Source organism: Actinomadura physcomitrii (assembly GCF_008923205.2).
In the GTDB taxonomy this organism is placed as follows: Bacteria; Actinomycetota; Actinomycetes; order Streptosporangiales; family Streptosporangiaceae; genus Spirillospora; species Spirillospora physcomitrii.
The window spans coordinates 114,808-172,478 of record NZ_WBMS02000011.1 but is presented as its reverse complement, the minus strand read 5'-3'; the positions used below and the strand labels follow the sequence as shown (position 1 = coordinate 172,478).

Sequence of the window (57,671 nt, the reverse complement as noted above, 5' to 3'; positions counted from 1 at the left end):
TCGGCGACCTGCGGGCCGCGATCGGCGCCGTAGCCGACGACGTCGGTGACAATTGGGACGACCTGCCCCCCGGACTCCCCACCGCACCGACCGCTGCGGAGAACGCCCTCGCCGAACTGCCGGTCGAAGGACTCGACCTGTCCGCCCTCACCGAGGAGCGGCTTCGCGGACTGGCCGCTCACTTCCACGAGATGGCGCTGCTGCTTCGCGAGGTCCAGGCATCCTTGGCGGACATCGCCGCCGTTTACGGTATGCCCACCCCTGAGACCACGGAGCAAGCACTCGGGCTGTACAGGCTGACCGAATTCGCGCGGCGGCAGGCCCGTCCAGACGCGGCATGGCTGACCCACGATGGCAGAGCCGCCGCAGCCCGCGCCGCCGCCGAACTCGAACACCACGTCACCGCGCTCGTCCAGGCCAGGGCCGCAGCCGGCCAGGTGTTCACCGAGGACATCCTTAACATCCCGGACTTCCCCGCCCTCGTCCGCCGATTTGGTGAAGCCCATGGGATCGCCAGACTCTCCGGCTCCCACCGCGGCGACAGACGGCTCCTGGCCGCAGCGACCGTCACCGGCGAGTGGAGCAAGGAAGCCTCCGCACGGCTTCCGCAGGCACTGGCATGGTACGAGGCCGCGATGGCCCTGCGTCACGCATCCGCCTCGAGCGGCAGGTTGCTCGGACGTTACTGGCAAGGCGAACGCACCGACTTCACCCTCATTCGCGCACTTCTGGACGACGCCGCGGAGATCTGCCGCCTCACCGGCGCGGTGCGCGCTCCGGCAGCCCTCGCCGGCCAGGTCAGTGCCGACGGCAGTCCCGAAGCCGGAGTCTGGGCCGCCGCCGACCGGATCCACGAGCGGCTCGACCGGTGGCGGCGAACGCTCGTCCCGGGTCCCGAGCCAGGTGGACGCCCGCGGCTGGTGCACGGCCCCCTGCCGGACGCCGCCGCCTGGTACGAGGCTCATCTTCAGCCGCTGGCCGACGCCGCGCATCTGATCGCCGTCGTGCAGCCGGTACTCGCAGCGACGACGCCGCTGACTCTCGCGGAGACCCGCCGCATCACCGCACAAGTCGAGGAGGTCCGTGCCGGGCGGAAAGCCTTCCTCGACCAGAGAGTTCAGGACGAGCAACTGCTCGGCCCCCTCTATCGCGGGCTGGACACGGACGCGGACGCCCTCACCATCGCGCTCAACTGGGTCACCGGCATCCGGGCTCCTGACGAGCCCCTGCCCGAGCAGGCTGCCCGTGCCCTCCTCGCGGCCCGCCCGGACGAGGACCTGCGCGCGACGTGGGCGGCGTTCCGCGCTGCCGTCACCGACTTCGTCCAGTTGTTCGACGACAGCCGCCGCGCCGACCTGCACTCCCGGCTCACCGGCGCCACCCCCGCCTTCGACGAACTCACCGGCCGGCTCGCCGCGGACCGATCCGGCCCCGACGAGTGGCGATCCTTCCGCGACGCCCAGAAGGCACTGCGCCGATATGGGCTTGACGGGCTGATCGGCCGCGCCGCTGAGAAGGGGCTGGACGGCGCGCAGTTCCCGCGGGCCGCCGAACGGGCCGTCCTCGAAGCCTGGACCGAGCAGATCATGGCCGGCGACGCGCGGCTCGCTCCCGTTCGAGCAATCGAGCGGGACAAGCTCGTCGAGCTGTTCCGTGACCTCGACCGCGCGCTGGTCGCCAACGCGCACGCCCAGGTGATCGACGCATGCAACGCGCGCCGTCCCCGGCCCAACATCGGGCAGGCCGCGGTCATCCAACGGGAGGCCGAGAAGAGGAGCCGGCACATGCCCGTGCGGACACTGCTCGACCGGGCCTCTGCCATCGTCCCGCTGGTGAAGCCCTGCTTCATGATGAGCCCGCTGACGGTCAGCCAGTTCCTGCCGGCCGGATACCGCTTCGACGTCGTCATCTTCGATGAAGCGTCGCAGGTGCTCCCGCAGGACGCCGTCAACTGCGTCTACCGCGGCGACTCGCTCATCGTGGCAGGCGACCAGAAGCAGCTGCCGCCGACCGACTTCTTCGCCCAGACCGACGACTCCGGCGACGACGAGTACGACGAGGACGCCCCCGACTCCTTCGACTCGCTTCTCGACATGTGCAAGGGCAGCGGCCTCATCCGCAGCCTGCCGCTGTCCTGGCACTACCGCAGCCGCCACGAAGGACTCATCGCCTTCAGCAACCGCCGGTTCTATGGCAACAGCCTGGTGACCTTTCCCAGCGCCTCCGAGTCCGGCGACGATGTCGGCGTCACGTTCACCAAGGTGCCCGGCGTTTACGAGCGCGGACGCAGCCGCAGCAACCCGATCGAGGCGGACGCCGTTGCCGCACGCGTCCTGCACCACTACCGGACGCGCCCCCACCTGAGCCTAGGCGTGGTGGCGATGTCCGAGGCGCAGGCGCGCGCCATCGAGGACGCCGTGGAACGGGCCCGCACCGGCCACCCCGAACTCGAACGGTTCTTCGCCGAAGACCGCCTCAACGGGTTCTTCGTCAAGAATTTGGAGACCGTCCAAGGCGACGAGCGGGATGTCATCATCATTTCCGTCGGGTACGGGCCCGGTCCCGACGGACGGCTCACCATGGCGTTCGGCCCGCTTAACCGCGAGAACGGCTGGCGGCGGCTCAACGTCGCCGTGACCCGCGCCCGCCACCGCGTCGAGGTCATCTCCTCCATCTCCGGCTCCGACATCCGGGAGGGCGCCAATGCGAGTCGCGACCATTTCAAGAAGTACCTCGACTACGCCGAACACGGCCCTGCCGTCCTGGAGCACGCGCCCATCGTCGGCGACGCGGTGCCCGAGAGCCCGTTCGAGGAGTCGGTGCTCGACGTCCTGGCGGACTGGGGATACGACGTCCAGCCGCAGGTCGGCGTAGGCGGCTACAGGATCGACATGGCAGTGCGCCATCCCGCCCGGCCAGGCCGGTTCGCCCTCGGCATCGAGTGCGACGGCGCCATGTACCACTCGTCCAAGGCCGCGAGGGACCGCGACCGCCTGCGCGAAGAGGTGCTCCGCGGCCTCGGCTGGGAACTTCACCGCATCTGGGGCACCGACTGGTACCGCAACCGTCCCGAAGCGGAGATTCGCCTGCGCGAAGCCGTCGAGACGGCCATCGCCGTGACGTCGGAGCAGCCAGAACCCGGCGATGCGCACGATCCGATCGCGGTGGTTCCCGAATCACCGCAGGCGGAGGAGCCGCCCCGGGTCACCATGGAGTCCATCGACGACGGGCAGAGCCGCGGTTGGGCAGCGCGCTACCGGCGGGCGCATCTCGACGAACATCTCTATTTCTACGAAATGCACGAGCCCGGATCACGCGCCCTGCTCCAGCGGCTCTTCCTCGAGACTCTCGCGGTCGAGGCACCGATTCAGCGCGACGTCCTCTACCGGAGGGTGGCAACGGTCTGGGGCATCGAGCGGCTCGGCTCCCGGATCCGCTCCAACCTCGACGCGGCGCTCGCCGATCTGCTGAGAGACGATTCCGAAGTCGAGCAAGACGGTGACACCCTTACCTTGCGAGGGCATCAGATCGTGCCCCGCGAGCCCGGCGATGGAGTTCTTCGCAAGGTCGCCGAGGTTCCGCCCGCGGAACGGCGACTCGCCCTGCTCAGCGTCATCCGTGAATCCCCGGGCATGAGCGAGACCGAATTGACCGTTCACACCGCCCGCTTCTTCGGCTGGAACCGGCGTGGTTCCGACATCGCGCGCGCATTCCACCAGGATCTGCTGACGCTCCAGGGAGAAGGTCTGATCGGCGGTCTACCTGACCGCATCGTCCTGCGCTGATCGGCCTGCGAGGAGGCTGGCGCGGCATCTGGCGGTCGGAAGCTGATCTGACGGTGGCCGCGGCCGCCCCGATGGCCAAGGCGCGCAAAGGATCCTCGGGAGCCGGTGGCCGCCTTGTCTTCAGCTGCGCAGCGATGATTCGCCGATGGGGGTGTTCTGTGCCGCTGCGAGCCACCACCGTCCGGCGCGTTCTACCAGGACGTACAGTGCCATCTCGGAGAATCCGCCGGCGTCGGATGCCCGTCGGCGGATGTGCGTCACCACCACGCCGGGTGCGGGGGTGAGCGCGGTGACCACCTCGAACCGTGACGATGGTGCGGCGTTCGCCGCCATGAGGCGCCGGTGGATGGCCAGTTCGGTGTAGCCGGCCACGGTGGCTCCGTAGGGGCTGCCCCACAGCACGTCTGCCGCGAAGGCGGAGTCGTAGAGGTCGGCGTCGCCGGCCTCTCCGGCCCGCTGCAATATCGCGGCGAAGTCGGCCGCCACCGCCTGCGCGCTCACAGGCTGCTAGTGGTCGCTCAGGGCGGGTCGCGTCGTCATGGTTCGTCCATCCGTTGCTCGGCCCGGCGGGTCATCCGGGCGGGGTCTGGGGGGTGAGGATCACCAGGGGCAGTTCGCGTGCTGATTCCTCTTGGTACTTGGCGTATTGGGGGAACAGCTCGGTCACGATCCGCCACAGCCGGGGCTTCTCCTCGGCGGTGGCGGTGCGGGCGGTCGCGCTGACGTGGTCCGGTCCGACCTGCAGCGACACCGCCGGGGTGGCGGTGAGGTTGAGGTACCAGGCCGGGTGGCGGTCCGCGCCGCCGTTGGAGGCCACCAGCAGGTAGCGGTCCCGGTCGCGGCCACAGATCAGCGCGGTGCGGCGGAGTTTGCCGGTCCTGCGGCCGCGGGTGGTGAGCAGCAGCGTTGGCCAGCCCTGGTAGAGGTGGCCCTCGACGCCGCCGGTGTCGAGGTAGGCGCGGATGTGATCGGCGACCCACGGGGTCGGGCTGTCGAAGACCTCGTTCTCGGGCGCCGTCGTCTTTCGGTCCGGGTCGGCGCGCCCACCCGTGCTCGCTGGTGTCATCGCGGCATCTCCTTCAGCTTCTTGATAGTTCAGTTCCTTAAGTTCTTGTTCCCGGAGCATAGCAGTTACTTCAGGAGCTCAACAGTTCAGGTGCTCAAACGGTGGCTATGCTGGTCGCATGCACCCCGAGCCCGACCCCTGTGCCGGTACCGACGCGAATGCGGTCGCGGCCGAGCTGAGCGGCCTGGTGTTCGAGGTCACCGGGCGGCTGCGCGCGCAGTTCAACGCCGCCGCGGCGGCGCTCGGCCTTCCCCCGGCCCAGGCGCTCGTCCTGACCAACCTGTCCGGCCCCGCCCCGATGCGCCGGCTGGCCGACTGGCTGTCGTGCGAGCCGTCGAACGTCACCGGCATCGTCGACGGCCTGGAGCGCCGCGGCCTGGTGACCCGCCGGCCGGCTCCGGGCGACCGCCGCGTCAAGCACGTGGTGCTCACCGAAGCCGGCGAACGCAAACGCCGGCAGTTGCGCTCCAGCGCCCACGCGCTGGCCTCGACCTTCTTCGAACTCCCCGGCCCCGACCAGCGGCACCTCCGTGACCTGCTGGCACGCGTCCTGGCCGGCCCGTCGGCGAGCACGGACGCCGCATCCGGCTGAGACGCCGAAGCGGCGCTCCCGCCCGCCTCGGCCGGGCGAGACCCGCTGGTCCGGGCAGCTCGCGGCGACCGGGCGCGGGGTGGTCAGTTGGTCCAGGTGGTGGGGCCGCCGCCGGGGGCGGTGCCTACGGCGACCATGCCGCCGCCGCTGCCGGGGACGGACGTGTAGTCGAAGCCGCCCCGGTGGCGGGAGCCTGTGCCGGTGCTCGCGGGCATCGGGTCCTGCTGCCAGGTGGTGCCGTCGAAGCGGTAGAAGGCGCCGCCGGGCTTGTCGGGGGCGCCGGCGGCCCAGAGGGAGCCGTCATCACCGATGCGGTAGCCGTGGACGGCGGACGGTGCGGCCGGCATCGCCGTCCAGCCGCCGGAGGTCCGGCGCATCAGTTCCGACCCTCCCGGGGAGGCCAGCCACACGCCCGCCGGACCGGCCGCGGCGACCTCGTTGTAGTTCTCCGGGACGTCGGCCTCGGTCCACTCGGTGCCGTCCCAGTGCAGGACGGTGTAGCGGAAGGGAAGCACGGAGGCCGACGCCCAGATGTCGGTGGGGCTCACGGCGTAGACCTGGGACACGTAGGCGCGGGTGCCCAGCGCGGACGGCTCGTAAGTGGTCCACGTGCCGTTCTGCCACCGGGCCAGGCAGCCGTTGCTCACCCAGACGCCGTCGGCGACGGCCTCGACCTGGAGGGACGTCGAGTTCTTGCAGGCGTCGGGCGGCGTCACCTGCGTCCACCGGGAGCCGTCCCAGCGGGCGAGGTAGCCCGCCTCGCCGTTGCGGCCGGAGAGCCAGACGTTGCCCGGCGCGGAGGCGTCGAGGTCGACGGGTTCGAGGTTCCAGGCGCCGGGAGGGTTGTGGTTCTCCCACGAGGAGCCGTTCCATTTGCGGACGACCGCGTTGGAGCTGCAGACCGAGCCGGCTCCCATCATGGGCCACGACCAGTCCACGCAGGCGTAGCCCTCGAACCCGGCCGCCCAGATGTCGCCGGGGCCGGCCGCGGCCACCCGGTTCAGTCCGCTCTCGGGCCACAGGCCCTGCGGCGCGTCCGCCGTCCGCCAGGGGCGCTCGGCGGCGCCCGCGGGCGCCGCCAGCCCCGCGACCAGCGCGGCGACCGCCCCGACCAGCCATGCACGTCTCATGCCGGAATTGTGGCGGGCGGCATGGTCGCGGCGCTTGTGCCTACCGTGACAGTAAATGCTGGCAAGTTTGAGCGGCGCGCGCAAAGCCGGGATCAGGAGGTGCGGGCCCGAGGGCGGGGCGACAGGGCGGAGCGCAGGACGCCGCCGAGGCCCTTGGCGGACGCGGCGAGGAACGTCGTCCAGTCGAAGTAGTCGCGCCACAGGGTGATGCGGTCGTCGTGGACCTCGAAGGTGCCGCACACCCAGAACTCGGCCCGCCACGAGCCCGCCTCGAGGACGTCCGTGCGCTCGGTGAGGACGACCGGGCCGTTCGCGGCGATGTTGTGCACGCGGGCCTCGAAGCCGGTGCCGTAGCGGGTCATGGCGCGCAGCGTCTTCTCGACGGCGGGCAGTCCGCGGGCGGGCGGCAGCGGGACGTTCTGGTAGACCATGCCCGGGGCGGCGTGGGTGAGGGCCCGGTCGACGTCGAGGGCCTCGAGGGCGGAGAGGAACTCGCGGACGATCTGGATCTCGGTCATGGACGATTACGGTACTTGAGGGAGTACGCCACAATCAGGGCCATGCTGTTCGCGGTTCTGGGGCCCGTCGAGGCCCGTGGCGGCGCGGGGCCGGTGGCGGTGGGCGGCCCGCGCGTGCGGGCGCTGCTGGCGATGCTGGCCCTGGACGCGGGACGCGTCGTGACCAGCGAGCGGCTGATCGACGGCCTCTACGGGGAGGAGCCGCCGGCCGGGGCGGCGAACGCGCTGCAGTCGCAGGTGTCGCGGCTGCGCCGGGGGCTGGGCGACGCGGGACTGGTCGAGGGGCATCCCGCCGGGTACCGGCTGCTCGCCGAGCGGGACGCGGTCGACGCGCACCGGTTCGAGGAGCTGGCCCGGGACGGAAGGCGCGCCCTCGCGGCGGGCGACCACGCGCGGGCGGCGGCGCTGCTGCGGGACGCGCTGGAGCTGTGGCGGGGGCCGGCGCTGGCGGACGTGCGGTCGGCGCCGTTCGCCGAGCCGCGGGCGGCGCGGCTGGAGGAGGCGCGGGCGGCGGTCGCCGAAGACCACGCGGAGGCGCGGCTCGCGCTCGGCGAGTGCGACGCGGTGATCCCGGAGCTGCGCGACCTGCTGGACGCCCGGCCGCTGCGGGAGCGCGCGCGGGCGCTGCTGATGCGGGCGCTGCACGGGGCCGGGCGGCAGGCGGAGGCGCTGGAGGCGTTCGAGGACGGCCGGCGCGTCCTCGCCGACGAGCTGGGCGCCGACCCGTCGCCGGAGCTGGCGGACGTCCACATGGCGATCCTGCGCGGCGACCTGGAGGCGCCGAAGGCGCAGGAGCGGGCGGAGGGCGTCCGGCTGAACCTGCCGGCGCAGCTCACCAGCTTCGTCGGCCGCGACGAGGAGGTCCGCCGGGTCGGGACGATGCTGGCCGAGGGCCGGCTCGTGACGCTGCTCGGGCCGGGCGGCGCGGGCAAGACGCGGCTGGCGGTCGAGGCGGCGGCACGCGAGGACGGCGAGGTCTGCTTCGTCGACCTCGCGCCCGTCGAGCGGGCCGAGGTGACCAAGGCGGTGCTCGGGGCGCTCGGGCTGCGCGGGAGCGCGATGATGGCGGGCCCCGGCGAGCAGCCGGCGGACCCGGCGGAACGGCTGGTCACGGCGCTGGCCGGGCGGCGGATGCTGCTCGTCCTGGACAACTGCGAGCACGTCGTCGCGACCGTCGCGCCGCTGGCGCACCGGCTGCTGAGCGCCTGCCCGCACCTGCGGGTGCTGGCCACCAGCCGCGAGGCGCTCGCCATCACCGGGGAGGCGCTGTGGCCGCTGCCGCCGCTGGCGCTGCCTCCCGAGGGCGCGCCCGCCGCCGACCTCACCGCGTATCCGGCGGTGCGGCTGTTCGCCGACCGGGCCGCGGCGGTCCGTCCGGACTTCGCGGTCGACGAGGGCAACGCCAGCGCGGTATTGCGGATCTGCGGCGCGCTCGACGGGCTGCCGCTGGCGATCGAGCTGGCGGCGGCGCGGCTGCGGTCGCTGCCGGTGGAGCAGGTCGCGAACCGGCTGGACGACCGGTTCCGGCTGCTGTCGCGCGGCAACCGGACGGCCGCGCCCCGGCACCAGACGCTGCGGGCCGTCGTCGAGTGGAGCTGGGAGCTGCTCGACGAGGCGGAGCAGACGCTCGCGCGGCGGCTGACGGTGTTCTCCGGCGGGCTGACGCTGGAGGCGGCCGAGCGGGTCTGCGACCTCGACGACGCCGACGAGCTGCTCGTCGAGCTGGCCGACAAGTCGCTGCTGCAGAGCGACGGGACCCGGTACCGGATGCTCGACACCGTCCGGGCGTTCTGCGCCGAGCGGCTCGCGGAGGCCGGCGAGGACGAGCGGTTCCAGCGGGCGCACGCCGCGTACTTCCTCGACCTGGCGCGGCGCGCCGAGCCGCACCTGCGGGGCGCGGAGCAGCTCGAATGGCTCGCGCTGCTGGCCGCCGAGCACGGCAACCTGCACGCGGCGCTGCGCCGCGCCGTCCGGCTCGACACGGTGCTCGCGCTGCGGATGGTCGCGGCGCTGTCGTGGTACTGGTGGCTGCGCGGGCGGATCGAGGGCGCGTCGATCGCGGCCGAGCTGCTGGACGTCGTGGGCCTCGACCCGCCGGAGGGGTGCGAGGAGGAGTACGTCCTGTGCGTGATGAACGCGGTGTCGGGGGGCGTGACGGGCGACCGCGCGCAGGTCTGGCTGGACCGCGCGGAGACGCTGCTGCACGGCATCCGGCGGGAGCTGACGTACCCGTCCACGATCGTGCAGTACGCGCTCGCGGCGGGGCCGAGCCGCACGCAGTTCGCGGTGTTCTCGGTGCACGTCGGCAAGGACACGTGGGCGCAGGCGCTGCTCCACATGAGCGACGGGTTTCTGCGCCAGTTCAGCGGTGACGCCGACCGGGCCGAGAAGTCGTGCACCGCGGCGGTCGCGAAGTTCCGGGAGTGCGGCGACCGGTGGGGCACCGCGAACTCCCTCGACCCGCTCGCCCAGATCGCGGACTGGCGCGGCGACCGGGAGCGGGCGCTGGCGCTGCTGGACGAGGCGCTCGAGCTGACCGGGCAGCTCGGCGCCCTGGAGGACACCGCCGACCTGCTGTACCGGCGCGCGGAGGTGCTCGTCCACGCCGGCGAGCCGGACCGCGCCGCCGCCGAGCTGGAGCGGGGCATCGAGCTGGCGCGCCGGGCGGGCGCCCCCGACAAGGTCGCGGGCGGCCACAGCGGCCTCGCGGGGATCGCGCGGCTGCGCGGCGACCTCGCCGAGGCGCGGCGGCTGTACGAGGCGGCGCTGACGGGGTTCGCGTCGGAGCGGTTCATCGCGCGGGCGGTGCGCGGGACCGCGCTTGTCGGGCTCGGCTGGGTCGCGACCGCCGAGGGCGACGCCGCGCGGGCGCGGGAGCTGTTCGGCGAGGCGCTGAGCATCTCGTCCGACCATCCGGTCTTCACCTACCAGGCGGAGGCGGCGGCCGGGCTCGGCGGCGCCGCGCTCGCCGAGGGCGACGCCGAGCGCGCCGCGCGGCTGGCGGGCGTCGCGGCGCTGCTGCGCGGACCGCAGATCCCCGCCGACGCCGACGCCGCCCAGATCGAGGCGGGCGCCCGGGCGGCGCTCGGCGACGCGCGCTACGAGGCCGCCTTCGCCGAGGGCGCCGCCCTCGGCCGCGACGAGGCCCTCGCCATGCTCGACGTGGGCGCGGACCGCATCCCGCCCGACTCCTGGCGGGAGCTGACCGGCGACTGACAGCCCTGCGCACGGCGCCGCGCGGGACGGTCAGCGGACGGTGCGCGCCCCGTCAGCGCGCCCCGCGAACCTTGCGGACATGTACTCCTCAGCCCGCAAATGGGGCACGTTCGCGATCTGCTGCCTGCTCGCCGTCGTGCCGAACATCGACCTGACCGCGCTCAACCAGGCCATCCCGCACCTGAGCGCCGACCTGCACCCCTCCGCCACCCAGATCCTGTGGATCGCCGACGCCTACGGCTTCGCGCTCGCCGGCCTGCTGATCACCATGGGCGGGATCGGCGACCGGATCGGGCACAAGAAGCTGCTGCTCGCGGGCACCGCGCTGTTCGCCGCCGCGTCCAGCGTCACCGCGTACGCGCCGAGCGCCGAACTGCTGATCGCCGCGCGGGCGCTGCTCGGCGTCGCCGGCGCGACCCTGATGCCGTCCGGGCTGTCGCTGATCCGCCGGGTGTTCAGCGACCCCAAGGAGCGCACGATGGCGATCGGGATCTTCAGCGGCATCGGCGGCCTCGCGGTCGGCCTCGGGCCGGTCATCGGCGGCGCGCTGCTCGACCACTTCTGGTGGGGCTCGGTCTTCCTGATCAACGTGCCGATCATGGCGGTGGCGTTCGTCGCCGGCGCGTTCGTGCTGCCCGAGACGCGCACCGCGGTGACCGGGCGGCTGGACCTGGTCGGCGTGCCGCTGTCGATCGCCGGCGTCCTCGGCCTGGTCTACGCGGTGAAGGAGGCGGCGGCGCACGGCGCCGGCGAGCCCCGGGTGGCCGTCGCCGCGGTCATCGGCGCCGTCGCGCTGGCCGCGTTCTGGATCCGGCAGACCCGGACCGCCGAGCCGCTGATCGACGTCCGGCTGTTCCGCCGCGCCGCGTTCTCCGGCTCCGTCGTCACCAACATGTTCGCGATGTTCGCCCTGGTCGCCCAGTCGCTGATCTTCTCGCTGTTCTTCCAGCTCGCGCTCGGCTGGTCGCCGCTGAAGGCGGGCCTCGCCGGGCTGCCCGGCGCCGCGGGCGCCATGGTCGGCGGCGCCGCCCTCGCCCCGCCGCTGATCGGCGCTCTCGGCCGCGCCCGGGTCGTCGCGATCGGCATGCTGGTCGCCGCCGGCGGGTTCTCCCTGTTCATCACGGTCGGCCTGGACACCTCCTACTGGGTGATGGTCGCCGGGATGCTGATGTCCGGCTGCGGGATGGGGATGGCCCTGACCACCACGGCCGACACCGTCCTCGCGTCGGTCCCGAAGGACCGCTCCGGCGCCGCGTCCGCGATCTCCGAGACGGCCACCGAGCTCGGCGGCGCGCTCGGCATGGCGATCCTCGGCAGCGTCCTGAACGCCGTCTACCGCGACGCGCTGCACCTGCCGGCGAACGTCCCCGCCCCCGCCGCGTCCGCCGCCCGCGACTCCCTCGCCGGCGCCGTCGAGGCCGCGTCCGCCCTGCCCGCCAAGGTCGCCGGCCCGCTGCTCGGCGCCGCCCGCGACGCCTTCGTGGACGGCATGCACGGCGCCCTGCTGTGCAGCGCGGGCCTCGCCGCCCTGGTCGCCGTCCTCGCCCTCGTCACGCTCCGCTCCGTCCCCAAGGTGATCCCGGAGACCACCGACGACACCCCCGACGGCGCCCCGGTGCCCGCCGGCAAGTAGCCCGTCCCGGCCAGGCCCGGTCCCGCTCCAGGGGCCGGGCGTCGCCGTTGGAAAAAGTGATATCACTTTGCTATGTTGGTGCTAACCGAGGAAGAGGTGGACGGCATGGTGGAGCCGGCGCAGGTGGAGATGCCGCGGCCGCGGGTCGAGGAGCGGCCCGCGCGCGACCGGAGCGGGTGGCCGATGCTCGGGATGGCCGCGGTCGTGCTGATCGCGGGGATCGCGGTGCTCGTCGCCGGGCTCGCCGGGAGCGGCGCGGCGTCGGCGGCCGGGGTCGTCATCGGCATCCTGCTGATCATCGCCGGGCTGGTGACCGCGATCGGGCTGACGGCGGTCGCGCCGGGCGAGGCGCGGGTGCTGCAGCTGCTCGGGCGGTACAAGGGGACGGTCCGCGAGGACGGGCTGCGGTGGGTGAACCCGCTGACCGACCGGCGCAAGGTGTCGACCCGGATCCGCAACCACGAGACCGGCCTCGCGAAGGTCAACGACCTGGACGGCAACCCGATCGAGATCTCGGCGGTCGTCGTCTGGCAGGTACGCGACACCGCACGGGCGGTGTTCGAGGTGGACGACTTCGTCGAGTTCGTCGCGTTCCAGACCGAGGCGGCCGTCCGGCACATCGCGGGCAGCTTCCCTTACGACGCCGCCGGGCGGACCTCGCTGCGCGACAACGCCGACGAGATCACCGGGCAGCTGTCGGAGGAGCTGCGGCAGCGCGTCGCCTCGGCGGGCGTGGACATCGTCGAGTCGCGGATCACCCGGCTGGCGTACGCGCCGGAGATCGCGCAGGCGATGCTGCGCCGCCAGCAGGCGGGCGCGGTCGTCGCGGCGCGCGAGCGGATCGTGGACGGGGCGGTCGGCATGGTGCAGCGGGCGCTGGACCGGCTGGACGAGGAGGACGTCGTGGAGCTGGACGAGGAGCGCAAGGCGGCGATGGTCAGCAACCTGCTGGTCGTGCTGTGCGCCGACCGGGACGCGCAGCCGGTGGTGAACACCGGCACGCTCTACCAGTGACCGCGAGCAGTGGCCACGGAGCGCAAGAAGATCCTGCTGCGGCTCGACCCGGCCGTGCACGACGCGCTGGCGCGGTGGGCCGGGGACGAGCTGCGCAGCACCAACGCCCAGATCGAGTTCCTGCTGCGGCAGGCGCTGGCCGACGCCGGGCGGATGCCCGGGTCGGCGGGGCGGATGCGGCGGCCCGGCCGGCCCCGCAACGCCCCCGACGAGCAGGGGGCACCGGGCGGGAAGGGGCCGCCGGGCGAGCGCGGCTCGCGGCGGGGCGCAAGCGAGGAGTAGGGATGGTCGAGGTTCCGGAGACGCTGCCGGCGAGGATGTACCTGCTGGCCTATGACCTGCGGAAGAAGCGGATGACGACGCGGGGCGCGCGGCTCGGGTACGTGCTGCGGGCGGCGGCGCTGACCGAGCTGTTCCTGGACGGGCGGCTCGAGGAGCGGCGGGGCCGGCCGGTGCCGGGCACGCCGGGCGCCGACCCGTACGGGGTGCGGGCGCAGATCGCGGATTCGCGGCCGCGCCCCTGGCACCACTGGGTGCGCAGGGACGCCCGGTCGGCGGTCCGGACGGTGCGCGACGAGCTGGAGCGGGGCGGCTGGATCCGGGTGCGGGGGCGCCGGGTCCTGGGTCTGTTCCCCGCCGAGGAGATCACCGTCCGGGACCCGCGGGTGGTGAAGGACCTGTGGGGCGGCGCGTCGTCGGCACTGCGGGGCCGTCCGGTGGCGCACGTGAACAGCTACGACGCGGCGGCGGTGGCGCTGGCGGCGGCGGGCGAGCTGAGGTCGGTGCTGCCGGGCTCGGAGCGGCGGCGGCACCGGCGGCGGATCGCGGAGCTGACGGCGCGGTCCGGCCCGGCGGCGCCGGCGATGCGCAGGGTCATCCGGGCGCAGCGCGCGGCGATGGCGTCCGCGGGCTCCTGACCCGGACGGCGCGCCGCCCCCGCGCGGGGCGGCACGCCGCGGCGGTCACTCGATGACCAGCTCAACGGGGATGTTGCCGCGGGTGGCGTTGGAGTAGGGGCAGACCTGGTGGGCCTGCTCGACGAGCTCGCGGCCGTTGTCCAGGCCGTCGGGCAGCTCGACGCGCAGGACGACGCTCAGGCCGAAGCCCTTCTCGACATCGCCGCCGATGCCGACCTCGGCGGTGACGGACACGTCGCTGACGTCCGCGCGGGTGGCGCGGGCGACGGCGCCGAGGGCGCTGGCGAAGCAGGCGGCGTACCCGGCGGCGAACAGCTGCTCGGGGTTGGTGCCGTCGCCGCTGCCGCCCATCTCGCGGGGCAGGGCGAGGGCGAGGTCGAGGCGCCCGTCGGAGCTGACGGCGCGCCCGTCGCGCCCGTTGGCGGTGGCCACGGCGGTGTAGTGGGTGTCCATGCCGGTCCCTTCGATCGATTGCACTCAATTCAATTGCACACTTCTAAAGTGGGTCCAGTGCGGAGACCTACAAACTTCCAAGGGTCGAACTTGTAACGGGTCACCACCGCCGGGGCGGGGGCGGGCGCCATAGCGTTCTCGGACATGGACCCCGAACGCGTTGTCTATCCCCTGATGAAATACGTCGTTCTCGGACCCGCGATGCGGGTGGCCTTCCTCCCCAGGGTGAGCGGCCTGCGGAACGTCCCGCGCACGGGGCCGGTGATCCTGGCGGCCAACCACCTGGCGTTCATCGACTCGTTCGTGCTGCCGCTGATCGTGCCCCGCCGGGTCCACTTCCTGGGCAAGCACGAGTACTTCACCGGGACGGGCGTGAAGGGCCAGGCGACCGCGACGTTCTTCCGCGGCGTCGGCGCGATCGCGGTGGACCGCTCGGGCGGGCGGGCCGCGCTCGACGCGCTCGACACCTGCGCGGCCGTGCTGGAGCGCGGCGGCGTCTTCGCGATCCACCCCGAGGGGACCCGGTCGCCGGACGGGCGGCTCTACCGGGGCCGGACGGGCGTGGCGCGCCTCGCGATGCGCACCGGCGCACCGGTCGTCCCGGTGGCGATCAAGGGCACCGACCGGGTGCAGCCGCGCGGGCAGGTCGTCCCGAAGCCGGGCCGGATCGAGGTGCGGATCGGCGCGCCGATGCGGTTCGCGGGCCGCGACGAGGGGATGCCGCGCGGCAAGGTCGCCCGGGTCGTCACCGACGAGATCATGGACGCGATCCAGGCCCTGTCGGGCCAGGAGTACGTGGACGACTACGCGCCCCGCCCCGCCGACACCCCCTGAGGCGCCTGGGCGGGCACGGCACCCGCGGAGGTTTGGGAACCGGGCCCAGGGCACGTGTCAAGGGGACGGACGCCGGAGACGACGGAGACGCGACATGGACATCAGCCTGGACCTCCTGCTCCCCCGGGAGACGGCGAGCGTCCCCGCGACGCGCAAGATCCTCGACGCGTCTTTGCAGGCCCTGGGCGTGGCCGAGAACATCCGCGACGACATCGAGGTGATGCTGACCGAGGCGTGCACGAACGTGATCAAGCACGCCCGGCGCGGCGACGTCTACACGGTGCGGGCCGCGATCCACGACGAGCGCTGCGTGATCAAGGTGATCGACTCGGGCGAGGGGTTCGACGCCGAGCGGATCCTCGAGCCCGACCCGGTCTCCGAGGTCGGCCGCGGCCTGATGATCATGCGGTCGCTGGCGGACGACGTGCGGTTCGACTCCTACCCGCAGGACGGGGCGCTCGTCGCCCTGGAGAAGCACCTCGACTACGCCGCCGGCAGCATCGGCGGCCGGCTCGCCGACACCCGCTCCCCGCAGAGCTGACCGCGGGCGGGACGCCGGCGCCGGCGTCCCGCCCGCCGCCTCACCGCTCGACCCGCAGCACGGCCACCGCGACCAGCAGCGCGGCGGCGGCGAAGCCCGCGCCGGTCGCGAACGCGGCGTCCATGTCGTGCATCAGCGCGGCCGTGCCGGCGTGGCCCGAGCCGAACACCGTCACCATGACCGCCGAGCCCAGCGACCCGCCCGCCCACAGCATCGTCTGCGCGACGCCGGACGCGGCGCCGGAGTCGGCGGGGCCGACGCTGCCGAGGATCGTCGCGTTCAGCGGCATGATCGACAGCCCGCCGCCCGCGCCCATCAGCATGAACGGCCCGAGCACCCCGGCCGCGTACCCGTCGCCCGCCGACAGCCGCGTCAGCCACAGCAGCCCGGCCAGCGCGCACGCCATCCCGGCGACGACCAGGACGCGGGCGCCGAACCGCTGCAGCAGGCGCGGCGCGGCCCGGACCGTCGCGAACTGGAGCCCGACGAACGGCAGGAACGCCGCGCCGGCCGCCAGCGGCCCGTAGCCGAGGACCTGCTGCAGGTAGAGGGTGCAGAAGAAGAACGCGCCGAAGTTCGCCCCCACCAGCAGCAGCTGGCACAGGTAGGACGCGGCGCGGTCGCGCCCGGTGAGCAGCCACAGCGGCATGAGCGGCCGCGCGGTGCGGTGCTCGATGGCGACGAACCCGGCGAGCAGGACGGCGGCGGCGCCGAACGCGGCGAGCGCGCGGCCGTCGCCCCAGCCGTCCGAGCCCACCCGGATCAGGGCGTAGACCAGCGCGGTCATGCCCGCGGTGGCCGCGGCGGCGCCGGCCGCGTCGAAGCGCCCGGGGCGGCGGGGCGTCTCGGCGAGCACGCGCGGGGCGAGCAGCGCCAGCACGATGCCGACCGGCACGTTGACGAAGAAGACCAGCCGCCAGGACGCCGCCTCGGTGAGCACGCCGCCGACGAGCATGCCGACGGCGGCGCCCGCGCCCGTGACGGCGGAGAAGACGCTCAGCGCGCGGGCCCGGGCCTGCCCCTCGAAGTTGGTGGCGATCAGCGACATCGCGCTCGGCGCGGCGACGGCGGCGGCGACGCCCTGCGCGGCGCGCGCGGTGAGCAGCCACCAGCCCGCGTCCGCGAACCCGGCGAGCAGGGACGCGGCGGTGAACAGCACGACGCCGGCGGTGAACGCGCGGCGGCGGCCGAACACGTCCCCGGCGCGCCCGCCGAGCAGCAGCAGGCCGCCGAATGCGAGCATGTAGGAGTTCTGGACCCAGGCGAGCCCCCCGGTCGACAGCCCGAGGCCCGCCCGGACGTCGGGGAGCGCGACGGTGACGACGGAGGTGTCGAGGCCGATCATGAGCTGGCAGCCCACGATGACGGCGAGGACGACACCTGGGCGATGATGGACGCGGGGACCGGCCGGCGGAGCGGTGGGCTCCTGCGGCGCGGCCGTCCGCCCGTGCGGTGCGGAAGGCACGGCGAACCTCCGGAACGAGAAATTAGGGAACGGCGAAGTACACTATGTGGGGAACGTACCACCGATCGACACGAAAGAGAACGTTCACGTTCACTACTTCCGGGAGCATCCGGTGACCCCGGCCACCCGCCGGCGCGGCGACGCGCTCGAAGCGGCGATCTTCGACGCGGTGTTCGAGCAGCTCGAAGCGGTCGGCTACCGGAAACTGACCATGGAGGGCGTCGCGTCGGCCGCGCGCACCGGCAAGGCCGCCCTCTACCGGCGCTGGCCGTCCAAGGACGAGCTCATCACCGACGCCCTCAAGCACGTCCTGCCCGAACCGCCCGCCCAGGAGCCGACCGGCGACGTCCGCGCCGACGTGCTGCGGCTGCTCCGGACGTTCCGCGAGACGATCAAGGCCTGCCACGGCGCGGCGATCCGCGTCCTCAAGGAGGAGACCGCCGGCAAGGACGGCAAGGGGCTCATGCACGACGTCGTGCAGTCGCGCATGACCGGCCCCATCAAGGAGGCGCTCTACCGCGTCCTGGAGGACGGCGCCGAGCGCGGCGCGGTGCGCCCCGGCGCGGTGACCCGGCAGGTCGCCAACGTCGGCCCGGCCGTGATCGTGTACCACAACCTCACCGAGGCGCCCGACATCACCGACCAGTTCATCGTCTCCCTGGTCGACGACGTCATCATGCCGATGATCCGCCCCTGACCCGCGGCAGGGCGGCGGCGCCGTCGGCACCCTTGGAGACGCCGTCGGGCAGGATGAGCTTGCGCCTGGGGTAGGGGATCTCGATCCCCTCCTCACCGAACCGGCGGTGCAGCCGCTTGACGAACTCGTGCTTGATCCTGAACTGGTCGCCGAACTCGCCCGTGCGCAGGATCACGGTGAAGCCGATGCCGGACTCGGCGAAGGTGTGGTACCGCACCAGCGGCTCGGCGTCCTTGACGCCGCCCTCGACCTCGTTCATCACCTGCTCCCCCACCTCCACGACCACCTTCTCGACCTGCTCCAGGTCGCTCTCGTAGGCCACGCTCGCCTGGATCAGCAGCGACATGTCCTGAGCGGGCCGGTGATAGTTGGTGAGGATGGAGTCGGAGAACCGCGCGTTCGGGATGACCTCGATGTTGTCCGACAGCGTCCGGATGGAGGTGTTGCGCCAGTTGATGTCGACGACGTACCCCTCCTGGCCGCTGCTCAGCTTGATGTAGTCGCCCGGCTCGATCGTCTTGGCCGCCAGCACGTGCACGCCCGCGAACAGGTTCGCCAGGGTGTCCTGCAACGCCAGCGCCACCGCCAGGCCGCCGACGCCCAACGCGCCGAGCAGCGGGGAGATCGAGATCCCGAGGCTCTGCAGCATGATGAGCACGCCGATGCCGATCACCAGCACCCGGGTGATGTTCGCGAAGATCGACACGTTGGCGGCGACGCCCTGCCGGGCGGACGCGACCGAGCCGACCACCCCCGCGATCAGCCGCGCCAGCGCCAGCGACACCACCAGGATCGTCGCGGCCGTCAGCACCCTCGCCGACACGTCCAGCGTGCCGCGCCGCAGCTCCAGCACGTTCGCGGCGATCCACGCGCCGCCGATGACCGCGACCGGCATCGCCAGGTCCCGCACCAGCCGCGCGGCGAGGTCGTCCCAGGCCCACGCGGTGCTCCCGGCCCGGCGGAGCAGGCGCCCGGTGAGCAGCCGGAGCACCACCGCGATCGCCATGGCCACCACCATCACCACGGCGGCGGCGACGACCCGCTCCCAGCTCACACCGTCGAACGCGTGCATCGATCCCTCCTCCGGGCGGCCCGCGCCGCCCGTCCCTCGGCAGTGCGCAATCCTTGCCGCAAACCGCCCTCGATCGTAGTGAAACCCGGCAATTCTGCGAGGTTCCTCACAGCGGGGTTCCCGTCACCCGGCGGATACGATCGATCAAGTGGTAGGCGTGGAGAGGATGCGCCGGCTCGGGGTCACGGCGCTCGGACTGCGGAACGGCCCCCACAAGGTGACGGTCGACCGCGACCTGAAGGTCCCGGCCGTCGACGGCGTGACACTGCTGGCCGACCGGTACGCCCCCGCCGACGTCGAGCGCGCCCCCGTCGTGCTCGTCCGCTCGCCCTACGGGCGGCGCGGGCCGTTCGGCCTCATGTGCGGGCAGGCGTTCGCCTCGCACGGCTTCCAGGCCGTGGTGCAGAGCGTCCGCGGCGGCTTCGGCTCCGGCGGCGTGTTCGAGGCGCTCGACGAGCGCGAGGACGGCCTCGCCACCATCGCGTGGCTGAAGGGGCAGCCGTGGTTCGGCGGCACCTTCGCGATGCACGGCCCGAGCTACCTCGGCTACGTGCAGTGGGCCGTCGCCGCCGAGGCCGGGCCCGAGCTGAAAGCCCTGTCGATGCAGGTCACCGCGTCCACCTTCCGCGACGCGGTCAACGTCGGCGGCACCTTCGCGCTGGAGTCCGCGCTCATCTGGGTCGACCTCACCGCCCGGATGAAGAACTCGCTGTCCGGCATCACCACCGGCATCATGTCGCCGCGCCGCGCCCGCCGCGCCGCGCTGTCGGGCCGTCCGCTCGCCGAGCTCGACCGGCTCGCGACCGGCGAGCAGCAGCGGTTCTTCCAGGAGCTGCTCGTCAACGGCCCCGACACCCCGTTCTGGGACAAGCGCGACTTCAGCCCCACCGTCTCCCGGGTCGACGCGCCGGTGAACATGACCGGCGGCTGGTACGACATCTTCCTGCCCTGGCAGCTCAAGGACTACGCCGCGCTCCGCGCCGCCGGACACCGCCCCTACCTCACCATCGGCCCCTGGTTCCACGCCGACCAGCGGATGATGCGCGGCTCGGTGCACGAGTCCCTCAAATGGTTCCGCGCGCACCTGCTGGACGACCCGTCCGGCCTGCGCGAGCAGCCCGTCCGGCTGCTGGTCACCGGGGTGGACGAGTGGCGCGAGTTCCCCGACTGGCCCGTCCCCGGGATGCGCGAGGAGCGCTGGCACCTGCGGCCCGCCGGCGCCCTGTCCCCCGACGAGCCGCCCGAGTCGCCGCCCGACCGATACCGGTACGACCCGGAGCACCCGACGCCGTTCCTCGGCGGCCCCACCCTGCTCGGCGAGACCCACCCCGTCACCGACCAGCGCCGCCTCGAACGCCGCCGCGACGTGCTCGTCTACACCTCGCCGGTGCTGGACGACGACCTGGAGATCATCGGCCCGGTCACCGCCGACCTGCACGTCCGGTCGAACCGCGAGCACACCGACTTCGTCGTCCGGCTCTGCGACGTCACCCCGGACGGCCAGTCCCTCAACCTGTGCGAGGGCATGCGGCGGCTCGTCCCCGGCGCTCCCGAGCCCGACGCGGACGGCGTCCGCCGCGTCACCGTCGAGCTGTGGCCCGCCGGGCACCGCTTCCGCCGCGGCCACCGCGTCCGCGTGCAGGTCGCCAGCGGCGCCTACCCCCGCGTCGCCCGCAACCCCGGCACCGGCGCCCCCATCGGCACCGCCACCGAGATGCTCACCGCCGACCAGGAGATCCTGCACACCCCGGACCACCCGAGCGCCATCATCCTCCCGGTCGTCCCCGCTTAAGCCCCCCGAGCCCGCGTTGAGTTGGGGGGGGGGGGGGGGGGGGGGGGGGGGGGGCGGCGCGCGCCCCCCCCCACCCCCCCCCCCCCCCCCAACTCAACGGGAACGGAGGGCTTCCAGGGCCTTGTCGGCGTGGGTGTTCATGCGGATCTCGCTCTTGACGACCGCTAGGACGCGGCGGTCGGTGTCGATCACGAAGGTCTGGCGCTTGGTGGGGAGCATGGCGAGGCCGCGCTTGACGCCGAAGCGGGCGCGGACGGTGCCCTCGGGGTCCGACAGGAGGGGGTAGGCGAAGGAGTTCTTCTCCGCGAACTCCTTCTGCTTGGCGACCGGGTCGGCGCTGACCCCGACGGGGTGGGCGCCGACCTCGGCGAGCTCGGCGACCAGGTCGCGGAAGTGGCAGGCCTCGGCGGTGCAGCCCGGGGTCATCGCGGCCGGGTAGAAGAACAGGACGACCGGCCCCTGCTCCAGCAGGCCGGTCAGGGTGCGCGGTTCGCCCGTCTGGTCGGGCAGTTCGAAGTCGTCAACGACGTCACCGACGTTCATGCGACGAACGTAGCCCTCCCTCGCGCCGGCCGGGAGGGCGGGGCGGCCCGAGCAGCGAGGCGATGCGGTGCCGCGTCCAGACGCCCGCGGCGCCCGGGCAGGCGGCGAGGTAGGCCGCGGCGCGGGCCGCGGTCCAGTCGTGCGCCTCGCGCAGGCCGTCGCCGAGCATGGTGAGGTACGGCGCGGACGGCGCGTTCAGCTCGGCCGCGGACGACGGATGCGGCGAGGTGAACGTCAGCATCGGATGCCCGCCGCGCTCCCCGACCTTGACGATCGTCTCGTAGCGGCCGGGGCCGAGGCGCTGCCGGCCGTGCGCCACCGCCTCCGACAGGTCGTGGTCGACGCCGACGCCGCGCCGCGTCTCCTGGGACACCACGTCGCAGAACTGCGCGCGGGTCAGCAGGTACGCGCGGGCGGCGGCGCGGCCGGGCAGCGCCGGGTCGTAGAACGCCATGCCGCCGCCCCACACCCGGGACGTGAGGGCGAAGTAGATGCCGCCCGGCAGCGTCACCGACAGCTCGGCGCGGGCCGGGCGCGGGTCGCGGCAGCCGGGGTAGTGCCGGGCACCGCCCGGCGGACGCCCGCCGGACAGGTAGCAGCGGAACCTCTCGCGGAACAGGTTGGAGCCGTACGCGACGTACCAGAGTGAACTTTCGTCCATCCCTTCCAGTATCCACGCTGGTGAGGGGCCCTGGAGGGGGCGCGATGGGGAGAGCGTTCCGATTCGCGAGGTTTGGCGGGGAGTCTGGCCGGAAATAGTCTCCTGCGAGTCAGGTGTCTACGACGCAGATACCTCCAGGCTTCCCCTGTGTAGTCCCGGAGGATACGTCATGCACCGCAAGCTCAACATCGCTCTCGTGTCCGCCTCCGACCTCGACGGCGAACACCTGCAGCCAGTCCACGTCCGAGATCTCGCCCGTTCGCTCGCCCGCACGGACGCGGGCCACCAGGTCACCGTCTACGCCCGGCGCCAGGCCGAGGACGCCCGCGGCCGGGTCCGGCTCGGACCGGGCGCGACCCTCGTCCACCTGGACGCCGGCCCGGCGCGCCCGCTGAGCGACGACGAGCTGCTCGGCCACGTCCGCGACCTCGCCGACGAGCTGCGCCACCGCTGGTCCGGCGCCGGACGCCCCGACCTCGTGCACGCGCACGGCTGGATCGGCGGCCTCGCCGCCTGCGCCGTCGCCCGCGAGCTCGGCATCCCCTTCGCGCAGAGCTACCACGGCGTGGCCGCCGCCGACCGCCGCGCCGGCCGCCCCGTCCACCCCCACCGCGACAGGCTGGAGAAGGCGATCGGCCGCGGCGCCGACACCGTCATCGCCGGGCACGCCGAAGAGGCCGGCTCCGTGGTCCGGATGGGCGTGCCGCGCCCCTCGGTCGCGGTCGTCCCCTACGCCGTCGACGCCGAGCAGTTCGCCCAGGTCGGCCCCGCGATGCCGCGCGGCGACCGGGACCGGCTCGTGATGGTCTGCGACGACCTGGAGTCCGGCGGCGTGGCGACCGCGCTGCGCGCGCTGGTGCACGTCCCCGGCGCCGAGCTCGCCGTCGCCGGCGGCCCCGCCCGCGAGGACCTCGAGAACGACCCGGTCGTGCACCGGCTGATGATGCTCGCCAAGGAGCTGCACGTCGCCGACCGCGTCATCTTCCTCGGCCGGCTGCCCCGCAAGTCGCTGCCGAAGCTGCTGCGCACCGCCAGCCTGGCCCTCTGCCTGACCCCCGCCCACCCCTGCCCGACCACCCCGCTGGAGGCCATGGCCTGCGGCGTGCCGGTGGTGGCGACCCCGGTCGGCGGCAACACCGACGAGGTCCTCGACAAGATCACCGGCCTGCACGTCCCGGCCGGGCGGCCCGCGGTCATCGGCCGCACCGTCCGCCGGCTGCTCGGCGAGGAGACCACGCTGCACGGCTACTCCATCGCCGCCGCCGACCGCGCCCGGTCCCGGTACTCGTGGGACCGGATCGCCGCCGAGACGCTCCGCGCCTACGAGCGGATCCTGCCGGTCCCCGAGCCCCAGCCCGTCCCCGAGGACGAGACGGAAGCCGACGCCGAGAAGGTCCCCGCCCTCGCCGGCTGACGTCCTCCCGACCGCAGGCCCCGGATCCCCGCGAGGATCCGGGGCCTTGTTCATGCGATCCCGGCCCAGAGCGCTCGCCTGGCGGCTCGCCCTCTGACCGTGCTCGGGCGAGCGCGAACTCGCTTCGCGAGCTTCCCGGCGGGGGCTCGCCTTCGGCTTCGCCCCCGCCGGTCAGATAGCGCGCTCGCGCGACGGTCGAGGTCGTCCCCGGGCGGGCCTGATCGTCGAGGCGGGCATGTTTTCGCAGGTCAGAGGGTATGACTACGCACTGTGAAGACATCTAGACGCATTGAGATCGGGTGGCCCGTGCTGGGCGTCACCGTGACGGCCGACCTCGACGAGCGCAACGCCGTGCTGGCCGACGCGGTCTGGGACGCGCTGCCGTACCGGAGCCTGCAGGGGCACGCCCTGGTCGCCGGCCACCACCTGTACCACGTCGCGCCCGTGCACGACGTGCTCCATCTGCCCGCCGTGCACCGGGTGGACCGCCGGACGGTGCCGGACGGCACGCTGTTCTGCTCGCGGCTCCAGCATCTCGGCATCAAGTACGGGGAGCTGACCGAGCCGATGGCGGCGACGCCGATCGGGCGGATCGCGGAAGGCGACCTGGACGCGCTCGCCGACGCGGGGCGGGGCGTGTGGGAGTCGGTGTACTCGTCCAAGAAACCGGTCGTCGCCGAGGTGCGCCGGGCCGGGGAGCCGGGCGGGCACCGGGTGCCGCGGCTGGCCGCGGCCGACCCGGAGGTGGACGCGCTGATCGGCGACGTGCACGCGGAGACGGAGCGGATCTGGCTCGACCCGCCGCAGGAGCTGGTCGACCTGCACGACGGGCGCATCACGTCGCGGGCCGGGACGCACGGGACCGTCCTGACGACGCTGCTGTTCGTCAACGGCGAGACGAGGCCGCTCGGGTACAGCGCCTACAGCGGGCTCGTCCGGGCGGCGCACGAGGGGCTGCCGATGGAGCCGCTGCGGCGGATGGCGCACGGGCTGATCGCGGTGCCGACGGAGTTCCTCGCCTACTGCGGGCTGGAGAAGCTCGGCGGGTTCACCGAGCGGCTGCTGGACGGCCTGGACCGGCTCGACAGGCGGCAGGACTTCGCCGCGGTGATGGCGCACATGGCGCTGTACGTGAACTGCCTGGGCGGCTGGAACCTGCACCTGTTCCCGTGGAGCCTCGGCGACCACCTGCGGCAGGCCGAGGCCGCGTCGTGAGCGGGCCGGACCCGGCGGTGGTGATCGGCGGCGGGGTCGTCGGGCTGTCGGCGGCGTACCAGCTGGCGGAGGCGGGCGTCCGGACGGTGCTGCTGGAGCGGGACGAACTGGGGTCGGGGGCGTCGCGGGCGACGGCGGACGTCGTCCGCACCTACTTCCCCGGCAGCCCGGTCAGCTCGGCGATGGCCGTGCGGAGCCTCGCCGCGTACCGGTCGTTCGCCGAGCGGGCCGGGGCCCCGGTGCCGCTGCGGCGGGTCGGGTACCTCGTACTGTTCGGCGAAGAGGAGCAGGTGGCGGCGTGCGAGGCGGACCTGCCCGCGCAGCGCGCCGCCGGCGTCGAGGTCGAGCTGATCGGCGCGGACGAGGCGCGGCGGCGCAACCCGCTGCTCGGCGACGTCCCGCTGGTCGCGGCGGCGTGGGCGCCGGACGCGTACGTCTCGGACACCGCGGCGATCGTCGGCGGGCTCGCCGAGGCGGCCCGGCGGGCGGGCGCGGAGCTGCGGACGGGCTGCCCGGTGAAGGCGGTCGACATCGGCGCGGGCCGGGTCGACACCGGCGACGGGCCGCTCACCGCGCACGCCGTCGTGTGCGCGGCCGGGGCCTGGTCGGCACCGCTGGCCCGCTCGGCGGGGGTGGAGCTGCCGCTCGGCGAGCCCGTCGAGCAGGAGCTGCTGGCGTGCGGGCCGCCGCCGTCCGGGGCGCCGATGCCGGACATTCCGATGACGCTGCACGCGCCGAGCGGGCTGCTCGTGCGCAGGCGCGGGGACGGGCTGCTGGTCGGCATGGGGTATCCGGGGGCGGACCGGGACGGGTGGCGGGCGCGGGTGCGCGAGCGGCTGGCGGAGGTGTACCCGGCGGTGGCCGGGGCGGAGGTGCGGACGGCCTTCACCGGCGTCCGCGACGCCAGCCCCGACCGGACGGAGTTCATCGGGCGGCTGCCGGGCGCGATCCCGTTCCTGTACGCGGCCGGGTTCTCCGGGCACGGGCTGTGCACGGCGCCGGCCGCCGGGGAGCTGGTCCGCGACCTGTACTTCGGCCGCGCCACGGGCATCGACGCCGCACGGCTCGCCGCGTCCCCGGAGCGGGTGTGACGGCCCCGGAGCGCGCCCGGTTCGTCCTCGACCCGGCGGTCCGGGACGTCCACGGGGAGAACGCGCGGCTGCGGGACGCGGGCGACCTGGTGCCGGTGGAGATCGAGGGAGTGCGGGCCTGGGCGGCGGCGCGGCACGCGGCGCTGGAGGCGGTCCTCGCCCATCCGGACCTGTCGCGAGACGTGCGGCACTGGTCGGCGGAGGGGCGGCGGGCGCTGCGCGCGGACGGGTCGCTCGCCCCGATCGTGCTGGCCCGGACGATGCTGAACGCCGAGGGCGCGGAGCACCGGCGGCTGCGCGGCCCGCTGTCGCGGGTGTTCTCGGCGCGCCGGATCGCGGCGATGCGTCCCCGGGTCGAGGCCGTGACGGCGGAGTTCGTCGACCGGCTGGCGGGGCTGCCGCCCGGCCCCGTCGACCTGCGCCGCGAGTTCGCCTACCCGCTGCCGTGCGAGGTCATCTCCGACGTGATGGGCATTCCGCGCGAGCGGCGCGCGGAGCTGACCGGCAACGACCACGTCCTCACCACGACGCGCGGGACGCCGGAGCGCCTGGCGAGCGCGCGCGCCGGGCGGGACGCGGTGATCAGGGAGACCGTCGAGGAGCGGCGCCGCTCCCCCGCCGACGACCTGATCAGCGACCTGGTCGCGCTGGAAGGCGGCGAGCTGACCGGGGACGAGGTGTTCGACACCGTCCAGGAGCTGTACGTGGCGGGCCACGTCACCACCGTCAACCTGATCACGAGCGCGGTGCGGCTGCTGCTGGCGGACCCGGGTCAGCTCGACCTGCTGCGCGGCGGCGCGCGGCCGTGGAGCGCGGCGGTTGAGGAGGCGCTGCGGCTGGAGGCGCCGCTGCGGCACTTCCCGATGCGCTACGCCGTGCGGGACGTGGAGATCTGCGGCGTGACGGTCCGCGAAGGCGAGGCCGTCCTCGCGTGCTTCGCCGCCGCGGGCCGCGACCCCGACCGGTACGGGGAGCGGGCGGCGCGGTTCGACGTGGCGTCCGACCCGCCGCCGCACCTGTCGTTCGGGCACGGCGCGCATTTCTGCCTCGGCGCCCCGCTGGGCCGCCTCGTGGGAGAGGTGGCGCTGTCCGCGCTGTTCGCGGCGTTCCCGGGGCTCGCGCTCGCCAAGCCGCCGGACGAGCTGGACCCGGTGCGGTCGGTGCTCGCGCTGAGCACCACGACCCTGCCGGTGCTGCTCGGCGGGAGGGCCCGGTGAACCGCGGGCTCGGGCCCGCGCTGCTGGACGGCCTGCGAGCGGCGGGCCCGCGCGAGGTTCTGGTGCGCGGCGGGCTGCGGCTGTCCGGCGACGACGTGCTCGGCATGGTGTCGGCGGCGGCCGGACGGCTGGCGGCGGGCGGCGTCCGGCCGGGCGGGACGATCGCGTGCCTGTACGGGACGGGCACCGAGTCGCCCGTCGCGCGGATCGTCGCGCTCGCGCTCGGCTGCCGGTTCGTCCACGTGTGGGGCGGTGTGCCGGACGAGGTCGTCCTGCGGGCGATGCGCGCGCTGGACGCGTCGGCGCTGCTGTACGCCCCGTCGCGGCGCGCGGAGGCGGAGAGGCTGCTCGCCGCGTGCCCGGTGCCCGTCCACGAGGCCCTGGACGACGAGCTGTACCTCGCGTCCGCGACCGGCGCCGTGCACATGCCGGGCGTCCCGGACGACGCGTCCCTGGTGACCTTCAGCAGCGGCACCACCGGCCGGAACAAGATCGTGGCGTACGGGCCGGACGCCGAGGCCGCCCACCTCGCCGCCGCGCAGGCCATGTACGGGCCGCCGCCGTGGCGGCTGCTGGTCACGCCGCGCGCCCGGTACCTGCCGGACATGTTCGTGATCTGGACGCTGGCGGGCGGCGGCACCGCCGTCCTGGAACCGGACGCGCGGCCCGGGCGGCTGGCGGAGACGATCGAGCGGGAGGCGGTGACGCACCTGATGGCGGGCCGCCCCGTCGACCTGTACGCGCTCGCCGAGCACCTGGAGGACGCGCCCGCCGACCTGACCACCCTGCGGCTGATCGTCTACGGCGGCGCCGCGGCCGTGCCCGCCCGCACCGCGCGGGCCGCCGGGCGGCTCGGCCCGCTGCTGACGCAGAACTACGGGACGTCCGAGGGCGGGTTCCTGACCGTGCTGGAGCCGCGCGACCACGCCCGCCCCGAACTGCTGATGTCGGTCGGGCGCGCGGTGCCGGGCGTCGAGCTGCGCGTCCGCGACCGGCACGGCGCCGACCTGCCGGCGGGCGAGGCCGGCGAGGTGTGGACGCGGTCGCCGCAGCGGATGAGCGGCTACGTGGACGACCCGGCCCGCACCGCCGCCGCGTGCCGGGACGGCTGGCTGCGCACCGGCGACGTCGGCCGGATGGACGCCGACGGGAACCTGTTCCTGCTCGACCGGGCCGAGGACCGGCTCCCCGGCGGCCTGTACGCGCACCCGATCGAGCACGTCCTCACCGGCCACCCGGCCGTGCTCGACGCCGCGGTGTTCGCGCTCCCGCACGCCGCCGGGCGGGTCCTCGCGGGCGTCGTGGTCGGCCGCGACGGCGGCCGGGTCGACCTCGACGGACTCCGCGCGCTGGTGCGCGGCGCGCTCGGCGCGCGCTGCGAGCCGCGGCACCTGTGGGTGATCGACGAGCTGCCCCGCACGCCCGGCGGCAAGCCCGACAAGGCCGCGCTCGCCACCCGGTTCGCCGCCGGGTAGCACGCGTGCGCCCGGGGCCGCACAGGGCGGATCATCCCATCCGCTGGGATAATGTGCGGGATGACGGAAAGGGGCGGCCGGGTGCTGATCGGCAGGACCGCCGAGCTGGCGGAGCTGACCGGCGCGCTCGACCGGGCCGCCGCGGGCGGCGCCGCCGTGGTGCTGGTCAGCGGCGACGCCGGCGTCGGCAAGACCCACCTGGTGTCCGCGCTCACCGCCGCCGCCCGCGAGCGCGACTGCGCGGTCCTGGTCGGGCAGTGCGCCGAGCTGGGCGAGAGCATGCCGTACCTGCCGCTCGCCGACGCGCTGTGGACCGCGTCGCGCGGCACCGGCCCCGAAGCCGAAGGCGTGCGCGCGGCGCTGGAGTCGCGCCCGGTGCTGCGGCGGCTGCTCCCCGACGGCGAGGGCTCCCCGGACGCCGCGTCCGAACTCGGCCAGCAGCAGCTGTTCGGCGCGGTGCTCGGGCTGCTCGGCGAGCTCGGCGCGCGCACCGAGGGGCGGGACCGGCCCGTCCTGCTCGTCCTGGAGGACCTGCACTGGGCCGACCGGTCCACCCGGCACCTGCTGACGTTCCTCAGCCGGGTGCTGTCGCGCGAGCGGGTCTGCCTCGTCGGCACCTACCGCTCCGACGACCTGCACCGGCGGCACCCGCTGCGGCCGGTCGTCGCCGAGCTGCTGCGGCTGCCGACCGTCACCGGCATCGAGGTCCGCCCGTTCGGCCCCGCCGAGACCGCCGAGTACCTCGCCGGGCTCGCGGGCGGCGGCGCGCCCGTCACCGCCGCGACCGTCGAGCGGGTACACCGCCGCTCGGAGGGCAACGCGTTCTACGCCGCCGAGCTGTACTCGGCGGAGAGCACCGGCGAGGAGCTGCCCGCCGGGCTCGCGGACCTGCTGCTGTCGCGGGTCGAGCGGCTGTCGGACGGCGCGCAGCGCGTCGTGCGGGTCGCCGCGGTCGCCGGCCGCCGCATCGACGACGAGCTGGTCCGCCGCGCGGCCGGACTGGACGAGGCCGCGGTCGGGGAGGCGCTGCGCGAGGTCGTCTCGCACCAGCTGCTCGTCCCGGCGGGCACCGGCTACACCTTCCGGCACGCGCTGCTGCGCGAGGCCGTCTACGCCGACCTGCTGCCGGGCGAGCGGACCCGGCTGCACGCCGACTTCGCCCGGCTGCTCGGACCGGACGTCCCGCCGGGCGGGCGGCGCGGATCGGCCGCCGAGCTGGCGCATCACAGCCTCGCCGCGCACGACCTGCCGACCGCGTTCGCCGCGTCGGTCCGCGCGGGCCGGGAGGCCGAGCGGCTCGGCGCGCCCGACGAGGCGTTCGAGCACTACGACCGGGCCCTGGAACTGTGGGAGACGGTGCCGGACCCGGAGGGCGCGTCCGGCACCGACCGGATGGGGCTGGCGCTCGACACCGTCCGCACGTCGGGACGGGCGGGCGAGCAGCGCCGCGCGATCTCCCGGCTGCGGCGGCTGCTGGAGCTCGCCGACCCGGCCGACGTGGTGCTCGGCGCCCGGATCCGGGACCGGCTCGCCGAGTACCTCTCCGACATCGACGAGGACGACGAGTCGCAGCGGATGGCGCGCGCCGCCGTCGCGATGCTGCCGCCGGACCCGCCGCGGCCCGAGCGCGCCGCCGCCCTGTCCACCTACGCCCGCACGCTGCTGTACAACGACGAGCACGGCGAGATGCCCGCGGTCGCGGAGGAGGCGGTCGAGCTGGCTCGCGCCACCGGCGCGACCGGCGCCGAGGCGAGCCTGCTGGTGACGCTCGGGGTGTTCCGCGAGTCGCGGGAGGCCGACCCGGACGTCGTCGAGGTGTTCGCCCGCGCCCGCGACCTGGCGCTGGAGGGCGGCCGCCAGGTCGTCGCGCTGCGCGCCGCGTTCCACCACGCGCGCGCCAAGTTCGACCGCGGCGACCTCGCCGGCGCCACCGCCGCCGCCGACGAGGCCGTCAAGTGGACGATGGACGCCGGGCTCGGCTGGAGCACCTACGGGATCGTCCTGCGCTGCCTGCGGTACCTGATCCACTACACGTCCGGCGACTGGGCGGAGGCGAACCGGCTCGCCGGCGAGTTCGCCGTCCGGGTCGCGCGGACGCCGGAGGCTCAGGTGTCGGCGTACGCGCTGTTCACCGAGGTCGCGCAGGGCGACCCGGCGGCGCGGGAGCGGCTGCGCTGGATCGAGCCGCTGTGGGCGCGGGACGCGTTCCTCAACTACGTCGCGCACGGCCTCGCGGCCGAGCTCGCGCTCTGGGACGGCGACCCCGGCGCGGCGATCGAGCACGTCGAGCGGACGCTGCGCGAGAGCGTCTACAACGCGGAGGTCCCCGTCGTCCGAGTCGCCGCGATCGGGCTGTGGGCGCACGCCGAACGGGCGGCCCGCGCCCGCGCCGCCGGCGACGAGGCGGCGGTCCGCGCCGCCGTGGAGGCGGGCGACGACCTGCTCGCCCGGGCCCGCCGCGCCGCGACGACCACCGCCGACGGCTGGCCCCGCGCGTGGCTCGGCGTCGAGGGACGCGCCTGGCTGGCCCGCGCGGAGGCGGAGCGGCGCCGCCTCGACGGCGTCCTCGACGTCGACCTGTGGCGCGAGGCCGTCGACCTGTTCACCTACGGCGACCCGGACGGCGGGTTCGTGTACGAGGTGGCGCGGTCGCGGTGGCGGCTCGCCGAGGCCCTCACCGGGCACGGCGACCGGGACGCGGCGGCCGAGCAGTGGCGGCGGGCGGTCGCGGCGGCCGAGCGGCTCGGCGCGGCGCCGCTGCTCGCGGCGCTCCGCGACCTCGGCGCCCGGGCCCGGCTGGACTCCGGCCGGGCCGCCGCCCCCGCCCCGGCGGGCCCGTTCGGCGCGCTGACCGCGCGGGAGCGGGAGGTGCTGAAGCTGGTCGCCGAGGGACGCAACAACAAGGAGATCGCGGCGGCGCTGTTCATCTCCCCGAAGACCGCGAGCGTGCACGTCTCCAACATCCTCGCGAAACTGAACGTCAGCGGCCGCACCCAGGCCGCCGCCCTCGCCGTCCGCGAAGGACTGTGAAAAGCGCGACCCGCCCTTGCCGAATTCCCGCGAATTGAGTAAGTTCTTCTCCGTGACTGCCGGGTCGGCCATGGGCCACGAGCGAGTGAGGCACCCGGCCTCCGAGTGAGCCGGAGGCGGGCGCGAGGCCCGCCCTTCCGCATAGCGCGACGTCAGCGGCATGCCCGCCGGACACCATCGCCCGCGAACGCATCTCTCCCTTTTTCCACGCCGTTCAGCGCGCTATCCACTGCGCCGTTCCGCGTGTCATTTCGCATGCCGTTGAACGGCCTGCGCCTTTCCCGCTTTCCCAGTCGATTCGCCATGCCCGAAAACAGAGAGGACGACCACCGCAGAATGAATTTCAACCAGCAGGTCATCGAGGAGTTCCGCGCGAACGGCGGCCGGGTCGGCGGCCCGTTCGAGGGCGGCCGGCTGCTCCTGCTGACCACCACCGGGGCGCGGACGGGCGCCCCGCGCACCACGCCGCTCGGCTACCTGCCGGACGGCGTCGGCCGCGTCCTCGTCATCGCGTCCGCGGGCGGGTCGCCGAAGCACCCCGCGTGGTTCCGCAACCTCGTCGCGCACCCGCGCGTGACGGTGGAGAGCGGCGCGTTCCGGTACGAGGCCGAGGCGGTCGTCCTGGAGGGCGGCGAGCGCGACCGGGCGTTCGCGCGGGCCGTCGAAAGCGACCCGGGCTGGGCCGAGTACGAGGCGAAGTCGGGCCGGACGCTGCCGGTCGTCGCGCTCGTGCAGACGACCGAGGGCCCGCCGCCCGGGCCGGAGCGCCCCGGCGACATGCTCGTCGCGGTGCACGACGCGTTCCGCGACGAGCTGCGCCGGATCCGCGCGGAGGTCGCCGCGTCCGGCCCCGGCCTCTGCGCGCAGCTCCGCGTGAACTGCCTGGTGCTGTGCCAGGGGCTCGGCAACCACCACGCGGGCGAGGATCTGATGCTGTTCCCGGGCGTCGAGGAAGGACACCCGGAGCTGGCTCCGGCGCTGGCGCTGATGCGGGAGCAGCACGAGGCGCTGAAGGCGGTACTGGACGAGCTGCGCGCCGTCCTCGCCGCCGACGCACCCGACCGGGCCGCGCTCTCTGCCGAGGTCGACCGCCTCACCGCCGGCCTGGAGGCGCACCTGGACCAGGAGGAAGACCTCCTCGTCCCGCTCCTGAACGCCGCCGCGCGCTGAGTTACAGCAGGCCGCGGCCGGTGATGGGGGGTAGGTCCAGGGCGGTGAGCAGGCCGGGGGGCGCCGCGACGACCGCGGGGACCGCGTTGACCAGCCGCATCGCGGTCGCCTTCAGGCCCGCGGTGTTGTGGTCGCCGTCGCCGCCGAGCAGCTGGAGGTCGACGGTGTAGTCCGGTTCGCCGCGGACCTCGACCCGGTAGCAGCCCGCGCCGGCGGGTTGCGGCCAGTCGGGGGCGATGTCGTCGCGCAACCGCGTGACGTGCTCCAGGACGATCACGGGTTCGCCGCCGCGCATCCCGCGCACCTCGAAGCGCAGCGCGGCGGCGGTGCCCTTCTCGATCGTCCCGGAGGACACCTCGAAGGTCTCGGGGGCGGGCAGCCGGGTGTGGTGCTCGGTGACCTCGTCCAGCTCCACCTCGAGGCCGGCGGCGAGCTGGCGGACGACGCTGCCCCACGCCATCGTCAGCACGCCCGGCTGCAGCAGCATCGGCGTGTCGTCCAGGGACCGGCCGAATCCCATGATGTCGAACAGGACGGTGCCCTGGTCGTAGGTGGCGTAGTTGAGGATCTCCATGCAGCGGACCTGGTCGATCCGCTCGCTGATGCCGGTGACGGCGAGCGGGAGGGCGTCGTTGGCGAAGCCGGGGTCGATGCCGTTGACGAACAGCGACGCGCCGCCCGCCTCCGCCGCCTCCCGCACCGGGTCGGACATCTCCGGCGGGACGACGCCGTCCGGGAACTGCAGGAACACCGGGCTGCTGGACACGACGTTGATCCCGGCGCGCAGGATGCGGCACAGGTCGTCGATCGCCTCCATCAGCCGGACGTCGGCCATCGAGGTGTAGACGACGCAGTCGGGGCGCAGCGCGAGCAGCTCCTCCTCCGACCCGGTCGCGGCGACGCCGAGGGGGCGGCCGAGCCCGGCCAGCTCCCCGGCGTCCTTGCCGATCTTGGCGGGGGTGGACGTCCACACCCCGGCGAGCTCCAGGTCGGGGCGGGCGTCGATGCCCGCGATGGCGTGCCGGCCGACGTTGCCGGTGCTCCACTGGACGACGCGGTACGTCACAGGTCCTCCAGGCCGAGGTCGAGGTTCGGGACGTCGATGCCGCCGTCGACGCGCAGCACGGTGCCGGTGGTGTAGGCGGCGGCGGGCGAGGCGAGGTAGAGGACGGCCGCCGCGACCTCCTCGGGGTCGCCGATGCGGCCGAGCGGGGTGCCCTGCTCCATCTGCGCGCGCAGCTCGTCGTTGGTCATGACGATGTCGAGCGCGGACGTCGCGACGGAGCCGACGGCGACCGCGTTGACGCGGATCCGGGGCGCGAGGTCGGTGGCGGCGAGCCGGGTGTAGTGGGCGAGCGCGGCCTTGGCGGTGCCGTAGGCGAGGTAGCCGCGCCCGGCGACGCGTCCGAGCACCGAGGAGATGTTGACGACGGCGCCCGGCGCGGACGCGGTGGCCGACTCCAGGATGTGCGGCACGGCGGCGCGGGTCAGCGCGTGCGCGGTGCTCACATTGAACTGGAACGCGTTCTCGAGATACTCGGGGGTGGTGTCCAGGAAGGCGTTCGGGATCGTGCCGCCCATGTTGTTGACCACGATGTCGAGGCGGCCGAGGTCCTCGGCGGCGCGCGCGGCGAGCTCGGCCGCCGCGTCCGGCCGGCTGAGGTCGGCGGGCACGACCAGGGCGCGCCGCCCGGCCGCCTCGATCTCCGCCGCCACCTTGCGCAGCTGCTCCTCGGTGCGGGCGGAGATCGCCACGTCCGCGCCCGCCTGCGCGAGCGCCACGGCGGCGGCCGCGCCGATGCCGCGGCCCGCGCCGGTCACCACCGCGACCCTGCCCTCGATTGCGAACCGGTCCTGGATCACCGGCGTCACCTCCCGGTCGTTCGCCCGTGAGCGCCCAGCCTAGACAGAAACTAGAACATGTTTCAATATGCTGCGCGCGGCGGTACGGTCACGCCAGGAGGTCGGTCTCCAGGCCCGTCCCCGCAGCGCGGGCCGCCCGGTAGGCCGTCCAGCTCAGCGCGAGGTCCTGCCAGGGCAGGCCGACCGGCGCGTACACGGTCACCTCGCCGTCCTTCACCCGGCCCGGCACCTCGCCGAGCAGCAGGTCGCGCAGCGTCCCGGCGGCGTGCTTGACGTCCAGGCCGGCGCCCGCGAGCACGCCCATCTCGACCGCGAGCGGCACGTCGTCGACCACCACGCGGGCGCCCTCCAGCAGGTCGGCCGCCAGCTCGGCCTTCCCCGGCTCGTCCGCGCCGAGGGAGGTGACGTGGGTGCCCGGCGCGATGTCGGCGGCGTGCAGCAGCGGCCGGCGCGCCCACGTCGCGACCACGACGATCCCGGCGCCCCGGACGGCGTCGCGCGGATCGGCCGCGACCGACGCCCGCGCGCCGAGCCGCTCGCCGTGCCGCCCGGCGAACGCGGCGGCGCGCTCGGCGTCCAGGTCGCAGACGGTCAGCCCGCGCACCGGCCGCAACTCCGCCAGCCCCCGCATCACCAGCTCGGCCTGCGCGCCCGCGCCGATGACCGCGACCGTGTCGGCGGCGGGACGGGCCAGCGCGTGCGTGCCGAGCGCGGCGGCGAGACCGGTGCGCCACGCGGTGACGGTCGCCGAGTCCAGCAGCGCGAGCAGCTCGCCGGTGCCGAGGTCGTGCAGGCACACCACGCCGCGCACCGCGGGCCGCGATCCCGGGAACTTGGCGTTCACCTTCACCGTGTACGCGGGAACGTCCTCCACCACGCCGGGCAGCAGCGCCGTGGCGGTGCCCTGGCCGGGCACCTTCGCCACGACGCGCCGCGCCACGGTGCCGTCCTCCGCGGCGGTGAAGCCGCGCCGCAGCGCGTCCAGGCACTCGGCGGGGACGAGCAGCGATTCCAGCTCGGAACGGGACAGAAGTAATGTCACCGGATCATTCTCCCGTCCCCGCCGTCGCGTGTCACCCGCGCCCCGCCCGCCCCGGGCGTCACTCCGGACGGCGCCGGGCCGCGGTCAGCTCGTCCCAGTCGGCGAGCCAGTCGTTGCCCTGGCCGTCGATGAACGAGCCGGGCGGCGGCGTCACGCCGTGCTGCCGCAGCCAGGCGCCGGGGCGGCGCATCGCGGGCCGCACGCTGCCGTCGCTCGGCATCAGCTGCGGCGGGATCGGCCCCGGCATCGCCTGCGGGACGTGCGCCTCGCCCGCCACGTCGGCGAGGTCCTTCTCCTCGGCCATCCCGATCGGCCCCTCGCGGCGCGCGTTGAAGAACTGGTTGACCGCCGGGTGCGTGCTGGACAGCACCATCTCGCGCGGCCCGAACATCACCAGCCCCCGGCGGAACAGCAGGCCGAGGTTGTCGGGCAGCACCCGGGCGGTGCCGATGTCGTGCGTGACGATCAGGAACGTCGCGCCCATCTCGGCGTTGAGGTCGACGAACAGCTGGTTCAGGTAGGCGGTGCGGACCGGGTCCAGGCCGGAGTCCGGCTCGTCCGCGAGGATGATGTCCGGGTCGAGGACGAGCGCGCGGGCCAGCCCGGCGCGCTTCTTCATCCCGCCGGAGACCTCGCCGGGCAGCTTGTGCTCGGAGCCGGAGAGCCCCACCATCTCCATCTTCTCCAGCACGATCCGGCGGATCTCCGACTCGCCCTTGCGCGTGTGCTCGCGCAGCGGGAACGCGACGTTGTCGAAGATGTTCAGCGAACCGAACAGGGCGCCGTCCTGGAACAGCACGCCGAAGTGGCGGCGCATCTCGTACAGCCGGCCCTCGGCGAGCCGGGGCACGTCGCCGCCGCCGACGTAGACGTGGCCGCGGTCCGGGCGCAGCAGCCCGACGAGGGTCTTCAGGAACACCGACTTCCCGGTGCCGGACGGCCCGAGCAGCGCGGAGATCTCGCCCGCCGGGACGGTGAGCGACACGTCCTCCCAGATGACCTGCCGCCCGAACGACTTCTTCAGCCCTTCCACCCGAATCTCGACACCCATGGAAACTCCCGGGCCGGGGAACCGGGGGCGGGGGATCCGCGTCATATGTCCGGTCCCCCGTCGCCTCGACTGTACGACGCGGGCCGCCCGGCCGGGAGGCCCATTGGACGCCGCGTCCAGCCGGGAACCGGTCAAAGGGAACGTCCTGCCCGACATCGGCCCAGACATCCCGCACCCATTGTGACAATCTGTTCACTCCGGATTAGTCACCTTCTTGCCTTACGTCCTGGATGACGCTTCTTCCACCATGTGCGGTGACCTCCGGCGCGCCACAAGGGCGCGCCCAATCCCCCCTGGAGGCTCAGTGAAGAACCGTCACGCGCGCATCGGCGGCGCCGCCGCCCTCGCGGCGGCCGGACTGGTGGCCACCACCCTCGCCGCCGTCCCCGCCAATGCGCTCCCCGGCGCGCCCGCCGGACCGGCCGGGCCCGCCCAGGCCGCCGCGCCGCACACCGGCGCGCTGGCCGCCACGCTGGCGCAGCGGCTCGGGTCGAGCACCGCCGGCTCCTACCTGAAGGGAGGCAAGCTCGTCGTCACGGTCACCGACGCGACGTCGGCCGCGGCCGTCCGCGCCGCCGGCGCCGAACCGCAGACCGTGGCGCGCAGCGGCTCCGACCTCGCGAAGGTCATGGCCGCGCTCAAGCGCGACGCGACCGTCCCGGGCACCGCCTGGGCCGTCGACCCGAAGACCGACCAGGTCGTCCTGTCCATGGACAAGACGGTCACCGGCGCGAAGCTCGCGAAGGTGAAGGCCGCCGCCGCCAGGCAGGGCGCGGCCGTCCGCACCAAGCGGGTCGGCGGGCGGTTCCGCCTGTTCACCGCGGGCGGCGACCCCATCTACACGGGCAGCGCCCGCTGCTCGCTCGGCTTCAACGTCAAGAGCGGAGGCTCGTACTACTTCCTCACCGCCGGCCACTGCACCGAGGCGGGCTCCACCTGGTACGCCGACGCCGGCCACGCGCAGCTCCTCGGCCAGAACGCCGGGAGCAGCTTCCCCGGCAACGACTACGGCATCGTCAAGTACGCCTCGACACCGGCGGACACGCAGGGCGTCGTCACCGTGAACGGCGACAGCGTCGACATCACCGGTGCCAAGAGCGCCGTGGTCGGCGAGACCGTCACCCGCAGCGGCAGCACGTCCGGCGTGCACGACGGCCAGGTCACCGCGCTGAACCAGACCGTGAACTACCAGGAGGGCAGCGTCAGCGGCCTCATCCAGACCACGGTCTGCGCCGAGCCCGGCGACAGCGGCGGCCCGCTGTTCGACGGCAGCAGCGCGGTCGGGCTGACCTCCGGCGGCAGCGGCGACTGCTCCTCGGGCGGGACGACGTTCTTCCAGCCCGTCACCGAGGCGCTGAGCGCCTTCGGCGTGTCCATCTACTAGAACCCGCACGACGCCCCGACGAAGCTCCCAATCGCCGGGTAGTCGTACCTATCGCATCGCCCTCGGCGGTCGGCGGCGGGCTGGTGTTCAGACTTTTGAGCACCGGCCCGCCGTCTCGCATCAGGCGGGGACTTCCAGGGTCCGCTGGACCTCGGCGATGACGCGAGGCTGCTGGGGGGTCAGGTAGAAGTGGTCGCCCGGCAGGACCGTCAGCGCGAAGCGGCCGTCGGTGACCGCGCCCCAGCCCTTGGCCTGCGCTTCGGTGACGTGCGGGTCGGCGTCCCCGATGATCGCGGTGACCGGGACGGCCAGCCGCGTCCCGTCCCGGTGCTCGTAGGCCTCGATCAGCGCGAAGTCGTTGCGGACGTACGGCAGGACCAGCTCGCGCAGCTCCGGGTCCCGCAGCACTTCGGCGTCGGTGCCGCCGAGCTTCACCATCGCCTCGACCACGCCGTCGTCGTCGCGCTCCGCGACCCGGTCGTCGTCGCGGTCGTGCGGGGGCCGGGCGCCGGAGGCGAACAGGTGCACCGGCGGCGTGCCGCGCTCCTGCAGCAGCCGCGCCACCTCGTAGGCCAGCACGGCGCCCATGCTGTGCCCGAACAGCGCCGCGGGACGGTCCATCAGCGGCGCCATCGCGCCCGCGATGAGCCGGGCGAGCTGGTGCGCGTCGGTGACGAACGCGTCCGCCATCCGGTCGGCGCGGCCCGGGTACTGGACGGCCTGCACCTCGACGGCCGGGCTGACCGCCTTCGCCCACGGCCGGTAGAACACCGCGGACCCGCCCGCGTGCGGGAGGCAGAACAGCCGCATCGAGGCCCACGGCCGGGTCTCCGGGCAGCGGAACCAGCTCACGTGATCAGCTCCTCCTCCTGGTACCGGCGGGACGCGGCGCGCGGGTCGTGCGGCAGCGGCCACGGCGCGATCCGCGGGTCGGGGACCAGCTTCGGCCCGGTCGACTCGGCCGCCACCTTGAAACCGCGGCGCCGGTAGTTGGCCATCGCGTTCGGATGGTCGAGCGTACTGGTGCGCAGCCAGACCCGCGAGGCGGGGCCGCTGCCGGCGGCCCACAGCTCGCCGCGCTGCCAGGCCCGCCGGGTGCACTGCTCGACCAGGTAGCCGCCGTAGCCGCGGCCGACGAACGCCGGGGTCAGCCCGACGAGGTGGATCTCGGTGTCGCCGCCCGGCTGGGCCTCCAGCTCGAAGAACCCGGCGATCGTCCCTTCGGCCATGGCGAGCCAGGTGGACAGCTCGGGGCGCTCCACCCAGGCGCGCCAGTCGGCGTGCGTCCAGGGGAAGCGGTCCGTCCAGCAGACGCGGGCGCCGACCATCGCGTACAGGGCCCGGTTGACGTCCGCGGACGGCACCCCGGCCAGGGTGAAGGTCATCTCGACGCCGGGCAGCGGCGCGGGCCGCAGGTCGGCGGCGTCGAGCATCTCCATCGCCCACTCGGTGACCGCGGGGATCTCCAGGGCGCGCCCCGCCGCCGGGTCACTCACCCATGGCCTCGATGAGGCTCTTCGGCCGCATGTCGGTCCAGTTCTCCTCGATGTAGTCCAGGCAGGCCTGCCGGGTGTCCTCGGCCTTGGCGACCGTCCACCCGCCCGGGACCTCCGCGAACGACGGCCACAGCGAGTGCTGGCCCTCGTCGTTGACGAGGACGACGTACGTGCCGTCGGGGTCCTCGAAGGGGTTCGTCATCGGCATCCCTTTCCAGCGTTTCCACGTATCTAATCGTTGACGTGCAGTTTGTCGAGTCTGGCGGCGAGCACGGCGCCCATCTCGGCGGCCGGGCCGGGCTCCAGCAGGAAGTGGTGCTCGACGTCGAGGGGGTAGTCCTCGATCCGCCCCTCGACGAGCGGCCCCCAGTTGGACGGCCCGGTCGGCGAGTCCGCGGTGCGGCCCCGCAGGGCGGTGAAGAACACGACGTCGCCGCGGTACCGGCCGGGCCGGTACCGCTCCGCCTGGTGGAGGCCGTTCTCGTAGTTGCGGTAGACGTTGACGAGGTCGTCCTCGCGGAGGGTGGCGAGGGCGTCGTCGCGTTCGGCGAGCACCGCCATGATCTGCGCCATGTCGGGGTTGCCGTCGGCGGCGACCATCCGCGCGTCGATCCCGATGGACTCCAGCAGCTCGGGCAGGATCTCCCGCTTCTCCGCCTCCAGGTCCTGGGTGTGGTAGGCGTCGATGAGCCCGAGCAGCCCGACGCGCTCCCCGGCCTCCTGGAGCCGGACGGCCATCTCGTAGGCGATGAGGCCGCCGAGCGACCACCCGACGAGGTGGTACGGCCCGGACGGCCGCACGGTGCGGATCTGCTCGATGTAGTCCCGCGCCATCTCCTCGACGGAGCCGGGCAGGTCCGCGCGGGTGAACGCGCTGCCCTGCAGCCCGTAGATCGGCTGGTCGGGGCCGAGGTGGCGCTGGAACTGCAGGTAGCTCCAGGCGAGGCCGCCGGCGGGGTGGACGAAGAAGACCGGCGGCCGGGTGCCGGTGGTGCGGATGGGCAGCAGCACCTCGAAGCCGAGCCGGTCCTCGGGCTCCCCGGCGCGCAGCAGCGCCTCGACGGTCTGGTGGGTGAACACGTCGCGGGGCGTCAGCTCGATCCCGGCCTGGCGGGCGCGGGTGACGAGCTTCAGCGCGGCGATGCTGTCTCCGCCGAGGTCGAAGAAGCTGACGTCGGCGCCGACCCGGTCGAGGCCGAGGACGCCGGCGACGATCCCGCACAGCGCCTCCTCCTCGGGGGTGGCGGGGTCGCGTCCGGCGGCGGTCCCGGCGTAGTCGGGGGCGGGCAGGGCGCGCCGGTCGAGCTTGCCGTTCGGGCCGACGGGGAAGGTGTCGAGCCGGACGAACGCGGCGGGCACCATGTACTCGGGCAGCCGCTCGGCGAGGAACTCCTTGAGGCCGCCGGTGCAGGGGGCGATGACGTAGGCGACGATCGTCTTGACGCCCGGGGCGTCCTGGCGGGCGACGACGGCGGCGTTCGCGACGTCCGGGTGCGCGGTGAGCGCGGCCTCGATCTCGCCGAGCTCGATCCGGAACCCGCGGACCTTCACCTGCTGGTCGGCGCGGTCGACGTACTCGAGCGCGCCGCCCGGGCGGTGCCGGACGAGGTCGCCCGTCCGGTACATGCGGGACCCGGGCGGCCCGAACGGGTCGGGCACGAACCGCTCCCCCGTCAGGGACGCGCGCCGCAGGTAGCCCCGGCCGACGCCCGGTCCCGCGATGTAGGCCTCGCCGACGACGCCGGGCGGGACGGGCCGCAGCCCGGGGTCGAGCACGTACGTCCGCCGGTCGTCCATCGGGTGGCCGAGGAGCGCGGACGTCTCGCCGGGGTCGGCGGTCAGCCGGGCCCGCTGCCGGTCGATGGTGGTGTAGGTGGTCGCCTCGGTGGGGCCGTAGACGTTGCCGACCTCGGTGTCCGGGCAGGCGGCGAGGACGCGGCGGACCGCGGCGGTGGAGCCGGACTCGCCGCCGGTGAGCACCTCGCGGAGCCCCGCGAACGCCGCCGGCCGCTCGTCGGCGACCAGGTTGAACAGCGTCGTGGTGAGGAACAGCCCGGTGACGCCGTGCGCGCGGACCAGGTCCTCGACGGCCTCGCCGGTCAGGTGGCCGGGCGGCGCGACGACGGTGGCGCCGCCGTGCAGCAGCGGCGTCCAGAACTCGTAGATGTGCGCGTCGAACGCGTGCGGGGAGTGGAACAGCACGCGGTCGTGGGCGCCGCCGCGCAGCTCGCCGTCGGTGGCGAGGCTGACGGCGTCGCGGTGGCGGAGCATGACGCCCTTCGGCACGCCGGTCGAGCCGGAGGTGAACAGCACGCAGGCGAGCTGCTCGGGATGGCACGGGACGTCCGGGGCGGTGGCGGGCTGCGCGGCGGTCTCCGGATCGTCGTCCACGACGATGACGTGCGCGGACGTGCCGAGGCGGGCGACGCGGCCGCGCATCGCGGTGTCGACGAGCAGGACGGGCGCGGCGACCTCGTCGATCGCCCACGCGGTCCGCTCGGGCGGGTAGGCGTGGTGGATCGGCGCGTAGGCGCCGCCCGCCTTGAGGACGGCCAGCGACGCCACGACGCTCGCGGCCGACCGTTCCAGCAGGACGGCGACGTGCGTCTCGCGGCGGACGCCGAGCCCGATGAGGCGGTGCGCCAGCCGGTTCGCGCGCTCGTCCAGCTCCGCGTAAGTGAGCGTCTCCCCGGACGCGACGACGGCCTCCGCGTCCGGGGTCCGCGCGAGCTGCTCGGCGAAACGGCCGGTCAGCGTGCCGGGGCGGCGCGGCGTGTCCGGCCCCTGCCAGGCGCGCAGGACGAGGTCGCGCTCGTCGTCCTCCAGCACGTCGATGCGGCCGAGCGGCAGGCCGGGGCTGTACGCGACGGACTCCAGGATCCGGACGAACCGACGCATCAGCCGCTGCGCCTCGTCCTCGACGTACAGGTCGGTGCGGAAGTCCAGGCGCAGCGACAGGCCCCGCCCGCCGGGCACGGCGGCGAGGGTCAGCGGGTAGTGGGTCGCGTCGTGGCCGTCGACGTTGTGGAGGGTGAGGCCGCCGAGGTCGGCGCCGGCGGCGTCGGGGTCGAACGGGTAGTTCTCCAGGACGGTCATCGTGTCGAACAGCGGCCCGGACCCGGCGAGCCGCTGGACGTCCGACAGCCCGAGGTGGTGGTACTGCATCAGCGCGGCCTGCTCGTCCTGCAGCCGGGCGAGGGCGGCGGCGACGGTGTCGCCGGGGTGGACGCGGACGCGGATCGGCAGCGTGTTGATGAACAGGCCGATCATCTGCTCGACGCCGGGCAGCTCGGGCGGGCGCCCGGACACGGCGGCCCCGAACACGACGTCCGTCGCGCCGGTGAGGCGGCCGAGCAGGACGCCCCAGCCGAGCTGGAGCACGGTGTTGAGGGTGACGCCCTCGGCGCGGGCGCGCGCGGACAGCGCGGCGGTGAGGTCCTCGGTGAGACGGATCCGGACGCGTCCCGGCTCCTGCGTATTGGGCTCCGGCGCTCCGGGCGCGACGAGGGTAGGCCCGTCGAGGCCGTCGAGCGCGCTGCGCCAGGCGTCCTCGGCGGCGGCGCGGTCCTGCTTCGCCAGCCACGCGAGGTAGTTCTTGTACGGGGCGACGCGCGGCATGCCGGTGTCGTCGCCCTTGGCGAGGTAGAGGGCGAACAGCTCGGTCTGCAGGACGGGCGTGGACCAGCCGTCCAGCAGGATGTGGTGGTTGGTGAACACCATCCGGTGCAGGCCGTCCGCGAGCCTGATCAGCAGGAAGCGCAGCAGCGGCGGCCGGGCCATGTCGAACGGGCGGGCCCGCTCGGCCTCGGCCAGCTCCCGCGCCCGCGCGTCCCGCTCCGCCTCGGGCAGGCCGGACAGGTCGGCGTCCTCCCACGGCAGCCGGACCTCCCGGTGCACGACCTGGACCGGCGAGCCCTCCTTGCGCTGCCGGAACCCGGCGCGCAGGTTCGCGTGCCGGCGCAGCAGCGTCGCGGCGGCGGCGCGCAGGGCGTCCACGTCGAGGGGGCCGCGCAGGTCGAACACGATCTGCGCGGTGTAGACGTCGTGCCCCGAGCCGTACAGGGCGTGGAAGAACAGGCCCTGCTGCAACGGGGACAGCGGGAGGATGTCCTCAAGCTGCGACTTGCTCAATCCAGCTCCCATTCACCGTCGAGTTCGGCGGCGAGCTCGTCGATCTCGTCCTGGCTGACGTCGACCAGGGACAGGTCGGAGGGGGTGAAGCCGCCCACCGGCCCGTCGGCGGGGGCGTCCACGACGTGCGCGACGAGGCCGCGCAGCGCGGCGGACCAGCGGTCGGCGAGGTCGCGGACGGCGTGCTCGTCGAACAGGCCGCCCGCGTAGGTCCAGGTGGCGGACAGTTCGGGGCCGTCCGGCAGGTCCCGGGTGTGCGCGTTGACCTCGATGGCGTGGACGAGGCCGAGCGCGTCGTCCTGCCCGCCGCCGAGCGCGCCGGCGTCGGCCTGCCCGGCGGGTCCCCAGTCGGTGGCCTCGGGCACGGCGGACCGGCCGAGGTAGTTGAACGCGATCTGCGGGTGCGGGCGCCCGGCGAGGCGCTTGCCGGCGGCCGGGTTGAGGTGGCGCAGCAGCCCGTACCCGATGCCGTTGTCGGGGATCTCGCGGAGCTGCTCCTTGACCCGCTTCAGCGCGGTGCCGACGGCCTGGCCGCCCTCGCGGACGTCGCCGGGCTCGACCCAGCCGGCGTCGAGCCGGACCGGGTAGATCGCGGTGAACCAGCCGGCGGTGCGGGACAGGTCGACGCCCGGCACGATCTCCTCGCGGCCGTGGCCCTCCAGGTCGATGAGGACGGCGGTGTCGTCGGACACGCCCCGGTCGCGGCGCCATCCGGCGACGGCGAGCGCGAGGCCGGTGAGCAGGACGTCGTTGGCGCGGCCGTGGAACGCGGCCGGGACGTCGGTGAGCAGCGGCCCGGTGACGTCGGCGGGGAGGTCGACGGTGAGGTGCCGGGCCGTCCCGAACGTGTCGGCGCGCGGGTCGAGGGCGCGGGCGCCGAGGACGGGGTCGGGGGTGGCGAGGACGTCCTCCCACAGCTCCAGCTCGGCGGTGCGGGCCGGGTCGGACGCCTCCGCGACGAGGCGCTGCGCCCAGCGGCGGAACGAGGTCGGGACCGGGTCGAGCGTCCCGCCCACCCAGGCGGTGACGAGGTCGGGCAGCAGGATCCGCCAGGACACGCCGTCGACGACGAGGTGGTGCAGGGTCAGCAGCAGGCGTCCGGACGCGCCGGGCCCGGCGTCGAACCAGACGAGCTGCGCCACCGTCCCGGCCTCGGGGTCGAGGCGGTCGCGGGCGGCGCGGGCCTGCTCGGCGAGCACGGCGCGCAGCGCGCCGCCGTCGAGGCCGGCCACGTCGACGCGGCGGACGAGCGGCGCGGCGTCGACCGCACCCGGCTCGGCGACCTCGAACTCGCCGTCGCGGACGCGGAGCCGCAGCATGTCGTGGTGGTCGATGAGGGTCTGCAGGGCCGCCGCGAGCTTCTCGACGCCCAGCTCGGGCGGGACCTGGAGCAGCATCCGCTGGCTGTAGCCGGCGGTCGGGCCGTCCAGCTCCTGGAACCAGCGCATGATCGGGGTGGCCGGGACCTGCCCGACGCCCGCGCCGGGCGCCTCCGCCTCGACCCGCTCGCCCTCGCCGACCGGCCGCGACGCCGCCGCCAGCTCCTCGACCGTCTGGTGCTGGAACACCTCGCGGGGCGTGATCACCAGGCCGGACTGCCGGGCGCGCGACACGAGCTGGATCGCGATGATCGAGTCGCCGCCGAGGTCGAAGAACCCGTCGTCGATCCCGACCCGCTCCAGATTGAGCACCTCGGCGAACAGCCCGGCGAGCGTCTCCTCCTCGGGAGTGCGGGGCGCGCGCGACGAGGCCTTCGCCGAGAAGTCCGGCGCGGGCAGCGCGGCGCGGTCGAGCTTGCCGTTCGCGGTCAGCGGCAGCGCGTCCAGCACGACCACGGCGGCCGGGACCATGTAGTCGGGCAGGCCGCGCCCGGCGAACGCGCGCAGCTCCGCCGGGTCGGCCTCGCCGGTGGTGACCACGTAGCCGATCAGCCGGTCGTCGCGGACGACGACGGCCGCGTCCGCGACCGCGTCATGCCCGGCAAGCGCGGACTGGACCTCGCCGAGCTCGATCCGGAAGCCGCGCAGCTGCACCTGCTGGTCGGCGCGGCCGAGGTACTCCAGCGTGCCGTCGGGGCGCCAGCGGCCGAGGTCGCCGGTGCGGTACATGCGGGTGCCGGGGACGCCGTGCGGGTCGGCGACGAACCGCTCGGCGGTGAGCGCGCGGCGGTTGAGGTAGCCGCGCGCCAGGCCCGGGCCTGCGACGTACAGCTCGCCGACGACACCCGGCGGGACGGGCTGCAGGCGATCGTCCAGGACGTAGACGCGCAGGTCCGGGATGCCGGAGCCGATGACGCTGCCCGGCGCCGTCGCCGCGCCGACCCTGTCGAGCGCGAGGTAGGACACGTGCACGGTGGTCTCGGTGATCCCGTACATGTTGACGAGGGTCGGCGCGTCTTCCGCATGCCGGGAGTACCAGTCCTCCAGGCGTCCGAGGTCGAGGGCCTCGCCGCCGAAGATCACGTACCGCAGCGCCAGGCCGGTGCCCGGGTTCGCCTTGTCGGCGGCCATGAGCTGGTAGAACGCCGACGGCGTCTGGTTCAGGACGGTCACGCGCTCGTCCGCGAGAAGCTTCAGGAACTCCTCCGGCGACCGCGACGTCAGGTACGGGACGACGACCAGGCGCCCGCCGTGCAGGAGCGGCCCCCACAGCTCCCACACCGAGAAGTCGAACGCGTAGGAGTGGAAGAGCGTCCACACGTCGTCGGGGCCGAAGTGGAACCACTCTTCGGTGGAGCCCAGCAGCCGGACGACGTTCTGATGCGGGACGACCACGCCCTTGGGACGCCCGGTCGACCCCGACGTGTAGATGACGTACGCGGGGTTGTCGGGCGAGATCGCCACGCCGAGGTCGGCCTCGTCGTAGCCGGACGCGTCCAGGTCCTCCGGCCGCAGGGTGAGGACGGGCTCGGCGTCCTCGACCATGTACGCGATGCGTTCCTCGGGATAGTCCGGATCGATCGGGACGTACGCCGCCCCGGCCTTCAGCACCGCCAGGATCGCGACGACGAGATCGGCGGAACGCGGCAGCGCCAGCGCGACGAACTGCTCGGGCCCCACGCCCTGCTCGGCCAGGCGCCGCGCCAGCCGGTTCGCCCGCGCGTTCACCTCGCCATAGGTCAGCGACACGCCCTCGAACGACACCGCCACCGCGTCCGGACGCGCCGCCGCCTGCGCCTCGAACAGCGCCGGGATCGTCGACCGCTCCACCTCGGGCGCCTTGCCTCCGGCCCACTTGCGCAGGATGGTGCGGCGTTCGGCGCGTTCCAGGATCTCGGCGGTGCCGATGGGGGCGTCCGGGTCGGCGACGAGGTCGCGGACGAGCCGCTCGAACCGCCCTGCGATCGCGGCGGCGGTCGCCGGATCGAACAGGTCGAGGGCGTACTCGAGTCCCGCCTCGATCCCGCCGGGCGCGCCGTCTCCGCCGTGCCGCTCCTCCAGGTAGAGGGACAGGTCGTACTTCGCCGTCCCGGCGGTGAGCGGTTCGGCGCCGCCGGTGAGGCCGTCCGTCTCCAGCCGCGCCTCGGGGTTGTTCTGGAACGACAGGGCGACCTGGAACAGCGGGTGCCGGGCCATCGACCGCGCGGGGTTCAGCACCTCGACGAGCCGCTCGAACGGCAGGTCCTGGTGGCCGTAGGCGGCGAGGTCGGTCTCCTTCACCCGCGCGACCAGCTCCCGGAACGACGGGTCGCCGGAGGTGTCGGTGCGCAGGACGAGCATGTTCACGAACATGCCGACGAGGTCGTCCAGGGCCTCGTCGGTACGGCCCGCGATCGGCGACCCGATCGGCACATCGGTGCCCGCGCCGAGCCGCGTCAGCAGCGCCGCGAACGCCGCCTGCATGACCATGAACAGGCTGGCGCCGCTCTCCCGGGCGAGGCGCAGCAGGCCCGCGTGCAGCTCGGCGTCCAGCTCGAAGGCGTGCGTGCCGCCCCGGTAGGACGCCTCCGCCGGGCGCGGCCGGTCGGTGGGCAGCCGCAGCTCCTCGGGCAGCCCGGCGAGCGCGTCCCGCCAGTACGCGATCTGCTGGGAGATCAGGCTGTCCGGGTCGTCCTCGGAGCCGAACAGCTCGCGCTGCCAGAGCGTGTAGTCGGCGTACTGGACGGGCAGCGGCGCCCACTGCGGCGCCCGGCCCTCGGCGCGCGCCGCGTAGGCGAGGACCACGTCGCGGGCCAGCGGCGCCATCGACCAGCCGTCCGCCGCGATGTGGTGCAGCACCATGACCAGGACGTGGGTTCCGTCACCGAGGGCGAACAGCCGGGCCCGCAGCGGCGGCTCCACCGACAGGTCGAAGCCCCGCCCGACCTCGGCGGCGAGCGCCGCCGGCAGCTCCGCCTCGGCGACCGGGGCGACGTCGACGCGCGGCCGGGCTGCGGCCGGGTCCAGCACGAGCTGGCGGGCGCTGCCGGAGCCGTCCGGGAAGATCGTCCGCAGCGACTCGTGCCGCTCGACGACGTCGGCGAGGGCGGCGCGCAGCGCGTCCAGGTCGAGGGCGCCCTCCAGCCGCAGCGCGACCGGCATGTTGAACGTCGCGGACGCGCCCTCGAACCGGTTCAGGAACCAGAGCCGCTGCTGCGCGTACGACAGCGGCACCACCTCGGGGCGTCCGGCGGGCCGCAGCGGCGGCCGGACGTCGCCGCCGGCCTCGGCGAGGCGTCCGGCGAGGCCCGCGACCGTCGGGGCCTCGAACAGCGCCCGGACGGGCAGCTCGGCGCGCAGCGCGGTGCGGATCCGGCCGACGAGGCGGGTCGCGGTGAGCGAGTCGCCGCCGAGGTCGAAGAACCCGTCGTCGACGCCGACCCGCGGCACGCCGAGGACCTCCGCGAACAGCCCGCAGAGGATCTCCTCCTGCGGGGAGCGCGGAGCGCGGCTCACCGGCGCGGCGGTGCCGGGCGCCGGCAGCGCGGACCGGTCCAGCTTCCCGTTCACGGTCAGCGGCAGCGCGTCCAGCACGGTGAACGCCGGGACCATGTAGTCGGGCAGCCGCTCGGCCGCGAACCGCCGCAGCGCGGCGATGTCGACGCCCGCCGTCCGGTCCGCGGGCACGACGTAGGCGGCGAGCCGCCTGTCGCCGGGCCGGTCCTCGCGGACGACCACGGCGGCCTGCGCGACCCCCTCGAACGCGGCGACGACGCTCTCGATCTCGCCGGGCTCGACCCGGAACCCGCGGATCTTGACCTGGTCGTCGGCGCGGCCGAGGTACTCGACGGTGCCGTCCGGCAGCCAGCGGGCGAGGTCGCCGGTCCGGTACATCCGGTCGCCCGGCGCGCCGAACGGGTCGGCGACGAACCGCTCGGCGGACAGCGCGGGCCGTCCCAGGTAGCCGCGCGCGAGCTGCGCGCCCGCGAGGTACAGCTCGCCGGGGACGCCGGCGGGCGCGGGCTGGAGCGCGGCGTCCAGCACGTAGGCGCGGGTGTTGCGCTGCGGAGCGCCGATCGACACCCGCTCGGCCCGCGCGACGACCTGGTTCATCGTGTCGATGGTCGACTCGGTCGGGCCGTAGAGGTTCCGGGTGGTCACGCCGGGGACCTCGCGCAGGTCCGCCCAGAGGGCGTCGCTGAACGCCTCGCCGCCGAGCAGCAGGTGCGAGGGCAGGTGGCGGCCGTCGCCGCTGAGCAGGCCCGCCTCGCGGAGCGAGGCGAAGTGCGACGGCGTGGTGTTCACCAGGTCGATCCGCGCGCGCGCCACGTACTCGGTGTACGCCTCGACGTCGCGGCGGGTCGCGTCGTCGATGAGGTGCAGCTCGTGGCCGTGCATCATCCACAGCAGCCCGTGCCAGGAGGTGTCGAACGAGAACGACGCGAGGTGCGCGAACCTCATCCGGCGCCCGCCGGCCGCCGCGACCGCCGGGTCGATGAACGCGTCCCGGTGCGCCTCGAAGTAGTTCAGCACGCCGCTGTGCGGGATCGTCACGCCCTTGGGGCGACCCGTCGACCCGGAGGTGTAGATGACGTAGGCGGCGTTGCCCGCCCGCAGCGGCCGGACGCGGTCCGCGTCCCCCGGGTCGTGCGCGGGCCGGTCCTCGCCGAGGGGCAGGTCGTCGGCGGTGATGGTGAGGGCGGGGCGGCAGTCGTCCAGCATGTAGGCGATGCGGTCCGCCGGGTACTCCGGGTCGATCGGCACGTACGCGGCGCCCGCCTTCAGCACGCCGAGGATCGCCACGACGATCTCGGGCGTGCGCGGCAGCAGGATCGCGACGCGGTCCTCGGCGCCGATCCCCCGCGCGATCAGCTCGTGCGCCAGGCGGTTGGCGCGCGCGTTCAGGTCGGCGTAGGTGAGGGACGTGTCGCCGCACACGAGGGCGGTGTCGCCCGGGGTGCGGGCGGCCTGCGCCTCGAACATTGCCGGGAGGGTGCCGGTGGGAAGGCCGGCGGCGGTGTCGTTCCAGCGCGCCAGAGCCTCGCGTTCCTCGTCGCCCGCCAGCGCCACCGTGCCGATGAGCTGCGACGAGTCCTCCGCGAACGCCTCCAGGAAGCGGCGGACGCGGGCGAGCAGCGCCTCGACGACGCCGCGCTCGAACACGTCCGGCCGGTAGTGCAGGCGCAGCGACAGCCGGTCGTCCGGCACGGCGACGAACGACAGCGGGAAGTGGGTCGCGTCGTAGGAGTCGGCGGCGGCGATGCGGACCCCGTTCAGCGACCCGTCCAGCATCGCCGGGTCGAACGGGTAGTTCTCCAGCACCGTCATCGTGTCGAACAGCGCGCCGCCGTGGCCCGCGACCCGCTGGATGTCGGTGAGGCCGAGGTGGTGGTGCGCCAGCAGCGCGGTCTGCTCCTCCTGGAGCCGCTCCATCAGAGCGGCGAGCGACTCGTCCGGGCGGTGCCGGACGCGGATCGGCAGCGTGTTGATGAACAGGCCGATCATCTGCTCGATGCCGGGCAGCTCCGGCGGGCGGCCCGACACGGTCGCGCCGAACACCACGTCCCCGCTGCCGAGGAACCGGCCGAGGACCAGCCCCCACGCGCCCTGGAGGACGGTGCTGAGGGTGACGCCGTGCCGGCGGGCCGCGCGGGACAGGCGGCGGGTGGTCCGCTCGTCCAGCTCGGCGATGGTGCGTTCCGGCGGGCGCGGCGCGCGGGCGGCGGCCTCCGGCGCGACGAGGCTCGGGCCCTCCACCCCGTCCAGGGCGCGGCGCCACGCCTCCTCGGCGGCGGCGCGGTCCTGCTCCGCCAGCCACGCCAGGTAGTTCTTGTACGGGGTGACGCGCGGGAACCCGGCGTCGTGGCCGCCCTGCACGTACAGCATGAACAGCTCGGTCGCCAGGATCGGCGTGGACCAGCCGTCCAGCAGGATGTGGTGGTTGGTGAAGATCAGCCGGTACCGCTCCGGGCCCGTCCGGACGAGGACGAACCGCAGCAGCGGCGGCGCGGTCATGTCGAAGCCGCGCGCCCGCTCCCGCGCCACGATCGCGTCGGCCTCGGCGGCGTCCGCCGCCTCGGTCTCCTCCCACGGCAGTTCGACCGTGCGGGGGATCACCTGGACCGGCCGCGACAGGTCCTCGTGCCAGAACGCGGCGCGCAGGTTGGAGTGCCGGCGCAGCAGCGTCTCGGCGGCCGTCCGCAGCGCGGCGGCGTCCACCGGCCCTTCGAGGTCGAGCACGATCTGCGCGGTGTAGACGTCCCCGCCGTCCCCGCCGCCCCCGTCCCCGCCGTCGAACAGCGCGTGGAAGAAGAAGCCCTGCTGCAAGGGAGACAGCGGCAGGATGTCCTCGAGGTCCCCCCGGTTCACGATAGGTGCCTCCACGCGTTCTGCAGCTTGTCGATCTCGCTCTGGTCCAGGTCCACGAGCAGGTCGGACGGGGTGAAGCCGCCGGCGGGCGCGGCGTCGCCGCCCGCCGCGACGTGCGCGACGAGGCCGCGCAGCGCGGTGAACCAGGCGTCGGCCAGCTCCCGGACCGCGACCTCCTCCAGCAGCCCGCCGGGCCACGTCCACGTCGCCGACAGCACCGGCCCGCCGGGCACGTCGCGGGTGACCGCGTTGATCTCCAGGACGTGCGCGGCCGGCATCCGCGGGTCCTCGCCCGCGGGCGTCTCCTCCGGCGCGATCGTCCAGTCGCCGTCCCCGTCGCCGGGCGCGACGCGGCCGAGGTAGTTGAACGCGATCGGCGCGGCGGGCGGCTCGGCCAGCTCCTCGGCGGCCTCGCCGCCGCCGTAGCGCAGCAGCCCGTAGCCGATGCCGCCGTCGGGGACGGCGCGGAGCTGCTCCTTCACCTTCTTGATCGCGGTGCCGACGACCGCGCCGCCGGCGCGGACCGCGGCCCAGTCGGCGGCGCCGGCGTCGAGCCGCACGGGGTGGATGGAGGTGAACCAGCCGGCGGTGCGGGACAGGTCGACGCCGGGCACGACGTCCTCGCGGCCGTGGCCCTCGAGGTCGATGAGCACGTCGGTGCCGCGGCCCGCGCCGTGGTGGCGGCGCCACTGCGCGACGGCGAGGGCGAGGCCGGTGAGCAGCACGTCGTTGGCGCGGCCGTGGAACGCGGCCGGGACGTCGGTGAGCAGCGGGCCGGTGACGTCGGCGGGCAGCTCCATGGTCAGCGACCGGGCGCGGGCGGCGATGTCGACGCGCGGGTCGAGGGCGCGCGGGGCGAGCCGCTGCGGCGGGCCGTCGACGATGTCGAGCCAGTCCTCCAGCTCGTCCTCGCGGTCGGCGGCGGTGGCGGTGAGCCGCTGCGCCCACCGGCGGAACGAGGTCGGGACGGGGTCGAGGGCCCCGCCCGCCCATGCGGTGACGAGGTCGGGCAGCAGAATTCGCCAGGTGACGCCGTCCACGACGAGGTGGTGCAGGACGACGAGGAGGCGGCCCTGGTCGCGGCCCGCGTCGAACCAGACGAGCTGCGCCGTCGTGCCGGCCTCGGGGTCGAGTCGGTCGCGGGCGGCGGCGGCCTGCTCCCCGATGACCACGGCGAGCTTGTCGGCGTCCAGGCCCGCGACGTCGACCCGGGTGACGAGGTCGGCGGCGGCCACGGCGCCGGCCTGCCGGACGACCGGCTGCCACCGGTCGCCGCCGGTGTCCAGGCGGAGCCGCAGCACGTCGTGGTGGTCCAGGACGGTCTGGAACGCGGCCGTGAGGCTTTCGCAGCCGAGCGCGGGCGGCGTGCGCAGCAGCATCGACTGGTGGAAGCCCCTGATCAGGGACGCGTCGCCGCCCACGCGCTCGCGCAGCCACGCGACGATCGGGGTGACCGGCACCGGGCCGACGCCCGCGCCGGGCGCCTCCGCCTCGACCCGCTCGCCCTCGCCGGCCGGCCGCGCGACCGCGGCGAGCTCCTCGACGGTCTGGTGCTGGAACACGTCGCGGGGCGTGATGACCAGGCCGGACCGGCGGGCGCGCGACACGAGCTGGATCGCGATGATCGAGTCGCCGCCGAGGTCGAAGAACCCGTCGTCGATCCCGACCCGCTCCAGGGTGAGGACCTCCCGGAACAGCGCGGCGAGCGTCTCCTCCTCGGGTGTGCGGGGCGCGCGCGACGAGGTCTTCGCGGAGAAGTCCGGCGCGGGCAGCGCGGCGCGGTCGAGCTTGCCGTTGACGGTGAGCGGCAGCGCGTCCAGCTCCACGACGACGGCCGGGACCATGTGGTCGGGGAGGTCGCCGCCGGCGAACTTGCGCAGGTCTGCGGACTCGACGGGCGCGGAGGCGACGACGTAGGCGACCAGGCGGTCGTCGCGGACCACGACGGCCGCGTCCGCGACCGCGTCGTGCCTGGTCAGCACCGCTTCGATCTCGCCGAGCTCGATGCGGAACCCGCGCAGCTGCACCTGCTGGTCGCTGCGGCCGAGGTATTCGAGGCGGCCGTCGTCCAGCCACCGTCCGACGTCGCCGGTCCGGTACATGCGGGTGCCGGGGGCGCCGTGCGGGTCGGCGATGAATCGCTCGGCGGTCAGCGCGCGGCGGTTGAGGTAGCCGCGCGCCAGCCCGGGCCCGGCGACGTACAGCTCGCCGACGACACCCGGCGGGACGGGCTGGAGCCGGCCGTCCAGTACGTAAATGCGCAGGTCAGGGATGCCGGAGCCGATGACGCTGCCGGGCGCGGTCGCGGCGTAGGCGCGATCCAGGGCGACGTGCGAGACATGCACAGTGGTCTCGGTGATCCCGTACATGTTGACGAGCGTCGGCGCGTCCTCGGCGTGCCGGGAGTACCAGTCCTCCAGGCGGCCCAGTTCGAGGGCCTCGCCGCCGAAGATCACGTACCGCAGCGCCAGGCCGGTGCCCGGGTTCGCCTTGTCGGCGGCCATGAGCTGGTAGAACGCCGACGGCGTCTGGTTCAGGACCGTGACCCGCTCGTCCGCGAGGAGCTTCAGGAACTCGTCCGGCGACCGCGACGTCAGGTACGGGACGACGACCAGCCGCCCGCCGTAGAGCAGCGAGCCCCACAGCTCCCAGACGGTGAAGTCGAACGCGTAGGAGTGGAAGAGCGTCCACACGTCGTCGGGGCCGAAGCCGAACCAGTGCTCCGTGGAGCGGAGCAGCCGGACCACGTTCTGGTGCGGGATCACGACGCCCTTGGGACGCCCGGTCGACCCCGACGTGTAGATGACGTACGCCGGGTGGTCCGGCGAGATCGCCACGCCCAGGTTCGCGTCGTCGTAGCCGGACGCGTCGAGATCGTCCGGGCCGATGGTCAGGACGGGCTCGGCGTCCTCGACCATGTACGCGATGCGGTCCTCGGGATAGTCCGGGTCCATCGGCACGTAGGCGGCGCCCGACTTCAGCACCGCCAGGATCGCGACCACGAGGTCCGCCGAGCGCGGCAGTTTCAATGCGACGAACTGCTCCGGCCCGACGCCCTGCTCGACGAGGCGCCGCGCCAGCCGGTTCGCCCGCGCGTTCACCTCGCCATAGGTCAGCGACACGCCCTCGAACGACACCGCCACCGCGTCCGGACGCGCCGCCGCCTGCGCCTCGAACAGCGCCGGGATCGTCGACCGCTCCGCCTCGGGCGCCGTGCCGCCGGCCCATTCGCCGAGGATCAGGGCGCGTTCGGCCGGGTCGAGGACGTCGGCGGCGCCGATCGGCGCGTCCGGGTCGGCGAGCAGCGCGGTCAGGTACCGCTCGAAGCGAGCGACGAGCCGCTCCGCCGTGGCCGGGTCGTACAGGTCGAGCGCGTACTCCAGCTCGCCGTCGAGGCCGTCCTCGCGCTCGGTGAGGACCATCAGCAGGTCGAACCGGGACACCCCGGCGTGCAGCGGCTCCACCTCGGCGGTGAAGCCGGGCATCTCCAACCGCGCTTCGGGGTTGTTCTGGAACGTCAGCCCGACCTGGAACAGCGGGTGCCGGGCGAGGTGCCGCGGCGGGTTGAGGACCTCGACGAGCCGCTCGAACGGGACGTCCTGGTGCGCGTACGCGGCGAGGTCGGTCTCCTTCACCCGCGCGACCAGCTCCCGGAACGACGGGTCGCCGGACGTGTCGGTGCGGAACACCAGCATGTTGACGAACATGCCGACGAGGTCGTCCAGGGCCTCGTCGGTACGGCCGGCGATCGGCGACCCGATCGGCACGTCGGTGCCCGCGCCGAGCCGCGTCAGCAGCGCCGCGAACGCCGCCTGCGCGACCATGAACGGGCTCGCGCCGGTGTCGAGGGACAGCTTCCGCAGCGCCTCGTGCACGCCGGCGCCGAGGTGGAAGCGGGCGGTCGCGCCGCGGTAGGACGCCTCCGCCGGGCGCGGCCGGTCCGCCGGCAGCTCCAGCTCCTCGGGGAGGCCGGCGAGCGCGTCCCGCCAGTACGCGATCTGCTGGGAGATCAGGCTCTCCGGGTCGTCCTCGGACCCGAAGAGCTCCTGCTGCCAGAGCGTGTAGTCGGCGTACTGGACGGGCAGCGGCGCCCAGTCCGGCGCCCGGCCGTCCGCGCGGGCGGCGTAGGCGGTGAGGACGTCGCGGGCCAGCGGCGCCATCGACCAGCCGTCGCCGCCGACGTGCTGCAGGAGCAGCAGCACGACGTGCTCGTCCGGGCCGAGCCGGAACAGGTGGGTGCGCAGCGGCGGCTCGGCGGAGATGTCGAAGGCGTAGCCGGCGGCCATCGCCAGCCGCGCCGGCAGCCCGGCCTCGGTGGTCTCGGCGATCTCCAGTTCCGGGCGGGCCGCGGCCGGGTCCAGCACCTGCTGGCGGGGGACGCCGCCGCTGTCGGGCAGGATCGTGCGGAGCGTCTCGTGCCGCCCGACGACGTCGCCGACGGCGGCGCGGAGCGCGTCGGCGTCGAGCGGGCCGCGGATCCGCAGCGCGATCGGCATGTTGTAGGTCGCGGACGGCCCTTCGAACCGGTTGAGGAACCACTGCCGCTGCTGCGCGTACGACGGCGGCACGGTCTCGGGCCGGTCCCGCCTTTCCAGCGCGGGGCGGCCGGGCGCGGCGTCCCGGCGGTCCAGCAGCGCGGCGAGCCCGGCGACGGTCGGCGCCTCGAACACCGCGCGGACGGGCAGCTCGGCGTCCAGTACCCGGCGGACGCGGCTGACGACCCGCATCGCGATCAGCGAGTTGCCGCCGAGCGCGAAGAAGTCGTCGTCGGCGCCGACGCGGTCGAGGCCGAGCAGGTCGGCGAAAACGGCCGCGACGGCCTCCTCCCGCTCCCCCGACGGCGCGCGGAACGCGGCGGCGGGGGCGGCGGGCGCGAGGTCCGGCTTCGGCAGCGCCTTGGTGTCGACCTTGCCGTTCGCGGTGAGCGGCAGCTCGTCCAGCACGACGACGGCGGCGGGGACCATCGCCTCGGGCAGGTTCGCGCGGACGTGCGCGCGCAGCTCCTCCGGGTCGAGGGTCGCGCCGGGCGCGGCGACGACGTAGGCGACGAGGCGCTTCTCGACCGGCCCGGCCGCGGGTTCGGCGACCTCGACGAGGGTGACACCGGGCAGGTCGAGGCCGTCGACGGTGACGGCGGCGCGGGTGGCGGCGACCTGCTCCAGCGTGTGCAGGTACCAGCCGGTGAGCCGCTCGGCGGTGGCGGCGTCGAACAGGTCCCGCGCGTACTCGAGGATCCCGGTGAGGCCGCCGTCCGGGGCGTCCTCCAGCAGGAACTCCAGGTCGAACTTCGCGACGCCCGGGTCCACCGGCTCGACCGCGACGTGCAGGCCGGGCAGCTCGACGGACGCCTCGGGGTTGTTCTGCAGGGTCAGCATCACCTGGAACAGCGGGTGCCGGGCCAGCGACCGGACCGGGTTCAGCACCTCGACGAGCCGCTCGAACGGGACGTCCTGGTGGGCGTAGGCGGCGAGGTCGGTCTCCCGGACCCGCGCGAGCAGCTCGGCGAACGACGGGTCGCCGGAGGTGTCGGTGCGCAGCACGAGGGTGTTGACGAACACGCCGACGAGGTCGTCGAGGGCCTGGTCGGTGCGGCCCGCGACCGGCGAGCCGATCGGCACGTCGGTGCCCGCGCCGAGCCGGGTGAGCAGCGCGGCGAGCGCGGCCTGCAGCACCATGAACAGGCTGACCTGGTGGTCGCGGGCGACGGCGCGCAGCCCCGCGTGCAGCTCCGCCGGGACCTCGAACGCGGCCCGCCCGCCCCGGTAGGAGGCGCGGTCGGGACGCGGCCGGTCCAGCGGCAGGGCGATCTGGTCGGGCAGCCCGGCGAGGGCGTCCTTCCAGTAGGCGATCTGGCGGGCGGCGAGGCCGTCCGGGTCGTCCTCGGAGCCGAGCAGCTCGCGCTGCCAGAGCGCGTAGTCGGCGTACTGGACGGGCAGCGGCGCCCACTCGGGCGCCTTCCCCTCGCGGCGGGCCAGGTAGGCGGTGATGACGTCGCGGGCCAGCGGCGCCAGCGACCAGCCGTCGCCGGCGATGTGGTGCAGGACGAGCAGCAGCAGATGCTCGTCCTCGCCGTTCTCATCGCGCCCCAGCCGGTACAGGTGCGCGCGGACGGGCGGCTCGCACGCCAGGTCGAACCCGCGCGTCGCGTCGGCGAACAGCGTCCCGAACAGGTCGCCGGGATCGGCGTCGCCGACCGTCAGCGGCGGGTCGGCGTCGGCCGGGTCCCGGATGATCTGGACCGGTTCACCGTCGGCGTCCCCGAAGACGGTGCGCAGCGACTCGTGCCGGGCGACGACGTCGCCGAGCGCGGCGCGCATCGCCTCGACGTCGACCGCGCCGGTCAGCCGCAGCGGGATCGGCATGTTGTAGGTGGCGGTGCGGCCTTCGAGCCGGTTGAGGAACCAGAGGCGCTCCTGCGCGTGCGACACCGGCAGCG

At 74.5% G+C, this 57,671-nt stretch carries 38 protein-coding genes (2 of these 38 only partly in view); 19 read left to right on the top strand and 19 right to left on the bottom strand.

What is annotated here, in order from left to right:
* Positions 1–3,785 carry the 3' portion of a DUF3320 domain-containing protein gene (locus F8568_RS16330; protein ID WP_151594396.1) on the top strand. The gene continues 1,663 nt to the left of window position 1, outside the view, so the window shows 3,785 of its 5,448 coding nt (coding positions 1,664–5,448); its start codon lies off the left edge, out of view; the stop codon is at positions 3,783–3,785.
* A gap of 120 nt (positions 3,786–3,905) precedes the next feature.
* Here the strand turns inward: F8568_RS16330 and F8568_RS16325 are convergent, their stop codons facing one another.
* Positions 3,906–4,286: a nuclear transport factor 2 family protein gene (locus F8568_RS16325; RefSeq protein ID WP_151594395.1), complete on the bottom strand. Its 381-nt coding sequence runs from the start codon at positions 4,284–4,286 to the stop codon at positions 3,906–3,908.
* A gap of 70 nt (positions 4,287–4,356) precedes the next feature.
* On the bottom strand, positions 4,357–4,851 hold the full coding sequence (locus tag F8568_RS16320; RefSeq protein WP_151594394.1) for a nitroreductase family deazaflavin-dependent oxidoreductase: 495 nt from the start codon (positions 4,849–4,851) through the stop codon (positions 4,357–4,359).
* A gap of 118 nt (positions 4,852–4,969) precedes the next feature.
* Here F8568_RS16320 and F8568_RS16315 point away from each other — a divergent pair, with 118 nt between their 5' ends.
* Positions 4,970–5,443 carry a MarR family winged helix-turn-helix transcriptional regulator gene (locus tag F8568_RS16315; RefSeq protein WP_151594393.1) on the top strand — a complete coding sequence of 158 codons (474 nt, stop codon included), beginning with the start codon at positions 4,970–4,972 and terminating at the stop codon, positions 5,441–5,443.
* An 83-nt stretch (positions 5,444–5,526) separates the two neighbouring features.
* Here F8568_RS16315 and F8568_RS16310 read toward each other — a convergent pair whose 3' ends face one another.
* Both F8568_RS16310 and F8568_RS16305 read right to left on the bottom strand, forming a co-directional pair.
* The gene (locus F8568_RS16310; RefSeq protein ID WP_151594392.1) at positions 5,527–6,573 is read right to left on the bottom strand and encodes a hypothetical protein; all 1,047 of its coding nucleotides are present in this window, start codon (positions 6,571–6,573) and stop codon (positions 5,527–5,529) included.
* Positions 6,574–6,665: 92 nt separating this feature from the next.
* Positions 6,666–7,091, bottom strand: a complete 426-nt coding sequence (locus F8568_RS16305) for a limonene-1,2-epoxide hydrolase family protein (RefSeq protein WP_151594391.1) — start codon at positions 7,089–7,091, stop codon at positions 6,666–6,668.
* Between the two features lie 42 nt (positions 7,092–7,133).
* On the opposite strand from F8568_RS16305, the gene F8568_RS16300 reads away from it, so the two are divergent.
* From F8568_RS16300 to F8568_RS16280, 5 genes are all read left to right on the top strand, one after another.
* Positions 7,134–10,307, top strand: coding sequence for a BTAD domain-containing putative transcriptional regulator (locus tag F8568_RS16300; RefSeq protein WP_151594390.1), 3,174 nt, complete (start codon positions 7,134–7,136; stop codon positions 10,305–10,307).
* Positions 10,308–10,386: 79 nt separating this feature from the next.
* Positions 10,387–11,940 (top strand): MFS transporter, encoded by a 1,554-nt coding sequence (locus F8568_RS16295; RefSeq protein ID WP_151594389.1) that lies wholly within the window; start codon positions 10,387–10,389, stop codon positions 11,938–11,940.
* 72 nt (positions 11,941–12,012) lie between these two features.
* Complete coding sequence (locus tag F8568_RS16290; protein WP_407924471.1) at positions 12,013–12,954, top strand: SPFH domain-containing protein; 942 nt, start codon at positions 12,013–12,015, stop codon at positions 12,952–12,954.
* A gap of 9 nt (positions 12,955–12,963) precedes the next feature.
* Positions 12,964–13,236 (top strand): hypothetical protein, encoded by a 273-nt coding sequence (locus F8568_RS16285; protein ID WP_151594388.1) that lies wholly within the window; start codon positions 12,964–12,966, stop codon positions 13,234–13,236.
* Positions 13,237–13,238: 2 nt separating this feature from the next.
* Positions 13,239–13,871: a GOLPH3/VPS74 family protein gene (locus F8568_RS16280; protein WP_151594387.1), complete on the top strand. Its 633-nt coding sequence runs from the start codon at positions 13,239–13,241 to the stop codon at positions 13,869–13,871.
* A 45-nt stretch (positions 13,872–13,916) separates the two neighbouring features.
* Here F8568_RS16280 and F8568_RS16275 read toward each other — a convergent pair whose 3' ends face one another.
* Entirely contained in the window at positions 13,917–14,324 is a 408-nt protein-coding gene (locus tag F8568_RS16275) for an organic hydroperoxide resistance protein (protein ID WP_151594456.1), read from the bottom strand.
* Positions 14,325–14,498: 174 nt separating this feature from the next.
* Here F8568_RS16275 and F8568_RS16270 point away from each other — a divergent pair, with 174 nt between their 5' ends.
* Positions 14,499–15,158, top strand: a complete 660-nt coding sequence (locus F8568_RS16270) for a lysophospholipid acyltransferase family protein (protein ID WP_236008805.1) — start codon at positions 14,499–14,501, stop codon at positions 15,156–15,158.
* Positions 15,159–15,252: 94 nt separating this feature from the next.
* Complete coding sequence (locus tag F8568_RS16265; protein WP_151594385.1) at positions 15,253–15,699, top strand: ATP-binding protein; 447 nt, start codon at positions 15,253–15,255, stop codon at positions 15,697–15,699.
* A gap of 40 nt (positions 15,700–15,739) precedes the next feature.
* On the opposite strand, the gene F8568_RS16260 is transcribed toward F8568_RS16265, so the two are convergent.
* Positions 15,740–17,164 carry an MFS transporter gene (locus tag F8568_RS16260; protein ID WP_151594384.1) on the bottom strand — a complete coding sequence of 475 codons (1,425 nt, stop codon included), beginning with the start codon at positions 17,162–17,164 and terminating at the stop codon, positions 15,740–15,742.
* A gap of 112 nt (positions 17,165–17,276) precedes the next feature.
* Here F8568_RS16260 and F8568_RS16255 point away from each other — a divergent pair, with 112 nt between their 5' ends.
* A complete protein-coding gene (locus F8568_RS16255; protein ID WP_151594383.1) occupies positions 17,277–17,861 on the top strand; it encodes a TetR/AcrR family transcriptional regulator in 585 nt (194 codons plus the stop codon).
* Here the strand turns inward: F8568_RS16255 and F8568_RS16250 are convergent.
* Positions 17,839–18,933 (bottom strand): mechanosensitive ion channel family protein, encoded by a 1,095-nt coding sequence (locus tag F8568_RS16250; protein WP_151594382.1) that lies wholly within the window; start codon positions 18,931–18,933, stop codon positions 17,839–17,841. The two genes, F8568_RS16255 and F8568_RS16250, sit on opposite strands and share 23 nt — an antisense overlap.
* Before the next feature lie 148 nt (positions 18,934–19,081).
* On the opposite strand from F8568_RS16250, the gene F8568_RS16245 reads away from it, so the two are divergent.
* Positions 19,082–20,725 (top strand): CocE/NonD family hydrolase, encoded by a 1,644-nt coding sequence (locus tag F8568_RS16245; RefSeq protein ID WP_328600907.1) that lies wholly within the window; start codon positions 19,082–19,084, stop codon positions 20,723–20,725.
* A gap of 93 nt (positions 20,726–20,818) precedes the next feature.
* Here the strand turns inward: F8568_RS16245 and F8568_RS16240 are convergent, their stop codons facing one another.
* Both F8568_RS16240 and F8568_RS16235 read right to left on the bottom strand, forming a co-directional pair.
* A complete protein-coding gene (locus F8568_RS16240; protein ID WP_151594381.1) occupies positions 20,819–21,268 on the bottom strand; it encodes a peroxiredoxin in 450 nt (149 codons plus the stop codon).
* Entirely contained in the window at positions 21,255–21,929 is a 675-nt protein-coding gene (locus tag F8568_RS16235) for a histone deacetylase (RefSeq protein ID WP_151594380.1), read from the bottom strand. The genes F8568_RS16240 and F8568_RS16235 overlap by 14 nt, the downstream gene beginning before the upstream one ends.
* A 169-nt stretch (positions 21,930–22,098) precedes the next feature.
* Here F8568_RS16235 and F8568_RS16230 point away from each other — a divergent pair, with 169 nt between their 5' ends.
* The 7 genes from F8568_RS16230 (at position 22,099) to F8568_RS16200 (ending at position 32,541) form a co-directional block, all read left to right on the top strand.
* Positions 22,099–23,343: a glycosyltransferase gene (locus tag F8568_RS16230; RefSeq protein WP_151594379.1), complete on the top strand. Its 1,245-nt coding sequence runs from the start codon at positions 22,099–22,101 to the stop codon at positions 23,341–23,343.
* Positions 23,344–23,613: 270 nt separating this feature from the next.
* Positions 23,614–24,558 carry a cucumopine synthase-related protein gene (locus tag F8568_RS16225; protein WP_151594378.1) on the top strand — a complete coding sequence of 315 codons (945 nt, stop codon included), beginning with the start codon at positions 23,614–23,616 and terminating at the stop codon, positions 24,556–24,558.
* A complete protein-coding gene (locus tag F8568_RS16220) occupies positions 24,555–25,649 on the top strand; it encodes an NAD(P)/FAD-dependent oxidoreductase (protein WP_151594377.1) in 1,095 nt (364 codons plus the stop codon). Before F8568_RS16225 ends, F8568_RS16220 begins: the two co-directional genes overlap by 4 nt.
* A complete protein-coding gene (locus F8568_RS50400) occupies positions 25,646–26,866 on the top strand; it encodes a cytochrome P450 (RefSeq protein WP_151594376.1) in 1,221 nt (406 codons plus the stop codon). Before F8568_RS16220 ends, F8568_RS50400 begins: the two co-directional genes overlap by 4 nt.
* Positions 26,863–28,341 (top strand): class I adenylate-forming enzyme family protein, encoded by a 1,479-nt coding sequence (locus tag F8568_RS16210; protein WP_160573638.1) that lies wholly within the window; start codon positions 26,863–26,865, stop codon positions 28,339–28,341. Before F8568_RS50400 ends, F8568_RS16210 begins: the two co-directional genes overlap by 4 nt.
* A 60-nt stretch (positions 28,342–28,401) precedes the next feature.
* Entirely contained in the window at positions 28,402–31,371 is a 2,970-nt protein-coding gene (locus tag F8568_RS50395; RefSeq protein WP_151594374.1) for a helix-turn-helix transcriptional regulator, read from the top strand.
* 336 nt (positions 31,372–31,707) lie between these two features.
* On the top strand, positions 31,708–32,541 hold the full coding sequence (locus tag F8568_RS16200) for a nitroreductase/quinone reductase family protein (RefSeq protein ID WP_151594373.1): 834 nt from the start codon (positions 31,708–31,710) through the stop codon (positions 32,539–32,541).
* A 1-nt stretch (position 32,542) separates the two neighbouring features.
* Here F8568_RS16200 and F8568_RS48155 read toward each other — a convergent pair whose 3' ends face one another.
* The 4 genes from F8568_RS48155 to F8568_RS16180 form a co-directional block, all read right to left on the bottom strand.
* Positions 32,543–33,607, bottom strand: a complete 1,065-nt coding sequence (locus F8568_RS48155) for an NAD(P)H-dependent amine dehydrogenase family protein (protein WP_151594372.1) — start codon at positions 33,605–33,607, stop codon at positions 32,543–32,545.
* The gene (locus F8568_RS16190; RefSeq protein ID WP_151594371.1) at positions 33,604–34,404 is read right to left on the bottom strand and encodes an SDR family oxidoreductase; all 801 of its coding nucleotides are present in this window, start codon (positions 34,402–34,404) and stop codon (positions 33,604–33,606) included. Before F8568_RS16190 ends, F8568_RS48155 begins: the two co-directional genes overlap by 4 nt.
* 88 nt (positions 34,405–34,492) lie before the next feature.
* The gene (locus F8568_RS16185) at positions 34,493–35,446 is read right to left on the bottom strand and encodes an ornithine cyclodeaminase family protein (RefSeq protein WP_151594370.1); all 954 of its coding nucleotides are present in this window, start codon (positions 35,444–35,446) and stop codon (positions 34,493–34,495) included.
* Positions 35,447–35,504: 58 nt separating this feature from the next.
* A complete protein-coding gene (locus tag F8568_RS16180) occupies positions 35,505–36,497 on the bottom strand; it encodes an ABC transporter ATP-binding protein (RefSeq protein ID WP_151594369.1) in 993 nt (330 codons plus the stop codon).
* Between the two features lie 304 nt (positions 36,498–36,801).
* On the opposite strand from F8568_RS16180, the gene F8568_RS16175 reads away from it, so the two are divergent.
* Positions 36,802–37,881, top strand: coding sequence for a S1 family peptidase (locus tag F8568_RS16175; RefSeq protein ID WP_328600906.1), 1,080 nt, complete (start codon positions 36,802–36,804; stop codon positions 37,879–37,881).
* A 120-nt stretch (positions 37,882–38,001) separates the two neighbouring features.
* On the opposite strand, the gene F8568_RS16170 is transcribed toward F8568_RS16175, so the two are convergent.
* The 6 genes in view from F8568_RS16170 to F8568_RS16145 are tightly spaced (at most 29 nt apart) and all read right to left on the bottom strand, a layout consistent with a single transcriptional unit that may run on beyond the window.
* Positions 38,002–38,733 carry a thioesterase II family protein gene (locus tag F8568_RS16170; protein WP_151594367.1) on the bottom strand — a complete coding sequence of 244 codons (732 nt, stop codon included), beginning with the start codon at positions 38,731–38,733 and terminating at the stop codon, positions 38,002–38,004.
* Entirely contained in the window at positions 38,730–39,377 is a 648-nt protein-coding gene (locus tag F8568_RS16165) for a GNAT family N-acetyltransferase (protein ID WP_328600905.1), read from the bottom strand. The genes F8568_RS16170 and F8568_RS16165 overlap by 4 nt, the downstream gene beginning before the upstream one ends.
* Positions 39,370–39,579 (bottom strand): MbtH family protein, encoded by a 210-nt coding sequence (locus F8568_RS16160; protein ID WP_151594366.1) that lies wholly within the window; start codon positions 39,577–39,579, stop codon positions 39,370–39,372. The genes F8568_RS16165 and F8568_RS16160 overlap by 8 nt, the downstream gene beginning before the upstream one ends.
* Before the next feature lie 29 nt (positions 39,580–39,608).
* On the bottom strand, positions 39,609–43,508 hold the full coding sequence (locus F8568_RS16155) for an amino acid adenylation domain-containing protein (RefSeq protein ID WP_236008804.1): 3,900 nt from the start codon (positions 43,506–43,508) through the stop codon (positions 39,609–39,611).
* Positions 43,505–51,235 carry a non-ribosomal peptide synthetase gene (locus F8568_RS16150; RefSeq protein ID WP_151594364.1) on the bottom strand — a complete coding sequence of 2,577 codons (7,731 nt, stop codon included), beginning with the start codon at positions 51,233–51,235 and terminating at the stop codon, positions 43,505–43,507. The genes F8568_RS16155 and F8568_RS16150 overlap by 4 nt, the downstream gene beginning before the upstream one ends.
* Positions 51,232–57,671, bottom strand: partial view of a non-ribosomal peptide synthetase gene (locus F8568_RS16145; protein ID WP_151594363.1) — the 3' portion only. 3,133 nt of this gene lie beyond the right edge of the window; only the last 6,440 of its 9,573 coding nucleotides appear in the window; its start codon lies off the right edge, out of view — the gene reads right to left on this strand; it ends in the stop codon at positions 51,232–51,234. Before F8568_RS16145 ends, F8568_RS16150 begins: the two co-directional genes overlap by 4 nt.

Excerpts from the sequence above, each read along its gene's own strand:
- F8568_RS16320 (WP_151594394.1), bottom strand. The coding sequence starts at position 4,851 with ATGACACCAGCGAGCACGGGTGGGCGCGCCGACCCGGACCGAAAGACG.
- F8568_RS16315 (WP_151594393.1), top strand. The coding sequence starts at position 4,970 with ATGCACCCCGAGCCCGACCCCTGTGCCGGTACCGACGCGAATGCGGTC.
- F8568_RS16310 (WP_151594392.1), bottom strand. The coding sequence starts at position 6,573 with ATGAGACGTGCATGGCTGGTCGGGGCGGTCGCCGCGCTGGTCGCGGGG.
- F8568_RS16305 (WP_151594391.1), bottom strand. The coding sequence starts at position 7,091 with ATGACCGAGATCCAGATCGTCCGCGAGTTCCTCTCCGCCCTCGAGGCC.
- F8568_RS16300 (WP_151594390.1), top strand. The coding sequence starts at position 7,134 with ATGCTGTTCGCGGTTCTGGGGCCCGTCGAGGCCCGTGGCGGCGCGGGG.
- F8568_RS16295 (WP_151594389.1), top strand. The coding sequence starts at position 10,387 with ATGTACTCCTCAGCCCGCAAATGGGGCACGTTCGCGATCTGCTGCCTG.
- F8568_RS16290 (WP_407924471.1), top strand. The coding sequence starts at position 12,013 with ATGTTGGTGCTAACCGAGGAAGAGGTGGACGGCATGGTGGAGCCGGCG.
- F8568_RS16280 (WP_151594387.1), top strand. The coding sequence starts at position 13,239 with ATGGTCGAGGTTCCGGAGACGCTGCCGGCGAGGATGTACCTGCTGGCC.
- F8568_RS16275 (WP_151594456.1), bottom strand. The coding sequence starts at position 14,324 with ATGGACACCCACTACACCGCCGTGGCCACCGCCAACGGGCGCGACGGG.
- F8568_RS16270 (WP_236008805.1), top strand. The coding sequence starts at position 14,499 with ATGAAATACGTCGTTCTCGGACCCGCGATGCGGGTGGCCTTCCTCCCC.
- F8568_RS16265 (WP_151594385.1), top strand. The coding sequence starts at position 15,253 with ATGGACATCAGCCTGGACCTCCTGCTCCCCCGGGAGACGGCGAGCGTC.
- F8568_RS16250 (WP_151594382.1), bottom strand. The coding sequence starts at position 18,933 with ATGCACGCGTTCGACGGTGTGAGCTGGGAGCGGGTCGTCGCCGCCGCC.
- F8568_RS16240 (WP_151594381.1), bottom strand. The coding sequence starts at position 21,268 with ATGAACGTCGGTGACGTCGTTGACGACTTCGAACTGCCCGACCAGACG.
- F8568_RS16235 (WP_151594380.1), bottom strand. The coding sequence starts at position 21,929 with ATGGACGAAAGTTCACTCTGGTACGTCGCGTACGGCTCCAACCTGTTC.
- F8568_RS16230 (WP_151594379.1), top strand. The coding sequence starts at position 22,099 with ATGCACCGCAAGCTCAACATCGCTCTCGTGTCCGCCTCCGACCTCGAC.
- F8568_RS50395 (WP_151594374.1), top strand. The coding sequence starts at position 28,402 with ATGACGGAAAGGGGCGGCCGGGTGCTGATCGGCAGGACCGCCGAGCTG.
- F8568_RS16200 (WP_151594373.1), top strand. The coding sequence starts at position 31,708 with ATGAATTTCAACCAGCAGGTCATCGAGGAGTTCCGCGCGAACGGCGGC.
- F8568_RS16180 (WP_151594369.1), bottom strand. The coding sequence starts at position 36,497 with ATGGGTGTCGAGATTCGGGTGGAAGGGCTGAAGAAGTCGTTCGGGCGG.
- F8568_RS16160 (WP_151594366.1), bottom strand. The coding sequence starts at position 39,579 with ATGACGAACCCCTTCGAGGACCCCGACGGCACGTACGTCGTCCTCGTC.